48 protein-coding genes (1 of these 48 running past the window's edge) are annotated in these 57,671 nt (G+C 47.2%); 26 read left to right on the forward strand and 22 right to left on the reverse strand.

What is annotated here, in order from left to right; genetic code table 11:
* The first annotated feature begins 132 nt into the window (after positions 1-132).
* From NDI48_05560 to NDI48_05570, 3 genes are all read left to right on the forward strand, one after another.
* Positions 133-912 (forward strand): type 1 glutamine amidotransferase, encoded by a 780-nt coding sequence (locus NDI48_05560; protein ID MEP0830673.1) that lies wholly within the window; start codon positions 133-135, stop codon positions 910-912.
* 199 nt (positions 913-1,111) lie between these two features.
* Positions 1,112-2,416: a hypothetical protein gene (locus NDI48_05565; protein MEP0830674.1), complete on the forward strand. Its 1,305-nt coding sequence runs from the start codon at positions 1,112-1,114 to the stop codon at positions 2,414-2,416.
* Between the two features lie 564 nt (positions 2,417-2,980).
* The gene (locus tag NDI48_05570) at positions 2,981-5,887 is read left to right on the forward strand and encodes a family 78 glycoside hydrolase catalytic domain (GenBank protein ID MEP0830675.1); all 2,907 of its coding nucleotides are present in this window, start codon (positions 2,981-2,983) and stop codon (positions 5,885-5,887) included.
* A gap of 139 nt (positions 5,888-6,026) precedes the next feature.
* On the opposite strand, the gene NDI48_05575 is transcribed toward NDI48_05570, so the two are convergent.
* Positions 6,027-8,159, reverse strand: a complete 2,133-nt coding sequence (locus NDI48_05575; GenBank protein ID MEP0830676.1) for a flavin-dependent dehydrogenase — start codon at positions 8,157-8,159, stop codon at positions 6,027-6,029.
* A 159-nt stretch (positions 8,160-8,318) separates the two neighbouring features.
* Here NDI48_05575 and NDI48_05580 point away from each other — a divergent pair, with 159 nt between their 5' ends.
* Positions 8,319-8,570, forward strand: coding sequence for a hypothetical protein (locus tag NDI48_05580; protein ID MEP0830677.1), 252 nt, complete (start codon positions 8,319-8,321; stop codon positions 8,568-8,570).
* Between the two features lie 246 nt (positions 8,571-8,816).
* On the opposite strand, the gene NDI48_05585 is transcribed toward NDI48_05580, so the two are convergent.
* The 3 genes from NDI48_05585 to NDI48_05595 form a co-directional block, all read right to left on the reverse strand.
* The gene (locus tag NDI48_05585) at positions 8,817-9,602 is read right to left on the reverse strand and encodes an SAM-dependent chlorinase/fluorinase (protein ID MEP0830678.1); all 786 of its coding nucleotides are present in this window, start codon (positions 9,600-9,602) and stop codon (positions 8,817-8,819) included.
* Between the two features lie 12 nt (positions 9,603-9,614).
* Complete coding sequence (locus NDI48_05590) at positions 9,615-11,174, reverse strand: glycosyltransferase (GenBank protein ID MEP0830679.1); 1,560 nt, start codon at positions 11,172-11,174, stop codon at positions 9,615-9,617.
* 432 nt (positions 11,175-11,606) lie between these two features.
* The gene (locus NDI48_05595) at positions 11,607-14,012 is read right to left on the reverse strand and encodes an NACHT domain-containing NTPase (protein ID MEP0830680.1); all 2,406 of its coding nucleotides are present in this window, start codon (positions 14,010-14,012) and stop codon (positions 11,607-11,609) included.
* Between the two features lie 150 nt (positions 14,013-14,162).
* On the opposite strand from NDI48_05595, the gene NDI48_05600 reads away from it, so the two are divergent.
* Positions 14,163-14,393: a hypothetical protein gene (locus NDI48_05600; protein ID MEP0830681.1), complete on the forward strand. Its 231-nt coding sequence runs from the start codon at positions 14,163-14,165 to the stop codon at positions 14,391-14,393.
* A gap of 282 nt (positions 14,394-14,675) precedes the next feature.
* Entirely contained in the window at positions 14,676-15,155 is a 480-nt protein-coding gene (gene ispF / locus NDI48_05605; protein MEP0830682.1) for a 2-C-methyl-D-erythritol 2,4-cyclodiphosphate synthase, read from the forward strand.
* A gap of 56 nt (positions 15,156-15,211) precedes the next feature.
* Here the strand turns inward: ispF and NDI48_05610 are convergent, their stop codons facing one another.
* The gene (locus tag NDI48_05610; protein MEP0830683.1) at positions 15,212-15,607 is read right to left on the reverse strand and encodes a hypothetical protein; all 396 of its coding nucleotides are present in this window, start codon (positions 15,605-15,607) and stop codon (positions 15,212-15,214) included.
* 28 nt (positions 15,608-15,635) lie between these two features.
* Positions 15,636-18,764, reverse strand: coding sequence for a PAS domain S-box protein (locus NDI48_05615; GenBank protein MEP0830684.1), 3,129 nt, complete (start codon positions 18,762-18,764; stop codon positions 15,636-15,638).
* A gap of 772 nt (positions 18,765-19,536) precedes the next feature.
* On the opposite strand from NDI48_05615, the gene trpD reads away from it, so the two are divergent.
* The gene (gene trpD, locus NDI48_05620) at positions 19,537-20,634 is read left to right on the forward strand and encodes an anthranilate phosphoribosyltransferase (protein ID MEP0830685.1); all 1,098 of its coding nucleotides are present in this window, start codon (positions 19,537-19,539) and stop codon (positions 20,632-20,634) included.
* On the opposite strand, the gene NDI48_05625 is transcribed toward trpD, so the two are convergent.
* Positions 20,617-20,787, reverse strand: coding sequence for a hypothetical protein (locus NDI48_05625; GenBank protein MEP0830686.1), 171 nt, complete (start codon positions 20,785-20,787; stop codon positions 20,617-20,619). The two genes, trpD and NDI48_05625, sit on opposite strands and share 18 nt — an antisense overlap.
* Positions 20,788-20,895: 108 nt before the next feature.
* Here NDI48_05625 and NDI48_05630 point away from each other — a divergent pair, with 108 nt between their 5' ends.
* Positions 20,896-21,207: a hypothetical protein gene (locus NDI48_05630; GenBank protein ID MEP0830687.1), complete on the forward strand. Its 312-nt coding sequence runs from the start codon at positions 20,896-20,898 to the stop codon at positions 21,205-21,207.
* A gap of 141 nt (positions 21,208-21,348) precedes the next feature.
* Here NDI48_05630 and NDI48_05635 read toward each other — a convergent pair whose 3' ends face one another.
* Positions 21,349-22,329 (reverse strand): retroviral-like aspartic protease family protein, encoded by a 981-nt coding sequence (locus tag NDI48_05635; GenBank protein ID MEP0830688.1) that lies wholly within the window; start codon positions 22,327-22,329, stop codon positions 21,349-21,351.
* 245 nt (positions 22,330-22,574) lie between these two features.
* Here NDI48_05635 and carA point away from each other — a divergent pair, with 245 nt between their 5' ends.
* The 5 genes from carA (at position 22,575) to NDI48_05660 (ending at position 26,808) form a co-directional block, all read left to right on the forward strand.
* Positions 22,575-23,732 (forward strand): glutamine-hydrolyzing carbamoyl-phosphate synthase small subunit, encoded by a 1,158-nt coding sequence (carA, locus tag NDI48_05640; protein MEP0830689.1) that lies wholly within the window; start codon positions 22,575-22,577, stop codon positions 23,730-23,732.
* Positions 23,733-24,153: 421 nt separating this feature from the next.
* Positions 24,154-24,528 carry an STAS domain-containing protein gene (locus NDI48_05645; GenBank protein ID MEP0830690.1) on the forward strand — a complete coding sequence of 125 codons (375 nt, stop codon included), beginning with the start codon at positions 24,154-24,156 and terminating at the stop codon, positions 24,526-24,528.
* 141 nt (positions 24,529-24,669) lie between these two features.
* A complete protein-coding gene (locus NDI48_05650; protein ID MEP0830691.1) occupies positions 24,670-25,140 on the forward strand; it encodes a Mini-ribonuclease 3 in 471 nt (156 codons plus the stop codon).
* Positions 25,141-25,162: 22 nt separating this feature from the next.
* Complete coding sequence (rlmB, locus tag NDI48_05655; protein ID MEP0830692.1) at positions 25,163-26,443, forward strand: 23S rRNA (guanosine(2251)-2'-O)-methyltransferase RlmB; 1,281 nt, start codon at positions 25,163-25,165, stop codon at positions 26,441-26,443.
* 71 nt (positions 26,444-26,514) lie between these two features.
* The gene (locus tag NDI48_05660; GenBank protein ID MEP0830693.1) at positions 26,515-26,808 is read left to right on the forward strand and encodes a DUF1816 domain-containing protein; all 294 of its coding nucleotides are present in this window, start codon (positions 26,515-26,517) and stop codon (positions 26,806-26,808) included.
* Between the two features lie 73 nt (positions 26,809-26,881).
* Here NDI48_05660 and NDI48_05665 read toward each other — a convergent pair whose 3' ends face one another.
* The gene (locus NDI48_05665; GenBank protein ID MEP0830694.1) at positions 26,882-27,721 is read right to left on the reverse strand and encodes an alpha/beta hydrolase; all 840 of its coding nucleotides are present in this window, start codon (positions 27,719-27,721) and stop codon (positions 26,882-26,884) included.
* A 234-nt stretch (positions 27,722-27,955) separates the two neighbouring features.
* Between NDI48_05665 and gatA the strand changes: the two genes are divergently transcribed.
* From gatA to NDI48_05680, 3 genes are all read left to right on the forward strand, one after another.
* Complete coding sequence (gene gatA / locus NDI48_05670) at positions 27,956-29,431, forward strand: Asp-tRNA(Asn)/Glu-tRNA(Gln) amidotransferase subunit GatA (protein ID MEP0830695.1); 1,476 nt, start codon at positions 27,956-27,958, stop codon at positions 29,429-29,431.
* A 338-nt stretch (positions 29,432-29,769) separates the two neighbouring features.
* Positions 29,770-32,421, forward strand: a complete 2,652-nt coding sequence (locus tag NDI48_05675; protein ID MEP0830696.1) for a DNA polymerase III subunit alpha — start codon at positions 29,770-29,772, stop codon at positions 32,419-32,421.
* 393 nt (positions 32,422-32,814) lie between these two features.
* A complete protein-coding gene (locus NDI48_05680; GenBank protein ID MEP0830697.1) occupies positions 32,815-33,309 on the forward strand; it encodes an NINE protein in 495 nt (164 codons plus the stop codon).
* 71 nt (positions 33,310-33,380) lie between these two features.
* Here NDI48_05680 and NDI48_05685 read toward each other — a convergent pair whose 3' ends face one another.
* Positions 33,381-34,064, reverse strand: coding sequence for a DUF4388 domain-containing protein (locus NDI48_05685; protein ID MEP0830698.1), 684 nt, complete (start codon positions 34,062-34,064; stop codon positions 33,381-33,383).
* 316 nt (positions 34,065-34,380) lie between these two features.
* Positions 34,381-34,548, reverse strand: coding sequence for a hypothetical protein (locus NDI48_05690; protein MEP0830699.1), 168 nt, complete (start codon positions 34,546-34,548; stop codon positions 34,381-34,383).
* Positions 34,549-34,724: 176 nt separating this feature from the next.
* Here NDI48_05690 and NDI48_05695 point away from each other — a divergent pair, with 176 nt between their 5' ends.
* Positions 34,725-37,901: an MFS transporter gene (locus tag NDI48_05695; GenBank protein MEP0830700.1), complete on the forward strand. Its 3,177-nt coding sequence runs from the start codon at positions 34,725-34,727 to the stop codon at positions 37,899-37,901.
* Positions 37,902-38,660: 759 nt separating this feature from the next.
* On the opposite strand, the gene NDI48_05700 is transcribed toward NDI48_05695, so the two are convergent.
* Entirely contained in the window at positions 38,661-39,200 is a 540-nt protein-coding gene (locus tag NDI48_05700) for a hypothetical protein (GenBank protein ID MEP0830701.1), read from the reverse strand.
* Positions 39,201-39,482: 282 nt separating this feature from the next.
* Positions 39,483-39,734 (reverse strand): helix-turn-helix domain-containing protein, encoded by a 252-nt coding sequence (locus tag NDI48_05705; protein ID MEP0830702.1) that lies wholly within the window; start codon positions 39,732-39,734, stop codon positions 39,483-39,485.
* 219 nt (positions 39,735-39,953) lie between these two features.
* Between NDI48_05705 and NDI48_05710 the strand changes: the two genes are divergently transcribed.
* Complete coding sequence (locus NDI48_05710; GenBank protein ID MEP0830703.1) at positions 39,954-40,463, forward strand: hypothetical protein; 510 nt, start codon at positions 39,954-39,956, stop codon at positions 40,461-40,463.
* Between the two features lie 54 nt (positions 40,464-40,517).
* A complete protein-coding gene (locus NDI48_05715; GenBank protein MEP0830704.1) occupies positions 40,518-40,931 on the forward strand; it encodes a hypothetical protein in 414 nt (137 codons plus the stop codon).
* 15 nt (positions 40,932-40,946) lie between these two features.
* Here NDI48_05715 and NDI48_05720 read toward each other — a convergent pair whose 3' ends face one another.
* Positions 40,947-41,909 carry an alcohol dehydrogenase catalytic domain-containing protein gene (locus NDI48_05720; GenBank protein MEP0830705.1) on the reverse strand — a complete coding sequence of 321 codons (963 nt, stop codon included), beginning with the start codon at positions 41,907-41,909 and terminating at the stop codon, positions 40,947-40,949.
* 213 nt (positions 41,910-42,122) lie between these two features.
* A complete protein-coding gene (locus NDI48_05725) occupies positions 42,123-43,574 on the reverse strand; it encodes a bifunctional orotidine-5'-phosphate decarboxylase/orotate phosphoribosyltransferase (GenBank protein MEP0830706.1) in 1,452 nt (483 codons plus the stop codon).
* Between the two features lie 152 nt (positions 43,575-43,726).
* Between NDI48_05725 and NDI48_05730 the strand changes: the two genes are divergently transcribed.
* From NDI48_05730 to NDI48_05745, 4 genes are all read left to right on the forward strand, one after another.
* A complete protein-coding gene (locus tag NDI48_05730; GenBank protein ID MEP0830707.1) occupies positions 43,727-44,101 on the forward strand; it encodes a hypothetical protein in 375 nt (124 codons plus the stop codon).
* Positions 44,102-44,112: 11 nt separating this feature from the next.
* Positions 44,113-44,322, forward strand: coding sequence for a hypothetical protein (locus NDI48_05735; protein ID MEP0830708.1), 210 nt, complete (start codon positions 44,113-44,115; stop codon positions 44,320-44,322).
* A gap of 423 nt (positions 44,323-44,745) precedes the next feature.
* Positions 44,746-45,375: a radical SAM protein gene (locus NDI48_05740; protein ID MEP0830709.1), complete on the forward strand. Its 630-nt coding sequence runs from the start codon at positions 44,746-44,748 to the stop codon at positions 45,373-45,375.
* A 40-nt stretch (positions 45,376-45,415) separates the two neighbouring features.
* Positions 45,416-45,742 carry an antibiotic biosynthesis monooxygenase gene (locus NDI48_05745; protein MEP0830710.1) on the forward strand — a complete coding sequence of 109 codons (327 nt, stop codon included), beginning with the start codon at positions 45,416-45,418 and terminating at the stop codon, positions 45,740-45,742.
* Positions 45,743-45,855: 113 nt separating this feature from the next.
* Here the strand turns inward: NDI48_05745 and NDI48_05750 are convergent, their stop codons facing one another.
* From NDI48_05750 to NDI48_05765, 4 genes are all read right to left on the reverse strand, one after another.
* A complete protein-coding gene (locus NDI48_05750; protein ID MEP0830711.1) occupies positions 45,856-46,731 on the reverse strand; it encodes an alpha/beta hydrolase in 876 nt (291 codons plus the stop codon).
* Between the two features lie 75 nt (positions 46,732-46,806).
* A complete protein-coding gene (locus NDI48_05755; GenBank protein MEP0830712.1) occupies positions 46,807-47,184 on the reverse strand; it encodes a MerR family DNA-binding protein in 378 nt (125 codons plus the stop codon).
* Positions 47,185-47,485: 301 nt separating this feature from the next.
* Positions 47,486-47,779 (reverse strand): hypothetical protein, encoded by a 294-nt coding sequence (locus tag NDI48_05760; protein MEP0830713.1) that lies wholly within the window; start codon positions 47,777-47,779, stop codon positions 47,486-47,488.
* Positions 47,780-48,055: 276 nt separating this feature from the next.
* On the reverse strand, positions 48,056-48,226 hold the full coding sequence (locus tag NDI48_05765) for a hypothetical protein (GenBank protein ID MEP0830714.1): 171 nt from the start codon (positions 48,224-48,226) through the stop codon (positions 48,056-48,058).
* Positions 48,227-48,724: 498 nt separating this feature from the next.
* On the opposite strand from NDI48_05765, the gene ald reads away from it, so the two are divergent.
* Positions 48,725-49,813: an alanine dehydrogenase gene (gene ald, locus NDI48_05770; protein ID MEP0830715.1), complete on the forward strand. Its 1,089-nt coding sequence runs from the start codon at positions 48,725-48,727 to the stop codon at positions 49,811-49,813.
* 109 nt (positions 49,814-49,922) lie between these two features.
* On the opposite strand, the gene NDI48_05775 is transcribed toward ald, so the two are convergent.
* Complete coding sequence (locus tag NDI48_05775; protein MEP0830716.1) at positions 49,923-51,656, reverse strand: EAL domain-containing protein; 1,734 nt, start codon at positions 51,654-51,656, stop codon at positions 49,923-49,925.
* Positions 51,657-51,770: 114 nt separating this feature from the next.
* Positions 51,771-55,205, reverse strand: a complete 3,435-nt coding sequence (locus tag NDI48_05780) for a PAS domain S-box protein (protein ID MEP0830717.1) — start codon at positions 55,203-55,205, stop codon at positions 51,771-51,773.
* A gap of 1,229 nt (positions 55,206-56,434) precedes the next feature.
* On the opposite strand from NDI48_05780, the gene NDI48_05785 reads away from it, so the two are divergent.
* Positions 56,435-56,740: an RNA-binding protein gene (locus NDI48_05785; protein ID MEP0830718.1), complete on the forward strand. Its 306-nt coding sequence runs from the start codon at positions 56,435-56,437 to the stop codon at positions 56,738-56,740.
* 132 nt (positions 56,741-56,872) lie between these two features.
* Complete coding sequence (gene rpsU / locus NDI48_05790) at positions 56,873-57,079, forward strand: 30S ribosomal protein S21 (GenBank protein ID MEP0830719.1); 207 nt, start codon at positions 56,873-56,875, stop codon at positions 57,077-57,079.
* Positions 57,080-57,181: 102 nt separating this feature from the next.
* On the opposite strand, the gene NDI48_05795 is transcribed toward rpsU, so the two are convergent.
* On the reverse strand, positions 57,182-57,671 hold the 3' portion of the coding sequence (locus tag NDI48_05795) for an SOS response-associated peptidase (GenBank protein ID MEP0830720.1). Its footprint extends 191 nt past the window's final position; only the last 490 of its 681 coding nucleotides appear in the window; its start codon lies beyond the right edge, outside the window — the gene reads right to left on this strand; the stop codon is at positions 57,182-57,184.

The following is a 57,671-nucleotide window of genomic DNA, read 5'->3' on the forward strand; positions in this document are numbered from 1 at the left end:
AGAAGAATTGTTGAATAAATTGCTAAATGAAGGCGGTCTGATTATTAAATGGGAACGCAAGATTAAAAACAAAGGCAATGCTGTTTATTAAATTTAGCTGCGTAGCAGCTTAGTACCCTTGCGGAGGTCTAGATGGAATTGACAATTGGTTGGCTGTACCCGACCCTAATGAGCACCTACGGCGATCGCGGGAATGTCATCTGCCTCAAACAACGTGCCCAATGGCGAGGCATTAACGTCCAAGTGATGCCCCTTGACCAGCAAACCCCTGCTGAGACGATGCATCAGGTGGATATCTTTATGGGTGGGGGTGCTCAAGACCGACAACAGGAAATCGTCATGCGCGATTTGCGGGGGATTAAAGCGGAAACACTGCGTGAGAAACTAGAAGCCGGAACACCGGGAGTATTTACCTGCGGTGCACCCCAACTCCTGGGTCACTACTACGAACCCGCACTGGGGCAACGGATTGAGGGATTGGGTTTGTTAGATTTTGTCAGTAAACATCCTGGCCCCGATGCCCGTCGTTGCATTGGTAATGTGGTATTTGAGTTAACCGCTTCCCCCTTAGCTCAAGAGTTAGAACTGATGTTAGGGACAAAGCCTGTAGTGATTGGCTTTGAAAATCATGGGGGTCGTACCTATCTAGGCAACGTCGAACCCTTGGGTCGCGTCGTGAAAGGGTACGGGAATAATGGGGAAGACGGGATGGAAGGCGCATTCTATCGAAATGCGATCGCAACCTATTCTCATGGCCCCCTATTACCCAAGAATCCGTTTGTTGCCGATTGGCTGATTCAGACGGCACTCCGGCAGAAGTACCAAACTCCTGTGTCTTTAAAGCCACTGGATGATACTCTAGCCATGCAGGCACGGGACGCGATGTTTAAACGCCTTGCTCTTACTCCCTGAAGTTAAGAAGCCTTGCACTTTTCAAGGCAACAACAAAGCCGCTAAACTACGGAAACGGTGGTTGCTGACAAAACGCAACTTTTTTTGGGTGTCAGCAGCAGGGTCACCACCTCGAATCTCATGCCTCCACAAATGATCGAGCGCAATCTTTGCCATGATTAAGTATGGTTTGCCATAACGTAAATTCGCAACCAGGGCTATGACCGAAAAAGAAATCGATAGTAGTGCCACTGGCCTTCTTGTTCTCATCCTCCCCATCGCATTTTTAATCGTCCTGCTGTTCAAGGCTTGGCCTGTGCTGCTGGTACTGTTGCTTCTGAGTCTGACTCTAAGGATTTGGCAGCAATATCAATGGCAGCAGTTGAGCAAGCGAGTCAATCCCTACTTCAATCAATTAATTAAAGAAAACCAAGGTTGCCTGACAGCACTAGACTTGTCAATGAAGGCCAACCTATCGGGTTCAGCAGCACGGCTGTTTCTGGATAGAAAAGCTGAAGAATTTGCTGCTCAGCGCCGAGAGTATGAAGGTAAGGGTACGGTGTATTACTTTCTGACAGTGAGCGCTCTCGGCAGCCTCTTGGAGGAGAGCGAACCCCCACCTGAGCTAGAAGATGAAGATGATATTGCTACTCTAACCCCAGAATTACCAGCCCCACAACTGATTGAAACGCTGACGCAGAAAGCTCCGCACCCTTCTCATGTTCACAGCGAGTCTTCTATCGGTGAGCGACAAGAGCTTTCTGAACCCCCCATCGCCGAAGAATCCATTTCATCTGTTGAGGTATCCTCAACGGATCAGGTTGAAGTCGATAAAGAAGAATCCGTCTCACCTGTTGAACTAGCCACACCAGAAGAATCCGTCTCATCTGTTGAACTAGCTACGACAGAAGAATCCGTCTCACCTGTTGAACTAGCTACGACAGAAGAATCCGTCTCACCTGTTGAACTAGCTACGACAGAAGAATCCGTCTCATCTGTTGAACTAGCTACGACAGAAGAATCCGTCTCATCTGTTGAACTAGCTACGACAGAAGAATCCGTCTCATCTGTTGAACTAGCTACGACAGAAGAATCCGTCTCATCTGTTGAACTAGCTACGACAGAAGAATCCGTCTCATCTGTTGAACTAGCTACGACAGAAGAATCCGTCTCATCTGTTGAACTAGCTACGACAGAAGAATCCGTCTCATCTGTTGAACTAGCCACGCCAGATCAGGTTGAAACCGACCTCGAACCCTTGAAACAACCACAGTCCGAATCAACGGAATTACTCAAGGAAAAAGAACACTTATACCAAGATGCACCGCCTCAAAACCAGGAAGTTTATAAAGCTCTCATCCAAGCCGAACTAGCAAAGCGGTTGGACGTTCATTCCAGTACGGTCGGGAAACGCAAATCGGACGAAGACTTCCCCGAATGGAGTCAAAGCCGAGATCCAGAGGGAATTGCCTGGGAATACAACCCAGAGGCTAAAGAGTTTGTGCCCATAGAGAAGATTTCATAATCAGAGCCCTAAAGCACTACTGTCAAGCAAGGCTAAGAGAAACATTGTGCAGATAATTTAGGGTGTCATTCTCTTGCTTCCCTACTCGACGGGACATAAGAGGTCATGCCAATTCCGGGCTGACTACCCCTTTTTTCATTTAGTCCCCGTTAGCGAAGCGAACCGAAAGCTAGGCGGACTGTGTTGGTGTAGGTGCTACTTTCCGGATACTCTTGGTCAATTGACGAGGGGGCTGACCCCTCCCTGCTTCGGGGAGGGGCTTTTATCGAACTTTTAATGAATACATATTAAGGATTGACATCTATCCAAAGATAGAAATTTATAATAAACCCTAAAGTGATATAGAGCAATACGATTTATATAGTTTCTGTTCTGTGTCGGGCAATAATGAAAAGACTCGTAATTGGATATTTATCCCAGTTGGTTTAGGGTTTTTGCTCGTCATCGTGTTAGTACTGGGTATCTTTTTTCGATTTGTCAACCTTAACCAGAAAGTCTACTGGTTTGATGAGATTCCTCGAAGGGAGAGGGAAATTCACAAATTACACTCACTGATTTTCTATTGTGAACAGAAGAGAATTCTTGCAACTGACAGCAGGCAGCTTCATGGGGAATATAGCCTTGAGCAACCAGATTTCCCATACACTAGCTTCAATCAATCAGAAGACCCACCTAACAAGACCCGTTGAAGCGAAATTCATCTGGTATGATGCTATAGGCTCAGGACGTAACTTATACGGTCTTTTCCGTAAATCGCTTCAAATTCAAGGAAAAGTTAAAGCCGCTGTTTTCAGCGTGTTTGCTGATACAGCCTACCAGCTTTTTGTTAATGGCGAATTTGTTGAATTCGGGCCTGTCCGCTTCGATCCGAGATTTCCTCTGTACGATACCCACGATCTCAGTAAATATCTACAGTCTGGAAAAAACGTTATTGCTGTCCGAGTCAATTACTTCGGTCTCAAAACATATAAATCTATTCCGGCTCGAGCTGGATGGATTGGTTGGGGTACTGTCGAGTCAGACGCCAGTAAACCTATATCACTGCATACCAAGGAAGGGTTATGGCGTAGCAAGCCTGACAAAGCACGTTGGCGTTACGCTTCCAAAACAAGTTTCGCCTTAAACGCTGCCGACCTGTTCGATCAAAGCCACGAGGAACAGAACTGGAAAGAGATTGATTTCAGCGACGACCACTGGCCTGAAGCAGTGGAATTAGCAAAACAGGAGACTTGGGGAACTCTGGCACCAAGGTCTATTCCGTATATGTCCGGGAAAATTATTTCTATTCCTGCGATCGCCTTGACATTACCTTTGGAAAAACATGAAGATTGGTATTCCTTTTCCGTACCAATATCTCACTATTTTGAAGAATATCAAGCAGAATTTAGCAATTTTATTGCCTATACTACCTGGATTTACTCGCCCGTGGAGCAGGTCATAACTGCTGGTGTTTTTTGGGGCGAAAACTGGCTCAACGGTAAGGAAATTCCACGCGGAATTGAGTCTGTCGATAAGAGCCTACGTATTAATCAGCGTTGGGAATTAAAGGCAGGATGGAATCATTTATTTGGCAAGGTTGGTGCCTATTATGATATCCTGCACCAATATTTCGCCTTGCCCCAAGGGAAGGGTCTGATTCTTTGTGCCGACAAAAACCCCAATTCACTCTATACGTTTAAACATTCCCCTGTTCTGAGGGCTGCGGAATTTGAAAAACATCTCAAAGACAAGCCTCTGCCCTACTCCTCAGAGGAAACACTCGCTAAAATCGGCGGATGGGTTTTGGTAACAAAGGATGAGAACGCTCACAGTCCCTGTCGCGAAACCAGCTGGGATGATTATGGTGAGCCGCTTGAAACCCTTACACCGAAGACATTGCAGGGTCATGTTTTTCGGTTACGGGATTATCCATACGGCTTTTCCATTTTGATGGATATGGGTCACATGCATCTGGGTTTTCCTCGCCTCCAACTCGAAGGTGTGCGGGGCGCGATTATTGACCTAACGTACAGTGAACATCTCAATCCAAACAAGGCATATCTGGGTCACACTCATTTTTATTCCAGTGGCGATCGCATATTGTGCAGCCGAGAGTTTGTGGATTGGTTCCCCAGTCATCCACGCGGCATACGATACTTCAAAGTTACAGTCCGCAATATAACAGCAGATGTGACCCTCAAGTCCATCTCCCTGCGATTAGCGAACTATCCGGTGAAATCAAAGGGTTGGTTCCGCTGTTCTGATCCAGTTCTCAATGAAGTCTGGCTGATGGGACAGCGCACACAAGCCGCCAACATGGAGGATGCATATATTGACACTCCAGGAAGGGAACGCGGCATGTATGGGTGGGATACTATCATCCAGTACCATGTCAACCTGGCTACGTTCGGCGACCAAGCCCTAATGCAGCGCTGCCTGGAACTGTACGGTCAATCGCCCGATGCGACAGGTAAATTTCGTGCTGTGTACCCGAACACGGGAGACTATACCATTGCCGATTTTGCTTTAAACATGGTGGAAGGTTACCGGGCTTATTACGAACAAACCAGTGATACCCACCGCATCCAGATAGACTGGGAAGCAATCATGAAAAACCTACAATGGTTTCACGAGCTCGCTGATGAACACAACCATCTGCTGCTGGATGCCGAATGGCATACCCGTCAGAATGTTCCGGCTGAGTATAGCTTCGTCGGAGATCCGGGTACTGTAAAAAATTATATGGACAAGACGGGTATTCACTGCGTGTTCAGCTGCAACTACCTCATTGCCTTACAAAGTGCCGTGATACTCGCTCAAGCCATTGGCAAACAGGAAGACGCGCAAGTTCTGCAAAAACGGGTGGACATCCTCTCTCGGACAATTCCAGAGCGCTTTTGGAATCCTAAGAAGGAGTGTTTTAGCGACAATCTAAAGCATACTACCCATTCGGCTCATGCCAGTCTATTTGCAGTTCGGGCTGGTGTTGTCAATGCCAATCAACTCCCATCAGTCCGGAAACACGTCGCCCACGAACTCCGTTCCCTGTTCGTCAATGGCTTTGACCCTTCCGACGGAGCTCTCGTAGCACCCAGTTTTGCGTTTTTCATTCTCGACGGTCTTTATAAGGCCGGGTTGGAGGAAATAGCCGAAAACATGATGCGGCAGGGTTGGGGGTGGGTGCTAGCTCAGGGATTGAAAACTTGCCCGGAATATTTCTCTATCTCGCCCAAATTAAGTTTGTGTCACGCTTGGTCAGCAAGCCCGACCTACTATCTCTCGAAGTACATTCTAGGGGTACATTTCCCCAAAGCACCAGATTTAGATATCGTGGAAATTCGAGTGCAAACCCAGAGTATTACACAAGCTGAAGGTGCTTTCCCGCATCCAAAAGGCTTGATAGAGGTAAAATGGCACACTGAAAACGGCAAGCGGATTTTTGACAAGGTCAAAGCACCAGAAGGTGTTGAAATCCGCTTAGCCTCATCTTGACTTCTCCTCGCTTTACGATTTACTTTCTTCGGAGCCACAAGATTACCTATCTCTAGGTTTCCCTATGCGTACTCTGTGGTTCATCAAAAAATAGGTACTTTTTGAGCTGTGAGCGAGAAGGGAAAAAGCAGACATGCTATCAGTTAAGGCGGGATAGTTCCTTTAACTCCTCCCCCTTCACTCTAACTTCCTCACTCTTGGCTTTCTCGGAACGCCCCATACCAGCCGTCAGAGCGTAACTTTGAGCCAACAGTCGTAACCACAGTGCCGGATTTCGCTTTTCAATCCAAGGCTGTAGACGCCGAACAACGCTGGGAAACCAACCCTTGAGTAAGCCACTGACTAAGGCGTATCCTGTAAAACTGAGGTAACTGCCTAGCCAACGAAAGATATCCTTGGTACCCGCCATTTGCCAAATCCAGGGTAAGAGAGCGGGGTTTCGTCTTGCCGCCTTCAGAGCCAGCCGATTGAATGTTAGCCAGCCAAAACGGTCTTTAATGAAATCATCAGCGATTTGGGGGGGTTCGTCTGCCAACAGCCCAAAGAAGGTATTCAGCATAGCGTTGACTCGCTGGGGTGGGAAATGACGACCGGTCGGCACCATCATGCCTTTAGAAAACAGCCAAGTGACGGAAACGTTGCTTTGATAAGCGCGAATCTGGTTTAAATCCCTGGCACTCAGCAGATTATGCCGCAACGCTGTGTCCAAAAGGTCAGTTAAGCGATAAAGGTTGCGGACAAGGGAGCCAAAGCCGGTGAAGACGAGGGGAGACTGGAGTGAGGCGGCGTCGCCCAGAGCAATGAGTCGATCAAAAGCTACAGTGCGATCGCGACTGCCTACACTAAAATGACCTGGAATATAACCAAATGTTGGTTTCTTCCACACCAGCTTTTTCATATCACATCTGCGGTACTCTGGCAGAATTGTGAAAAAATCTTCATACATCTCCAGCAACGAACCGGGATTCTCAGGATTCACCTGATGGTAATGGAACAGATAGATGGTAAGTTCTTCATCAGCCCCAGGAAACAATTCCCAAATGAGCTGACGCCCGCGTGAGATATCTCCATGACTATTGAGTACGTCACCGTAATGGGAATCCCAGACTCCAGGCTCAAATCCCTTGGCAATCACCGCCCCTACGGTTGGGCAAACACTATCGAACGCACGACCTCCATTCAGTTGCCACGCGATCGGCGATGCAGTCCCCATCGCATCCACTAACAGCCGCCCCCTGGCTTGTCTATCGGATTGGGTAGGTAAGTGTTGCAGCTTAACCATAACTTGATCCGGTTCAATATCGGCGCGGATAAATTCCGTCTCATCCCAGATTTCTCCCCCCGCCCTCTTAAGCTTTTCGCCACACAGCCGCAGCAGTTTCTCAGAATCCATCGCCACATTGAGTACGGTTGGCGTGTGCAGGATGGCGGCTCTCAGGTGAGGTGGATTATTACCATCAAAGAATTTATTAAATCCATCGATGTATTCTCTGGCAATCAAGCCATCAAACTCCGCCGACGTAAATAAACCCAAATCAATCAAGCTTTGGAACTCATCACGGGAAATATTCCACTCCCGGTTCATTCGCCCAAAGGGTAACCGCTCAATCAGCAGCACCCGGTAGCCTCGCTGTGCCATGACTGCCGCATGAATCACACCCAAGGCACCACCAATATAGATAATGTCGTAATTAGGGGTTGAAGGTTGAAGGTTTTGTTCCGAACTTTCAACCTTCAACTGGGTAACTTGCAACTCTTTAAACACCACTTGCTTGGGTTGCTGGGGATTACGAACCCCTTCACGCCACCGCTTCTCCCACCAGTAGACACGGTTGAGGTCATATTCCCCATTGGGCATTCTTTGGAAAAACTCAACGGTCTTGGGATAGTAAGGAGCCAATGCCTCAAAGATTGAGGGTTTGGATACATCCAGGACAGGCGGTTCCGGGTAGTGATAAGGAAATTGATGACGTAGAGCGGTTTCTAGCTGTTGCAGAATTTTGCGTTCGCCAGGAATGGGCGAGGTTCCCCAGCGAAAAGCTTTAAGGTAGGTTGTTCGCTGTACAGACCAGATAAAGATGGAAATTTCCGGAATTGGGGTAGCACCCGTTGTAGGGGTTTGATCGCTGGGGAGTGCATTGTTAAATTTCAAACGGATACCATCCGGGGTGATAATCTTATCCCCAAGCTCGTGTTGCCAGTCCTGCTGTAACCAGGCGCAAACTGTGGCCGTATCCGGTGTAGGTAGTTCTACGTAGAAAAGTTCTTTCATCGTGGTAATCTCATTGACTCATGAATTAAGAGAGAAGACGGAGGTCACAAGCAGGCAAAATGCGCTAAGCTTCCGAATACTGATTTATTTAAGATTAGAAAAAAAACTTTACGTAGTTCTCATTTTTGTTAAATTAAAGGGTGCCATTGTTAACTAGCCATGAATTATCCCATCCCAGCTAACCCTCAAGAAGTTGTTGCCCTGCGTCAAAAGCCGGTTGATGAAGAATTAGTGGCGGCGGCGATCGCGGGTGTAATTCAGATTGCCCGCCAACAGGGGCAGTCTTTAGACGAATTAACCGCCGAAGTTCTAGCAGAAGATGGCTGGCTCGATCCGGCACAAAGACGCTGGCTGAGCGATATTGTTAAGCAAGCCTGGGAAAGTTTGTCCCCAGTTAAAATCTCGGCATAATGCCTCAGTTCCACCAAGAACTGATTTTAGCCTTACCCAAGTAGGCACGAAAACACCGATTGCCAGTAGAGTTGACGATTCAATCTACTGGCAACAGCATAGGCTACTTTAGCCCTATGGGTATTGGCGATAGTCGCTAGATGAAATCCTGGCGCAATAAAGTGTTACGTTTGCTAAGCAAATTTTACAGTTTCTCAGAGAACGGCATAGGCCGATCTAAGTTCAGGTTCTGGGTCTATAACTCCCTTAGCTGATCTGTATCGGTGTACCCACGGACGGGCAATCAAAGGACTTCCAGGCATTACCACCGCGCAGGAAAATCTCCATCCAACAGGTAGAGTCACCTTGAGCATTAGCCCAACCACTGCTCCCCGGTGCAAAGGCTAATTGTCCGGATTCGACGGCAAAGCTGCCATCACTCTTGGTCGCCTCTTGTTCTCTCTCACCCATTCGTAAACGCACGGTTTCGCCGTCTTGCCCATTGCTAATACCATATTTAATGGTAGTTTTCAAGTTTCCGTAGCCATCAATATAGGCAATACAGTTCGGCGGCACATCGGGTATATCGGAAGGGGATATTTCTTCACCTAGAGCATCGGGTTGACCCAACGCGATCGCCCCGGCGGCTTGGGGAAATAGGTCACGCGAACGAAACTGAGAGCCTTCAGCCGCTACAGCCGCCCAGCGCAGATCTTCAGCGAGATCACGCACAAATGAGAAGGCATAACCCGCATTCACACCAATTACGCGCACACCCGTCGGTAGACGTGCGAAAGCCAGGCGCTCACCGGCATTAGCAGTACGCGCCTGTTGATCATCCTCTCGCGGCGCAACGTTATGATAAATGATGGTTCCAGGAGGAGCTTGATTCAAGCCTAACTGGGCGATACAGAATCCCGCAGCTAGGGTAGCAAAAGCCGGGACAGGCGTTAGTACGGGTTCCGCATCCGGGAGATAGAGCTTGATCCGTTGTACGACTTCAGCAAAGGCCAGGTCGCCTAAACCGTAATCGGCAATGATGTGAACGAGCATGAGGTTTATCTTTTATGTATGAGTAAGAGTAGACGCTGCAAAATTGCTGGGTTCTTCCGGGGGAGATGTCGGATTAGAACCAAAGTAAAGGCGACTCAATTCTTCCACAGAAACATCGGTTTGCGGTTGGGGGTTACGGAAGTAGGGATGAATCGGGAGTAACTCAGAAGGCCGACGTGCCGCAGGTTGAGCCACAATCTGCTCAATCAGGGTCAGATAGTATTGGGCGGTACACTCCCAGGTATAGTGTTCCAAAACATGCTGCTGACCACCCGATTGCAACTGTTCCCACATTTGGGCATCACAAACCACCTGCTCAAGTCCCTGCGCTATATCAGCAGGATCTTCTGGGTCAACCAAGACACTATATTCATCATCCCCCTGTTTTAAGCTTTCACTTAAGCCCCCGTTCTGTGTCCCCACCACGGGTAGACCGGCTACTGCGGCCTCCAAAGGACCGAGTCCAAAGGGTTCATAGTAGGACGTGAGGGCGAATACGGAACGGCGTCTGCTCATCAATCGATAGGTCGCCGCTAATGCGGGTTGATCGGGTAATCCAAAGGCACTAATCTTGCCCCACAAGTTGTTTTCGTTCACCACCTCTCGGATGGGGGCTAATACCTCTTGTTCGGTTTGAGAGTCGCTGGCTTCCTCGTGCAGTGGATTATCGAGTCCTGGGGTAATTAGTAGCAGATTGGCTCGTTCCTGTAAAGTTGGGCTGATGGCAAAGGCTTGCACTAAACCTAAGATGTTCTTTTTGGGAGCTAATCGGCTGCTGGCTATGATTACAGGCCACTCGCGCCTTTCCTCAGGAATATCCCGTGCCAATCGTTCCATGACGAGTTGGTATGTCGCTTCCTCATTAGGAGAGCGAACTTCGGAACCGAAAATGGATGAGTCTACTCCTGGCGCAATTACGGCAAAGCGCGCCTTGTGGGAAACCTCGACGGCCCCCTGATAGGCTTGATGAGAGTACTGCTCAAAGCGTTCCTGCCGCGTACTGGTAATATTAACCGCTGAGCGATTCATGCTCAGGCGTTCGGCAATGATGCGGTGTCCGAAATGGAATTGCTCATCGATTTCCCCGATATTTTCTGGGGTAACCTGCCGTTGATCCATCTTCTGGGCACCTAAAGAATGACCCGTAAATGTGAAGGGTACGCCTGTCTTCTCTTCAATCAGAACGCCACAGATTCCTCCATCACCGTAGTGGGTAGTCATCACATCGGGTAAGCCGCCTTGATTTTGATAAAATTTCAGGATGTTGGGTACCCAGTCCGTGACCAAATGAGGCCAGAGCAACTCTTTACGCAAAAATTCTTTAGGGCCAGCCGGTAACCGGATAATGCGGACATTATCCACTCCTGGATAGGCGTCAAAGGGTTCTGCAAATTCGGGCCAGTCGGGGTCGATGATTTGGCGGGTGAGAATATCCACTTTATGACCCTTTTGAGCCATTTCTAGGGCGACTTGCTTGACATAGGTCAGTTGACCGCCAAAATCGGGATGTTCTGATAAGTGACTATCGCCTGGGTCGAAGTTGCCTTGAGGGTTGAGAAATCCAATGTGCATCGCCTAATTCCTAATCAGTCTTGGTTTGGCTGGAGACTTCTGCCTGAAGACGGCGCTAGAAGGGTTTGGCGATTACCTCTAAGACCTGCGAAAGCAGAAACTTTCGCTGCGTCCTCACCCTTTGGGTGGTGTGATGCAGCGCGATCTGCGCTTCGCAGCAGCGCTTCGCTATCGCTAGTCGTCAGACTGTCCGTAAGCGCCAGAAAAAAGTATGTCAGAGGGCGATTTCGCGTTTCCTTGCTTCAAGCCGCCCACTTCGATTCAGGCATTTCCTAATGCTTAAGTTAATCACTAGTGCCAATGGCTCACCTATACCAAATGACATAAAGCGAGCGTCTGGCTGAGGAAAAATCAGGTCTAGCTTCGGGGGTACAACTTTAGGGCATTACCGAGTCGTAGCCAATATGTCTCAGGCCATAGTTAAGACGCTGGCTACAACGGGTACATCGGCAACAACAACGTCTCTTCTATTTTCTGCTGCACTTTTGATGTCATCTGACTATTACTCTTCAGGCACTCCACTAGCAACTTGTTGCCATTGTTATATTGCTCTAACAACAATTGTGAGGCTTCGCTCAAGTGCCATTCGTGACCGATATTGCGCTGCTCAATCATCACGCCTCTGAATTGAGAAACCCAAGATTGACCGTTCAGTTTCCACCATTGCTGGACACTTTCTGAGCCTTCTTCTGGATGAGGTAACTGATTTTTCAGTTGCCGCAGTAAGCTCCCTATGGGTTTAACCCCTGTCAAGTAATCCAGCTCAAGGGCAAGATGCAGAGCCGTGAGCCGATTATGAATCAGGTCTGGGGTCAGAGTCAAAGCAACCGCTAAAGCATGAGTCAGAGCCAAATCCAGAGCGAGTTCACCCTCTACTTCACTGGCTAAAGAGCGATCAATCACCAACGCTAAAGCCTGATCACGAGCCAATCGGTGTTCCGTAGGAAGCGCTAGGGTTAAGTAGAAGGCGCGGACAGCCGCAGGTTTATAGGGTGTTTTTACGTCTAAAGATTTCTGCATCACCCAGTTGAGGTAAGGTTGCAATGCCTCTCCTGCCTTAGTGATACCTGGAGACCGATTAGCGGCTAATGCACCTGCCATCGGCGACTCACTGCCTTCTGCGGCTACCACCGTGATCATGGGGATTTGAGGTGCACACACCAAGGCATCAACTTGTTGCTTCATGAGTTGCAACAGTTCATCGGCATCGGGCAATAACTGTGCGGTGAGTAGAAATATTTCGCGCCAACGGTTCTCTGTCAGGTGCCTTACTAACTGTTGTAAAGACAAATGTGTACCCACAATCATCGCTCTCGCCGTCAAATATTCTTGAAAGGTTAAATGAGAGAAAGAGTAAATCCCTCGCGCTCGCTCCACTAAAAGGCCATGCTGTGCCTCAATCGCCTTCAAGACAGCCGCACTATCAATTTGTAGGGCAGACTCATCAACTGGAGCCTTGGATAAGGTGCGTAAATAATCGGCAATGAGATGCTCAAGCCTACTCTCTTCAAAGAAAGAGTCTCCTTGAGAAAAGGTAATTGCCGCTAACTGACTGAGTAATTGAAGCTTGTGCGGTAATGATAAATTCCGATAAACCTCATCTCGCTTGACACCTCTGGCTTCGTCCCAGCGAATCAGAAGTAAATCAAGTCCTAGTTTATAAAGATCAGATCGTCGAAGGGGGAAATCCGCCTTGGATTGGAACACCAAGCAGGCAAGATTGAGCAAGACTGGTGTTATCGCGAGTTCTCTAATTTGCTGATTTTGTGGAACCGCTAGTTGTTCGAGAAATAAAGCTGCTTTTTGTAACCCCAATTGGGGTGAATTTCGAGCCATGGCGACAAACCACTTTTTGGCAAAGGCTTCAATTTGCAAGGGCTTGAAATCAGCAATTTCGACTTCAGTAAATCCTCGAAATCGGTACTCTTGAGCCGCAATGCGGCAAGTGATCACGAGTTGATTTTTGTAAGACTTCTCAGACAGCTTGCGAATTTGCTTAATCACTTGATCACTGGTGGCCTCTGGCACTTCATCCAAGCCGTCCAACAAAATCAAAAGTCTGCCCTGAGAGAGGAGAATTTCAACATCTTGCTCAGCAACTCCCGCTTGATAAAAGTCTAGATGGATAGAGTCTAATAAACTGAAATTTCCTGCGTCTAGACCATCCTCAGCGAAGTTTTTTAGGGGAATAAACACGGGGACAACATGGGATTGAAAATGACCTTGATTGCACTGAATAGCTAGATGTTGTAAAAAAGTAGTCTTACCAGCTCCGGGTTTACCGAGTACCATCAACTTGGTATACCGCTCAACGGCTTTAATCCCAGGGACTGCTTCGACGCGAACTTTACCCAAGCCTAAGCGGTCAAATTCTTGGGGTTGGAAGTCTTGTAAATCAGAAAAATCTAGCCATCGTTGGCTAGTAATTTCTTCGAGAATATTGACATCTACATACAGATCTTCTATATCAATAGGCCGTGAAATATCAAGTAGGTGAAGGGTGCCGCATTGGTCTTGAATTTTGTCGTAGCGCTCTTGTCGAACTTTGGTGACTAGAAGGTCAAGTTCGCTTTTAGGGTCTGGAATGTTTGGCTCGGATGGTGCCTCAAAATCGGTGGGTAAAGCTGCAATTTCTTCAAAATTAAGATTTAACCGAAAGCAGATTTCGGTAAAAACATTTCGGTCGATGGGTTTACCGGAAAAAAATTTCCAAATGGGTTGGCGAGTTTCTAAGCCGACTTCAGCCGCCAAATATTCCTGCGTCCATCCTGTTCGCAGAAAAGCCTGTTTGGCTTTCTTGATGCCTTCTGGTGATGCCTGAAGCGATCGCCTTGCCATAAACCCATCCTAAATTTTTTCTGATTATGCGTTGGCTGACAACATATACATCAAGTCAAACACTGGCGCAAACGCTAGCGCAAACATCTGAGCTTTAGACTGACCTTAAGAAACAGAGCCAAGCTACCTCTTTATTACACCTGCCTAGCTATGAACCGTCAGACTCTGCGAATCTTACTCGAAGCAGTTGCCGTCACGCTTTGCCTCTCTATTATCGTCGGGCAACAGTCTGAGGCTAAAATCACCTCTACAGCCACCGCACCTACGTTCCACAACGCTTTCAATCGGGGTACCACGCTATGGCTTGGACAAGCGGCTACTACCTCTGAGGGAAAAGGCTCTGCAACACATTTTGACAGCGATGGTGTGGTTGAACAGTAACCTCAAGGAACACATTGACGGCCCATCAATGGACAGAGGTGATAGTAGCACCCGTTGTGTCAATTTATTATTGCTATACACAGGTGCAGTCAAACGCAGTACTTGCTCTTTCCCATCATCTCCTCATCTAACTGATCTACTATCTTTGAACACAACTCGGTATCAGGGGCATCGACCGAATCCACAACTCTAAAAAAAGTTGGTTCAGTCTATGCTTCAAATCTGTCTACAAGTTGTGAAACACTAGTACTGTGGAAAAATCGCTCAACTGATAGCCAAAAAATGAATATACGCATTGGTAATGGTTACGATATCCATCAACTCGTTACAGGACGCCCATTGATTTTGGGTGGCATAGAAATTGCCCATGAGATGGGGTTACTCGGTCATAGTGATGCCGACGTTTTGACTCACTCGATTATGGACGCGATGCTGGGCGCTTTGAGTTTAGGGGATATTGGTCATTACTTCCCTCCCACTGACCCAAAGTGGGCAGGGGCAGATAGTGTAGTTTTACTGAGTCAGGTCAATCAACTCATCCACACCCACGGCTTTTCCATTGGGAATATTGACTCTGTGATTGTGGCCGAACGTCCGAAGCTAAAGCCCCATCTTAAGGCTATGCGCGATTGCCTCAGTTCCACACTAGAATTACAACCTGATCAAATCAGCATCAAGGCAACCACAAACGAGAAGTTAGGCCCCGTAGGACGAGAAGAGGGAATTGCTGCCTATGCAGTAGCGTTATTGGTGGCTCGTTAAGCTGAGTTTCTTGCTCAGAAAGATCGTCATCCCGATTTAGAGCTAAGTTTAATTTTTCATTGATGGCTTAACTTACATGCGGGATGTTTCATTTCAAATTCACTCTTGAATTGCAGGGCTTCACTTAAACTGGAGAAGCTAGCAATTAAAATCCAGATACCACCCCTGTTGACCAAATCGTTAATCATGATCTTCCCTTTATATTGGGCAACCATTGCTAAAAAGTCGGCCTCAATTCGATTGTACTCCTGACCTGAACCCTGAAAGGAAACAGTGGTTTTCGTTGATTTTTTGCTTTGAGGTTCAGTTATTTTATCGGTAGCTGACCACTCATTTTGATAGTCTTTCAAACGTTTGTTTAATGTTTCATAGTTATCTTGTGAAGGATAACTGAGAAAACTAGCATAAGCACTTGTCAAAGCCGCTAACTTGTGGCAGGTTGGAATGTTCATGTTTCAATAAAAATTTCTATTTGGGAACCTAAATTTTTTCACTTTGTATCTGCTGATGTTTGATGGGAATTTCTATGACAAACTCAGCGCCTTGTCCGGGTGCTGAATTACACCGCAGATGGCCTCCGTGTTTCTCAACAATGATCTGGTAGCTGATGGCTAAACCCAAACCCGTTCCTTTACCCACCGCCTTGGTGGTAAAAAATGGGTCAAATAACTGCTGCTGTGTCTTTTGCGTCATTCCAATCCCATTATCGGCGATGCGAATAAAGAGGTGAGTGGGCGAAATAGTAGGGGAGTGAACGGATGAACGGATATTTCGGGAGGAGGTGAGGGGGGATGCGAAGTAATTGGCTGGAGAATACCCCGTGTCTCCTTCAGGTTCTCTTCTCTCCTGTTCGCATAAATTCTGATCTCTCTGTTGATTGTCCTCAACGATACCCGTGGTAATTGTGATAGTGGGTGGCGAATGAGTGACAGTTTCCTCTTGAGTACTATGAGCCTCTAAAGACTGACGTCTGCTTTTTTCCTCTACAGCATCGATGGCATTGCTCAGCAAATTCATGAATACCTGATTGAGCTGTCCTGGATAGCACTCCACTAGGGGTAAGTAGCCATACTCTTTAATCACGGAGATAGCCGGAGAACCAGGCTTCCCTTTGAGCCGATTTTGCAGAATCATCAGGGTGCTTTCAATGCCTGAGTGAATGTCTACCTCTTTGCTTTCCGACTCATCTAAGCGGGAAAATGTGCGTAGCGATCGCACGATCTCCCGAATGCGCTCAGCACCGATCTTCATCGAGTCCTGAAGTTGGGTCAGGTCAGTAATCAAGAAATCGAAGTCAATGGCTTCCATATACTCTTGAATCATCCCCGGAGGATGGGGGTAGGCGGCACGATACAGTGCCACTAAACCCAAGAGTTCTTGAAAATACCCTTGAGCATGGATGAGATTGCCGTAAATGAAGTTAACCGGATTGTTAATTTCGTGAGCCACACCCGCCACTAGCTGACCCAGACTCGACATTTTTTCACTCTGAATCAACTGAGCTTGAGTTCGTTGTAACTGGTGCAGGGTTTGTTGCAATTGGGTGGCTTTCTCTTGGGCTTCCTGAGTGGCTCTGCGGCTAGCGGCATAAAGCTCAGCCTGTTTAATCGCAATCAGAAGTTGAGCTTTCACCGCTTGTAAGAGCTCCAATTCCCAATCCGTCCAAGGTCGAGCCTCTTGATTATGAATACAGTTGATCACACCAATTGTTCCTGAAGGTGTCTGCATCGGCAACGACAAGGCGGAAGTACAGCTAAGAGAACGAATAAACGACTGAAAAATCGGGTCACTAATCGTCTCGACATTATCGATGCGGAGAATTTCCAGATTCAGCAGCTTTTGGTTAAGTGGACCAATTAAATTAGCGGGATAGCGACCGGTACGATCCGCACAATCAGGATTGCGCGCTTCTTTAACGACTTCCCAATAGGATCGGTGCTCATAAGCGTAATACCAAGCAAACTGGCAGCGATCAATTTGCAACAACTGACGGATTTCTCGGACGGCGGTTTCGAGAATCGTGTTCAAGTCCAACGATCTGCGGATTTGATTAGACAACCGATTAAGCAGTTCTTCCCGCTGCGCTCGTTGTCGTAATTTGGCTTCTGAGTCCCGCAAGGCTGCTTCAGCCGCTTTCCGATCACTGATGTCTTGGACAACACATAGGAAGTATTGAGGCAGGAGTGTCACACGTCCCGCAGCGCTATCGCCTTGAGGAGTATGCACCAAGGATGCCGTAATTTCTACCCAAATCGGCTCACCATCTTTGCGGAGGTAGCGCTTTTCCAAGGAATAGGTTTCAATTTCACCCATTAACAGCGATCGCAAATACTTCCGATCCACCGCTCGATCATCCGGGTGGGTTATATCCTGAAGCGTTCGTTGCAATATTTCCTCACGGGTATAGCCAACAATATCGCAAAACTTCTGATTGACCCGGACAAACGAGCCGTCCAGTTCGGCGTGGGTAATGCCAACAGCCGCTTGCTCAAAGGTGGCACGAAAACGTTCTTCACTCTCACGCAATGCCGCTCCGATTTGTTTGCGCTTGGTGATATCAATAAAAGAAACGACCGCTGCATAAGGGGTCGTTTCCTTGGGGCCAAATAGAGGTTGTGAATTGAGGCTGAGCCAAGTCAGGCTGCTGTCAGGCTTGTAAAGACCGATGATTACATCCGTAAAAGATTGCCCATGACGTAGCGTCAAATGGAGTGGATGTTCCTCCCTAGAAATAGCCTCCCCCTCTTCCGTAATGATCAACCAGTGTGACTCAATCAACGTCCGTCCTAGCAGTTGATCAGCGGGCACCCCCAAAATACGTTCGGCAGCCGCATTGCAGGTGCGAATTACCCCATTAGCATCTTGTAAGATAATGCCCTCTGCCATGGCGGCAATCAAGGAGCGATACCGTTGTTCAGATTCCTGCTGCAACGCTTGTGCCTGCTGGCGCTCCGCAATCTCCTGCTGTAGCTGTTCAATTGTGTTACTAAGAAAACCCGTCCCCCAAATTCCTTGTGTTACTGTTTCTCTAAACCAACAATAACTATTGTCACTTTGGGAATCGGGTACTTCAGCGATGGATGGACTTTCTGGGAATTCGGTAAACATCATAATTCCACCCATCTCACCGTTACGGGTGCGCCAAGGCTGGATTTCCCACTTCACTCTTTGGCGAGAACCGTCAGGTTTAATGAAATAAGCTGAGTCGCCGAGCTGAGTTTCCCCCGCTAAAGCCAAAGCGAAAATTTTTCGCCATCGATCCAGCGAGTGAGGAGAGCTAGAAGTGACTACTGGAGCTTTAGTCCAAGGATGTAGGGGTGTTAGACCCTTGGGATCTTCCCTGGAGGTGTTCTCCAAGGATAGTCCGCAGGGGGAGGAGTGAGGAGATGACACTTTCCCTGGCTCATGCAGCAGCAGGGGAAATATTTTGTAATATTCGCGACCCACAAGGTCTTCATTTTCCAGAGCGTAATCTATCAGCCACCGACGAGACGTGAGCAAGTAACGCAGCTCACAATCGAGCATGGCTACAGCAGCAGGCATGTGTTCTACAAAGGCAGAAAACAGCTCTAAGTTAGCTAACACCGAGGGTTGATCTTCAAGTTGCATTCATCAAACGCTCAATTGTAGAAAATTTCGCCCTGAGTCTCTATTTTATGGAAGGGATTGGGTTAGAGTAGCGCATCTATAAGGGTCTTCCTACTCAGATTAACCCTTCACAAGGCATCTAAAACGCTATACTCATGCATAACTTCATTAATAAATTTTCATTTGAAAAGCGGCGAAATAGCTATTGCCAAAAGTATATTAATTTTACAATTCTAGTTCTAAGAGAAAATGGGCTTGCCAAAGATTAGTACATTCAAACACAAAATCATAAAATTAATCAGCAAGTTTAATATCTCTGAGCAGGGAATTAATTGAGGACGCTGAGCAGGGAAGGTTCGGCCAACGCCTGAATCCTATGTATGATCATTCACCGAAAAGGCCAACCGGAACTCATACGAGGACAGAAGGCTCTTATGCTTTGATGAATGCCTTCGACATGGAGTCCGCAACTAGCCAGGAACTCTCGGTATGAAGGCTATAAACAAATCTTCGATTGGGTGGCTCCCCATTGAGAGGGGTTACAATCCCGCAACAATTGCGGCATAAGAGCCTTCCTTCTTTGACCTTCTGCCTTCTTGAACTCTGCCATAGGGTCGAAGTTCAGGGAAGGCCAGACTTTGGTCAGGAGAATTGTATGAAATCCTACCTAGCAGCGAGTCAGAGTGGGACTCAAATCGTCAACGATGGGAAAATGAGTGAGTTGATGATACTTATTACAAGAGCTTGCCTTCTGGCAAAATCCGGTTAAGCACAAATCCATACTAATTTGTCTATGAATGACTCGGCTTTGGCGATAGGAAATCAGGACACAGTAGCGTCCGGCACCCAAACCCCTACGGACTGGTCAACCCTACTGCAACAGCTCCTCGACCGACAATCTTTATCTCAGCCTCAGGCATCACAGCTCATGCAGGGATGGCTTCATGAAGAAATTCCAGAGGTTTTATCCGGCGCGATTCTCGCCGCTATCGAAACTAAAGGTGTGTCCCCCTCAGAACTAGCCGGGATGGCTCAGGTTTTACAAGATCAATCGTTACAGAAGATGGCGATTGAACACAAGGTTCCAGTCATTGATACGTGTGGTACAGGTGGGGATGGAGCCTCAACGTTTAATATCTCTACAGCCGTGGCTTTTGTTGCGGCTGCCGCAGATGTTCGGGTTGCCAAGCACGGTAATCGTTCTGCTTCTAGCAAAGTGGGTTCGGCAGATGTTTTGGAAGCATTGGGCGTTAACCTCACTGCCGAGACGGAAAAGGTAGTGGCTGCGTTATATGAAGTCGGTGTGACGTTCTTGTTTGCGCGGGGTTGGCACCCAGCGCTGAAGGTGGTAGCTCCCCTGCGGCAAACACTGAAGGTGCGGACAATATTTAATCTTTTGGGTCCGCTCGTCAATCCGTTACGTCCTACCGGTCAAATCGTTGGGGTCTGTGACCCACAACTGGTGACAACTATTGCCCAAGCTTTGTGTCAAATGGGAACCCCAAAGGCTATTGTCCTGCATGGACGGGAAAAATTGGATGAGGCGGGATTAGCCGACGAAACTGACTTAGCATTGTTGTCACAAGGCGAAGTGCAATTGTCAACCCTAAATCCTGAACAGCTTGGTTTAACACCAGCACCAACGGGGGCACTACGAGGCGGAAATGTAGAGGAAAATGCGCTGATATTGCGGCATGTCTTGCAAGGGAAGGGAACAACAGCCCAGCAGGATGCTGTAGCCTTGAATGCCTCCTTAGCTCTGCAAGTCGGCGGTATGATTCCACTAGAAGACCATCAAGCTGGGATTGAGATAGCTAAGGATATTATCGATAGCGGTGCCGCTTGGTCGAAGCTAGAGCAGTTAATTAAGTTTTTAGGGAGTGGCGATTAGGGATTGGGAATGAAAACCCATGTGATTATTCAGGTAAAGGTTGCTTGAAACCTCAATAGGATTGCTTATAGCACCGCCCAAAGGGCGATCGCATTCTTGCTCGACTCGTTGAAGCCGTGAGAGGCGATCGCTCTTTTCTGGAATACGACCCATGCCGCTTTACCGCAGATGAGTATCATAAGATACATAAATTTTAAATTGATGGTATTTATGGTGGGCAGATAATTGTAAGTCATCAAGGAACATCAGGGGAGCTAACTCATGTATGACCTTATTGGCGCTGCAATGGTTATTGCACTTGAAACTGGCTCAGTGCAAACCCACAACCACAACCTTGACAAAACGACTTCTATCCCCTCAGAAGTGCAAGAGCCTCACCTTCAAACGATTATCCTCGCTTCACCTCAACCTAATGAAGACTTGCAAGACATTCTCAAATCCTACCTGGGGGAAGATAGAACGCTTTCTGACTTAACGGCAGCGCGGGATGCTTTAATTGAAGCCTATCGCAATCAGCCGCACAACTCTAGACCGTCAAACCCTAGACATTGGCTTGGACTATCGCCTGTTTGAGAATACTGTAAACTTTTTTGGAGAGAATCTGGGGGTGGATGTAGCCTCGTTCCCGGTAAGCGTGAGATACCAGTACGCGGCACCCAGGGGGAATGGTAGGGGCACGACAATGTCGTGCCCATCGCCTGAGAGCTTGGTGTTCTAGCGACGATGAAATTCAACGACATCTTGTTTGAGCGAAACGTCATATTGGCTAAAGAAGTCTTGACCCAGTAGCCCCATTTCTAGCTCAGCTCCACCAATAGCCACTCGCACCTTCCTTTCTACAGCGCCGTCAACGGCAATTGACTCAACGGTGCCTGTGCGAAACGTAATTCCTTTAGCACTCGCCGTATTCGCTGTTACTGTGCCATTGGGAACAATATTGAGGCTTTTGGCCATGGCTTGGGTGATGACAGTGCCACTCGCCCCCGTATCGACCACCATCTCGAAGGTTTGTGTGCCATTAAAAGTAACATCAATGACTGGGGTTCCGCGTTGGCGGCGTTTGATGGGGGCTGTAAACACCCCTTGCTGGTCTGTATTGGTTTTAGATGTTGCACCCGGTGTTGATGTTGCAGCGGTTTTGGAGCTAGATGTTGGGCTTGGGGAGGGCGATGATGGTCCAAAGACAGCTCCGGGTGAAACAGCAATTTCAGTTTTTGACGGGGCACCGGCACCAGGACGAGTGGCTTTTTGTTGAGCCACGCCTAGCTGTCGCTGGTATTGTGCAATTTTCGGTTGAGCGATCACATGATAAGAACTAGAAGACGGCACCCTCTTCAATAACCCGATCGCCTCTTGCCAGCGAGCGATCGCTAACTGCCAATCACCGGCAGACTGAGCCGATTCAGCAATCATTTCAGCACTGGTGGCGGCATCCATAGCCCGTTCATAAGCCTCCTGTGGGGCAAGGGTGGGTTGGTTGATCGGTGTCGCGATGGGTGAAGACTTAACAGGTGGACGTGTAGCAGTACTGGGAGTCGGATCGGTCGCAACTGGCATCGGTGGTTCCTTCGGACTCCACAAAGAATTGAGCTGGCTACAAGCCACCTGGGTCACGGATAGGGTGCCTGAAAGCAGAAGGATAGCGGCACACTTCTGAGAAGGCATGGGCGTTGATGGCTCTGATGAACTGTCCATATCCCAGTTTAAACGTGCCGTTGAGAGGCAAGACTGTTCGGCTCAAACTGTCATGGATAGATTTTCATCCGTCATACTGGGAGAATGAGCCTTGTTATCGCCTCATCACAATTAAGCGTCACAAAACCTCTCCTGCCTCACTCAAGCGTGAGATAATAGCACGTCAGTTATTAGTTGTCTGTCGTTATTTCATCCACTGACCACTGACTACTAACAACCAACCACTCACCACAACATAACTGCTTATGCCTGTTTCAGCAGCTACACCTGCTCTGCTCGTACTGGCAGATGGGACATCTTACAAGGGTTGGTCTTTCGGAGCCACGGGCACCGCCATTGGAGAGGTTGTATTTAACACCGCCATGACGGGTTATCAGGAAGTGGCAACCGACCCCAGCTACTGTGGTCAGATTGTCACCTTCACGTATCCAGAATTAGGCAATACGGGGGTCAACCCCGATGATGAAGAATCTGCACATCCTCATATTCGGGGTGCGATTGCTCGTAACATCTGTTGGCGTCCGAGTAACTGGCGTTCCACTCAGTCTTTTCCCGATTACCTGAAACAACACAATATCCTTGGCATCTACGGCATCGATACCCGCTCCCTGACCCGAAAACTTCGTTCATCGGGTGCTATGAATGGCGGCATTTCCACCGAAGTCCTTGACTCTGGGGAATTGCTGAAGCAAGTGAAGACGGCTCCCAGTATGGCCGGCTTAAATCTGGTTCGAGAAGTTACAACCACAGAAGTCTATGAGTGGTCTGATCCTACCGATAGCCATTGGGAGTTTGGCCCCGTTTTTGATGGAGAAAATCGCGAACCTCTGACGGTTGTAGCCATAGACTTTGGCATCAAACGCAACATCCTGCGGCGTCTAGCCAGCTACGGTTGCCGTGTCATTGTCGTTCCTGCGGATACACCCCCAGAGGAAATTCTCAAGCATAATCCAGACGGGATTTTCCTCTCCAATGGGCCAGGAGATCCCTCGGCTGTCAGTGAAGGGATTGAAACGACCAAGGCTTTGTTAAAGCAAGAAAAACCCGTGTTTGGCATCTGCATGGGGCACCAGATTCTCGGTCTTTCTATGGGGGCAGAAACCTTTAAGCTGAAATTTGGTCATCGCGGCTTAAATCACCCAGCTGGCTTACAGCGGCAGGTGGAAATAACCAGTCAAAATCATGGTTTTGCGATTGACGCTGATACTTTAGACGCTGAGGTGGAAATTACTCACCTCAACCTCAATGACCGTACTGTAGCTGGATTGCGTCATAAATCTTTACCTTTCTTCTCGGTGCAGTACCACCCAGAAGCTAGCCCAGGACCACACGATGCGGACTATCTATTTGAGCAGTTTGTGCAATCTATGCGCTCAAGCCAAGCCCTGGAAGCCGCTAGTTAAACACATCGCAAAATTGTCCAATTCCTTGACAAGAGTGGATCATTTCCTGGGGAAGGCTGTCAATCATCCCCAGAGCAACCTTGCCAAAAATCTCAAGGTTCTTTAAATTAAACGGGAACTTCTCGCTATACTATTGCATACGGCGTAGGAGTCCGTCCGAAACCAGCCTTAGGCCGCTTCGGCAATTTATAATAAGGCCGATGAGTCTAGGCAAAGCATCGACCATACGGTGGAACACACCGCAACCTAAGCCTGAGGATGGCTCGGCGAGGTTCGGGAATGAGCTGTAAAGTCCAAACCAGAAGAATCAAGATCTGTTTTGGGAAGCAAGCTCAGCCCAAGACTCCCGGACTAAAGCCACAGGCTGGGTCGTAGAAATGCCAAAATTATCATGTTGTTACGCTACAGCTAGGAGGGTGTTATTCCTGAGCCACTAACCCTGACAGTCAGCTTAAGGGGCACTCGCGAAGTTAGGGAAATTTGCCAACTTTTCCGCCTCACTGGATTGTTAGATGCCTTTTCGGAAGCGACCTTCCGTAAGGTAGTCAGTAAACATATTGATGAGGGGCCGACAAACATTGTCTTGGACCTTTCCAAGATTGACTTTGTCGATAGCTCCGGCTTGGGCGCTTTGGTGCAGTTAGTGAAGAAAGCTCAAAGCGCTGGGGGAACCTTACAAATTGTGACGAATCCCCGTGTAACTCAAACCGTCAAGTTGGTACGCTTGGAAAAATTTCTCTCGCTGCAACCCTCTGTTGAGGAAGCCTTAGAGAATATCAACGGAAGCAAAAGCTGACGAAACCTGGCAGAGAAATTAGAGGGCGGGTGAGAAGCCCGCCTTTGCTCTGTTCTGGGAACCGTTGACTTTTTGGCGTCCTCTAATGTAAGAGATTATTCCAGGCAACGCTAAAATTTAGAGAGAGGTCGGACAAAAGTCGTGACATCAGAGGAGGAAGAGAGTTCAAAAGTTTTGGCAACTCAGTCGGCGCTCTCGTGGGCGGAAGTGCGATTCAAGCAATTGAACGCTATCACGGCCTCTCCATCCCGCATTCAACAATTGTCACCAGCATCCCTGGCCTATCTGGGAGACGCTGTTTACGAACTTTATATCCGAACCTGTTATTTACTTCCGCCCAGACGTCCTTGTGACTATCATCAGCAGGTCGTAGCTCAAGTGCGAGCGGAAAGTCAAGCTAAAACTCTGCGATCGCTCGAACCTCACCTTACCGATCCCGAACTAGAAATTTTGAGGCGTGGGCGCAATGCCGCCACAGGACATCCCCGGCGTCTTGACCCCAAAATCTATCAACAAGCGACGAGCTTGGAGACGTTACTCGGATACCTATATCTTACTGATCCCCAGCGCCTGAGTCAGTTGCTGGCTCATTTAGACCTCGATCCCCGTTAAAAAGTCATCACATTCTAACCATATGTCTAAACAAGACCGCCGCCCTCACGCTACCGGCAAGCCAAAGCGAGGGAAACCCTTTCGCGAGCCGCGTGAGAATGGAAAATTTTCCTCGGCCCAAGACAAACCCTCTGACCGACAGGGGCGCAGCTACATAGACAAGCCCAAGCCAGGAAAGCCATCTCGCCCTCAAAACTCTAGTCCAAAACTGCGCCACTCCCAAACCGCTCCCACAGACCGCGTAGAGCGGCGTCATGCGGGTAAAGGTAAGCCACATCCCCAAAAGCCAGGGTCTCGCCCAGAGCCAAGGGGGGCTAAATTAGAGCCATCTTATGAGGCTAGAAATAGAGACAGAGATAGAAACAGAGATAGAGACAGAGACAGAGGTGGGAATACTCACCCGACGCAGGCCAAGCGACACATTCCATCCAGGTCGGTACACAAGGAGCGCCAGGAGTCGCCCAATTTTGAGCCAACCCCTACCGATGTAACTTCTGCGACGGATACATCGGAAGAAACTGACTTAATTTATGGGCGTCATCCCGTCCTTGCCGCCTTGGAAAGCCAGCGCCAGCTAAACCGGGTTTGGATTCTGCCGCAACTGCGCTACGATCCCCGTTTTCATTCCTTACTACTCCAAGCCAAAGCTAACGGTACGATCATTGATGAAGTAGAGCCACGCCGCCTCAGCCAAATTACTGAGGGAGCCAATCATCAAGGTGTTGCGGCTCAAATCGCCCCTTACCCGTACCAGGATTTAGCTGACTTAATTAAGAACGCTAAATCAACAGCCGAGCAACCCGTGCTACTCGTATGTGATGGGATCAACGATCCTCATAATTTAGGAGCCATCATTCGCACGGCAGAAGCCTTAGGCGCTCAGGGCTTAATTATTCCCCAACGTCGAGCTGTCGGTGTGACCTCCACTGTCGTGAAAGTCGCCGCAGGAGCTTTAGAAACATTCCCTATTGCCAGGGTGGTCAATCTCAGTCGCGCCTTAGAGGACTTAAAAGCCGCTGGCTTTTGGATTTATGGCATGGCAGCAGGAAACGGTAAACTACTACACACCGTTAAATTTACAGGCCCGATAGTATTGGTCGTAGGCTCAGAAGGGAGTGGTTTGAGCTTGCTTACCCAACGCTGCTGTGACGTTCTGGTTTCAATTCCTCTACAGGGCAAGACCCCCAGCCTCAATGCCTCAGTAGCGACAGCAATGACTTTGTACGAGACTTATCGCCAGCGTTGGTCAAATATACTTTACCTGGACACTCTGCCCAAAGATACCTTGAAAAATGAAGTGTGAGGTAGTATAAAAAAATGTAAAAATCGCGATATAAAAAGACAACATAGAATCCCGTGTATCAGGCAAACAGCATGAAAGAAGTTTTGATCAAGATTCTCCAATTCTTGGGATTGGCTTTTTGGGTTGAAATTGTTACCGACAATCCCGGCTGCACCTACTACTTCGGACCTTTCTTTAACGAGAAAGAAGCTGTGGCAGCCCAGGGCGGATACATTGAAGACTTAGAAAACGAAGGAACTCAAGGCATAAGCGTAAAAATACGGCGCTGCAAACCGAACAACCTAACAATTTTTGAGGAAGAACAGGGGGAGCATCCTGCTAGTTTTCTGAAAACCGTGACTACCTTTAGCAGACAAGCGTCTTAGTCTACTTCGGCAGGTACAAGCTTCCGCTCAATCAGGATCTTAAAAACAAAACGTCAGCCACCTAGAGGCTCCATCAGGTTAGGACTTGAGGGTTGATTTGAATCCATCCATCAATGTCCCTAATTACCTGCTGAGAAATCTCCCAGGGAAAGAGGTGAGCTGTATTGGGGTAGCACTGCCACTGGCAATCCTTAAGATGTTGAGCCGTCTCGCGGCTCGATTCCATGGTGATGTGCCTATCTGCTGCCCCAGCCATCACGAAGCAAGGACATTGAATTTGCTCTAAGTCGGGAAGCCTATTATATCCGGATTGCAAGGCAATGTTAAGCGCTCGTGTGGCAGCGGCTGAGGTTTGTAAATAGGCTGACATCGCTTCAAAGGCAAGGTACTCGTAAGCCTGAGGAGTATGCTGTTGGATCAGGTAGCGATAAAGCGATCGCTTGCCAAAAGTGTCAATATTCCACTGCCACCCAGGCACCACCCGATTGATCAGCGAAGCAATCCCCGTGTAAAGATTATCCTCCCAGCTAATGGGTGGATGACTCCCTCTCGGTCGGGCGGCTGTGGCGATCAAAATCATGCCGCTGACTCGTTCGGGGAGTTTCAGGGCGAGTTCCATGGCGAGAATTCCTCCCAGTGACCAGCCCAGTACCAGGCAACGGTCAATCTGAAAGCGGTCTAGAAGAGCTTCCAAGTCAATTAAGTGATCGGTCATCATAAAGTCGAACTGAGCTCGACTATTGCCGTATCCCCGCAAATCGGGAGCAAGAGTTTGGAAGCGTTGGGAGAGGTGATTGGTAAAGACAGACATACTCCTACCCAATCCCGGATGACCATGCAGACAAAGTATAGGAAATCCTTCGCCTTTGACGTGAACGTTAAGGTTTAAAGCTTGAGAAGATACTTGAGACACAGATACTCGCTCTAACGTTCTAGCTGGACTATCGAACTAATTCCAGCTTAATCCCATCGACGGCGGATCATCCCTGACACAGTGTCTCAAGATAAGTTCATATTGGCGCTAGGGCATTCGCAGGTTTACCAGAGCCGACGCTTTAAGCCGCAACTTCTATGCCCCCCTGCTGGTTACTGCTCCAGCCCAGCCTTATACTGAAGTAGCAATTTGGAGTCACAAAGGAGGCAGTGCATGGCATCCATCCGTGAGTTGCACAAACAACTCATCCGTAAAGAACGCTCGGCTGTTGAAATTACCCAAGAAGCCCTAGACCGAATTCAGCTACTAGAGCCGCAATTACACAGCTTTTTGTGCGTGACAGCAGAACAAGCCTTGGATCAGGCGCGTCAAGTGGATGCCAAAATCGCCGCCGGGGAAGAAATTGGCCTGTTGGCGGGCATTCCCATTGGCATCAAAGACAATATGTGTACCAAGGGGATTCGCACCACCTGCGCCTCGAAAATTCTGGAAAATTTTGTACCGCCCTATGAGTCAACGGTGACGCAAAAGCTGAAAGAGGCGGGCGCAGTCATGGTGGGGAAAACGAACCTAGATGAATTTGCCATGGGCAGTTCCACCGAGAACTCGGCCTATCAAGTTACTGCTAATCCCTGGGATGTATCGCGAGTACCGGGGGGTTCCTCAGGGGGATCGGCATCAGCGGTAGCCGCGGAAGAGTGCGTGGTGGCACTGGGTTCTGACACTGGCGGCTCAATTCGTCAACCTGCTTCGTTCTGCGGCGTGGTGGGCATGAAACCCACCTATGGGCTGGTTTCTCGTTATGGTTTGGTCGCCTTTGCCTCTTCTTTAGATCAGATTGGCCCCTTTGGGCGAACCGTAGAAGATACGGCGATTTTATTAAATGCGATCGCCGGCTATGACCCTAACGATGCTACCAGTCTCGAGGTTGAAATCCCGGACTACCTCAAAGTCCTTCAGCCGGATCTTCAGCCGAGGGGACGAATCAAGATTGGCGTCATTAAAGAAACCTTTGGTGAAGGCTTAGACCCCGTCGTCGAACAAACTATTACCAAAGCGCTCGACCAATTACAAACCTTGGGGGCTGAAATCCATGTCGTTTCCTGCCCCCGTTTCCGTTACGGGTTGCCGACCTACTACATCATTGCCCCTAGCGAAGCCTCCGCTAACCTCGCTCGCTACGATGGTGTCAAGTATGGCATCCGTGTCCCTGATGCGGAAAATTTGCTTGACATGTACAAGAAAACTCGTGCGGCGGGGTTTGGTGCAGAGGTCAAACGCCGGATTATGCTGGGAACTTATGCCCTGTCGGCGGGATATTACGACGCCTATTACCTCAAAGCCCAAAAAGTTCGGACTTTGATCAAACAAGACTTTGAGAATGCCTTTAAACAAGTCGATATCTTGGTGTGTCCCACTGCACCGACAACGGCTTTTAAAGCCGGGGAAAAGACAGAAGACCCCTTAAGTATGTATCTAGGAGACTTGATGACGATCCCGGTGAGCCTTGCTGGGTTACCAGGGATGAGCATACCTTGTGGTTTTGATGAGAGTGGACTTCCGATTGGTCTACAGCTCATTGGGAAAGTCTTGCGCGAAGACCAGTTGTTTCAGGTGGCTTATGCTTATGAGCAATCGACACCCTGGCATCTGCGATCGCCTCAGATGAAGTCGGCTGCTAACCCTTGAGCGATCTGGGCAGAGCGTTCTGCCCCTAGTCCCGTTCCCTACTGGAAGGTCTATAATCTTCCCGATTTACCCTGACTCAAGAGGGTAAGGGAGTCTTGAGTCCTTCGTTTTCAGCCCAATAGCCCTGACATCACTTAAGTTTGTAGTAGTACCTTAGTACTTATCAGCAAACGCATCGCGGCTACAAACCGTTGAAGTCAGTGCCATTTTGCAGTCCTTAGTCAGACTAGGGGCTGGTACTCCTATATGTAGAGTTAGCTGAGTAAAAACCCCCTAAATATAGTGCCTAAAATCCGTTAGTCTAGTTTTATCTTGTGTATTCTCATCGGCTGAAACCCATGTCCTTCGTTGGCCTGCATATTCATAGCGATTACAGCTTGCTGGATGGTGCTTCTCAGCTGCCTGAACTGATTGATCGAGCCTTGAAATTGGGAATGCCTGCGATCGCGCTCACCGATCACGGGGTGATGTACGGCGCGATCGAACTGCTCAAAGTCTGCCGGGGTCGGAATATTAAGCCGATTATCGGGAATGAGATGTATGTGATCAACGGTGACATTGAGGATAAAAGTAAGCGTTGCCGTAAATATCACCAAGTCGTCTTGGCAAAAAATACCCAAGGCTACAAAAATTTAGTTAAGCTGACAACCATTTCCCACCTCCAGGGCGTCCAAGGAAAAGGGATTTTTTCCCGTCCTTGCGTTAACAAAGACCTACTTAAGCAGTACCGCGAAGGTTTAATCGTCACCAGTGCTTGTTTGGGAGGCGAAGTTCCTCAAGCGATTCTCAAAAACGACCCAAAGCTGGCCCGTGAGGTGGCTCAATGGTACAAAGAGGTGTTCGGTGATGATTATTATCTGGAAATTCAAGACCACGGTTCCATCGAAGACCGGATCGTTAACGTTGAAATCGTCAAAATTGCCAGTGAATTAGGGATTAAAATCGTTGCGACCAATGATTCTCACTTTATCTCCTGCTACGACGTAGAAGCTCACGATGCCTTGCTGTGTATTCAAACCGGTAAGCTGATCAGTGAAGACAAACGGATGCGCTACAGCGGCACGGAGTATCTGAAATCCACTGATGAGATGGCGAAACTGTTTCGAGATCATCTACCCGATGAGGTGATTCAAGAAGCGATCGCCAATACCCTGGAAGTTGCAGACAAAATCAAACCCTATGACATTATGGGGGAACCCCGCATCCCCGATTACCCTGTCCCCAAAGGTCACACGGCTGATACTTACATCGAAGAATTGGCATGGGACGGACTCTTACAACGCTTAAAATGTCGTCGTAGCGACATTAATCCTGTCTATAAACAGCGTCTGGAGTATGAGCTAAAAATGCTCCAACAGATGGGGTTTTCTACTTACTTTTTAGTCGTTTGGGATTACATAAAATTTGCTAGAGATAACAATATTCCTGTAGGGCCAGGAAGAGGCAGCGCCGCTGGTTCTCTGGTTGCTTACGCCTTAAAAATTACTAACATTGACCCTGTCCATCATGGACTTCTGTTTGAGCGTTTTTTGAATCCAGAGCGAAAATCGATGCCAGATGTTGACACAGATTTCTGCATTGAAAAACGCGATCAAGTGATTGAATACGTTACCAAAAAGTATGGCAAAGAACGAGTTGCACAGATTATTACATTTAACCGCCTCACCTCTAAAGCCGTACTTAAGGACGTTGCCAGAGTATTAGATATCCCCTACAAAGAAGCTGACCAAATGGCCAAGCTTATTCCTGTCGTGCGGGGTAAACCAACGAAACTCTCGGTGATGATTTCGGATGAAACACCCGCCCCAGAGTTTAGAGAAGCTTACAAAAGTGACCCTAGAGTCCAACACTGGGTAGACATGGCGATGCGAATTGAGGGAACCAATAAAACATTTGGCGTCCACGCGGCTGGTGTCGTCATTTCCGCAGATCCTCTGGATGAAATTGTGCCGTTGCAAGTGAATAATGATGGTTCTGTCATCACCCAGTATTTCATGGAAGATCTAGAATCACTGGGACTGTTGAAAATGGATTTCTTGGGTCTCAAAAATCTAACTACTATCCAAAAAACTGTAGAATTAATTAAGAAAAGCCGCCATAGAGAAGTTGATTTAGATCAGCTACCGCTTGAGGAAATAAAAGCTTTCAAAATAGTCTCCAAGGGAGAAATCAACAAAAAACCTGAAGATATTAAAAACACTTACAAAGTTTTAGAGCAAGGTGACTTAGAAGGCATCTTTCAATTAGAATCTTCCGGGATGCGTCAAGTGGTGCGAGGTCTTAAACCATCAAGTATTGAAGATATTTCTTCTATTTTGGCACTCTATCGACCGGGACCTTTAGATGCTGGTTTAATTGATAAATTTATTGAACGCAAACATGATCAAAAAAAGATCAAGTACGAGCATCCATTGCTACAGCCCATTCTCCAAGAAACCTACGGCATCCTAGTTTACCAAGAGCAAATCATGAAAATGGCTCAAGAGTTAGCTGGATATTCTTTGGGTCAAGCTGATTTGCTGCGGAGAGCTATGGGCAAGAAAAAGGTTTCTGAGATGCAAAAACATCGGGAAACCTTCATTGATGGAGCGGCTAAAAATGGTGTTTCCAAGAGAATCGCTGAAGACTTATTTGAGCAAATGGTGCTATTTGCTGAATATTGTTTGAGCTATGACACTGAAATTCTAACGGTTGAATATGGCTTGATGCCCATTGGTAAAATTGTTGAAGAAAGGATTGAATGCACCGTGTACAGTGTGGATAGCCATGGTTACGTGTACACGCAACCCATCGCACAGTGGCATCATCGGGGAGAACAAGAAGTCTTTGAGTATGCCTTGGAAGATGGTTCAGTGATTCGAGCGACGAAAGACCATAAATTTATGACGAGTGAGGGTCAGATGCTCGCGATCAATGAGATATTTGAGCGAGGGTTAGAACTCAAACAAGTTAAGCGATCGCAACCTGTACTTGTTGATATTGCTCGTTAAGGCTATCCCAAAAGCTACAATCTCGAAACTTACAGCAGCTTTCAGCCAGCTTCAACGAAGTGCATCTCCCAGAAGGCAATCTTTCTGTTGGAGGAAATTAAACGTACTACCGGAGATTGATTTACTCTGCCACGCCGTTTGATATGCTTTAACAGTTTCACTGCCGCAGATGAAGTTTCTGTGAAAATTTAACATTAGACAAGACGTTAGCGAAAGCCGTCTGATATCCTGCGTGAAGATACTCAGCCGATTGACCCCTAAATCTGACTCAAGAATCTGGGACACTGGAATCTCAGTCGGTAAATTAAGCAATAGCTGGAAAAGCAAGATTTACTGGCTTACTAGTTCGCTAAATTATCCACTCCATTCAATTATTCACAGGGAATTATTAACGTGAGGAAAACGAAAGTTGCGTACATCCTTTGGTGTACCTGTTTTGTTGGCTTGGCTGGCGTCCATCGTTTATATAGTGGTAAGTATTTAAGTGGGCTAGTCTGGTTGTTTACCTTGGGTTTTTTGGGAATTGGTCAACTGATAGATTTGGTTCTAATTCCAGGAATGATAGAAGAAAAAAACCTTACAGATAAGTGGCTTGACAGCCGTCATACTAATCGCGTTGGTATTACCCCAGAAGTAGTGATTGAAACAGCTAATGAAATTCGTCCAACGTTTAGAGAACCCACGACGAAAGTAGAAATATCAGATATCCAGACAATTTTTCAATTAGCTAAAGACAATCATGGCAAAGTATCACTTGTGGATTGTGTTATTGCTACAGGAAAACCCGCTTCAGAACTGAGAAAGGCTCTTGAGTACTTATGTCTGGAAGGTTTTCTGACAGTAGACAATCACCCAGAGCAAGGCTCATTGATCTATAAACTTGTATAAAAGTATATCCAATTCCACGCCAACGAATAAAGACGGGTTGAGGTTCGAGTTTTCAGCTTCCAATAACTTCTTTATACGTACGTTAGGCTGAGCCTTCTTAAAAAGGTTTTTAGACTATGACTTTCTGGAGTTTTACCTGAATAAGATGAATGCCGAGGGAGGACTTTTGCTGCGACACCCGATTCGTATCCATCAGAACGTAAGGTTAGAAGATCTTGAGAAGTTGCCAAAAGTATAGGAATTCCTGTCGATACGCTCAAACCTGTTACTTCTAGTCTCGGCACAGATACATTTTGTTCAAATTGAAACTCGCCATCTTGGAGGTTGAACAGCGCACAAACTTGCTGTCGGACTTGAGCTAGAAAAAGCTGTTTTAATTGTGCGGCTCGTAACACACCTTGATCAAAGAGATACTTTCCTAGTGACTTATCTGTTGGACACAACTGGGCTAGTTTATAAATTACACGTTCGCTAACCCACTGGCGTTGTTCAATCAGCGTTACTAAGCCTTTTTCGTCTAAGCGGTTAGCTGCTGCAACAATACAACCCTGCTCCACCCAGATATAATGAACACTGCTCTTGCTGGCTGGTGACTCTGATAAAGTACGAACGGTTAACAAACCCGTTTTACGTCCTTGCTCAATAAACTGAAGAATTTCGGGTAATGAGAAGTCTGATAAGGAACCTGTAGTAGACATAACCCTATAATTTAAATCAAAGAATGAAATAGAAAAATTAAGGGGGTTTACCATCATTTAGAAGATGGCTTGTGCTATCTTAGACAGCTTGAAGGCTTAACTGAATGGTCTTTATTTCACGTTGACCAACCGTTCGTAGTGATTGCTGCAATACTTGCTACGAATTTAGATTTAGTTATTCAGTTGTCTTAGCCCTAGCGTCTTATATCTCAGCGAGAGCTGCAATTGTTCACTACCTCAAACTAGTCAAACTTTCCAGATTTTTAAGTAAGTTGATTCACCTCACACTGAGACCTATATCATTGACAAAAAAGTTAAAATATGAATTAGAAATTCGGATTCAGCACGACAGTTCATCCTTTCTATCTTCACTCTAATCTCCAGTCTCTTCTCTCGCTCCCCCACTCCCCCCGCTTTTGGGGATAGCCACAAACTTTTGCCACAAAATGAAGGCGACTGAAGTCGCCACTCGATTTCCTCCCTGCGCTCTCATAGACAGGCTTCCCGTCTGGAGGATTTCGTAGTGAGTTACTTCCGCCATCCTGCACTAGAGCCACTTTCTCGGCTTTCACACCTGAGAGGGAGTTCGTTTCAACCTCTGGCAACAACCATGAAGTTAGGCGTAATGGTGTAAGGCGTTACATAAAGTTACGAACTTATGTAATTGTCATGCCACCCTTGGTATACGCCGTCTTCAGTTTTGAAGAGGGAAAAACTATGTTTCACAATCTAGTCATCTTGCTGGGATTGCACAGCACACGATTCTGGCTGGCACAAGTTCAAGTCTCTCCAACCGTGACTCCGCCAGTTAACCCCCCAACAGAGGCAGCACTAGTCTTTTCCGGGCCTCAGTTTCTGATGGCTTTGGTTGCAGGGGTACTTATGGCCTTTGCCTTCCAATTTTTGTTAACGAACTTCACCCTGGCGGCAGGAATTTCCTCCGGGGAAAATCCTGTGGATGCTGATTCCGATGATAGCTGGGGTCATGCCGTTCGCGAAGTTGAATCGAAGGTCGGTTTATGGGCCTTAGTAACGGTTAACATTGCCTTATTCATCGCTTGTTTTCTGGCGGTGAAACTGGCTCTGATTAATAGTGTGACCTTGGGAGCCATTACTGGCGTTGTCATCTGGTCAGCCTACTTTTTACTGCTACTTTGGGTGAGTTCTACGGCGATTAGTTCCTTAGTGGGTTCTGTTGCTAACACAGCGTCTTCCAGCTTGCAAGGAGTTATGGGTATAGCTGCCACAGCTCTTGGTGGAAGGGCTGTGAACGCTCAAGTTGTGAATACGGTAGAGGCATCAGTCGCTGCTGTTCGGCGCGAATTGAGTTCGGCGGTTGACCCGACGCGTGTTCGGGATACGGTGCAAGACTACATTGCCGATCTGCAACTACCAAAATTAGACCTGAAACAGATTCGTAATGATTTTGAGAAGTTGCTGACCAGTTCAGAATTGCGATCTGCGCTTCGCAGCAGCGCTTCGCTATCGCTCGCCGATAGTGACGTTCTGCAAAATGTGAACCGTCAGACATTTGTAGATTTAATCAGCAGTCGCACAGACTTATCCAAACAAGACGTTAATCGGATTGCAGACCAACTCGAAGGGGCTTGGCAGCAAGTCTTGGGTGTGCAACAACAAGCCGATCCCCAGTCACAACTGCTCAACTTCCTCCAGTCGGCTAGTCCACAAGAACTCACCTCCGGTCAGCTTGGCGATAAGCTGGGACAACTGGTGGGAGTGGGATCGAGCAAAGCCGAGGATGGTAATGGTTCCAACGGCGGAAATGGCAATAGCTTGATGGAGCAAGGCTTGCAACTGGGTATCAGTGCGCTACTGGGTAGAGTCCTGTCGCGGACGGATTTGTCTGATGTCGATGTGGAAAAAATTTCCAGCCAGTTGCAACAGTTCACACATCAAGCGACTGAGCAAGCTAAAAATCTTTCCTCTAAGGTAGCTGATCAGTTACCTGGACAATCCTTTAATACGATTAAGGCCGATGTCGAAAACTACCTGCTCAATTCCAAACCTTGGCACCTAAACCGAGAGACAATTAAGCAGGAATTTAAAGACGTTATCTACGATCCGGAGGCGGCTCCAAAGGCAGTTCGGCAGCAATTAGAGCAACTGAATCTAGACGCTTTCGTCAAGTTTCTGGAATCACGGGATAATTTCACATCTGATCAAATCGCGGATATTGCCGAGCAGCTTGAACAGATTCGTCAAGAAGTTCTGGAAACTGTTCAAGGCGCTGAGTCTGACGAACAATCGCAAGACCTGCGTAGTCGAGTTGAAAATTATCTGCGCTCAATGGGTAAAGAAGAACTCAATCCTGAGGGAATTGAGCGCGATTTCAAAGCACTTTTGGAAGACCCGGATGCTGGTGCTGATACGCTTTCGCATCGCTTCTCCCAATTCGATCGCGACACCTTAGTCAGCCTGCTTTCTCAACGCGAAGACTTTAGTCAAGAGGAAGCCGACCAACTGGTTGGTCAGTTAGAAAGCCTACGCGATCGCGTTTTGTCAGAAGCTCAAAATCTACAATACCAAACGAAATTTAAAGCACAAGAGTTAGGGCAAAAGATAGAATCCTATCTACGCAATACCAACAAAGAAGAACTCAATCCCGACGGGATTAAGCAAGAGTTACAAACATTCCTCGATGATCCTCAAGCAGGCGTCAAAGCGCTCCGGGAACGGCTCTCGCAATTTGACCGGGATACACTGGTGCAATTGCTGAATCAGCGTGAGGACTTGAGCGAGGAGCAGATTAATCAGTTTATCGACCAGTTTGAAGAGGTGCGGCATAATATCCTCCAGGCACCGCAAGAATTAGCGGGGAATGCTAAGGAGCAGTATGAGCGCATTACCAGTCAGATTGCTGAGTATCTGCGGAATACGAACCTTGATGAACTTGACCCTGAAGGGATTAAGCAGGATTTAACAAAACTCCTAGACGACCCGAAACATGGAGCCTTGGCTCTCAGAGAACGGCTTTCTCATGTCGATCGGGAAACGTTGGTCAAACTTCTCAGTCAACGGGAAGACTTGAGCGAGGAGCAAATAAATCGGACTATCGATCGCGTGCAAGATGGCATCCGCAGCATTACCAAAGCACCGCGACGCTTAGCCAGCCGTGCCAAGGATACGGTACGGGATTTCCAAGCCAATTTTGAAGAATACCTGCGGAACACGAATAAAGAAGAACTTGCGCCGGAAGGCATCAAGCGAGATCTGCAACAGTTATTCAACGATCCGCGAGAAGGTTTGAAGAGTGTGGGCGATCGCCTCTCCCACTTTGATCGAGGTACGCTGGTTTCTCTGCTGTCGCAACGAGAAGATATTTCGGAAGAGGAAGCCAACCGAATTGCAGATAATATTGAGTCTGTCCGTCATCAGTTTGTCGAACAAGCTCAAGCGATTCAGCACCAAATGCAATCGGTGATTGATGGTGTTTTTGGTAAAATTCGCCATTACCTCAACTCGCTTGACCGTCCTGAACTCAATTATGAGGGGATTAAGCGAGACTTCCGCAAAGTGTTTGACGACCCAGAAGCGGGATTTGATGCACTACGCGATCGCTTGAGTCAGTTTGATCGGGATACTTTGGTGGCTGTTATCAGTTCCCGTGAGGACATTTCCGAGGCCGAGGCTAATCGGATTATTGACCAAATTGAAGGGGTGCGGGATAGTGTGTTGCACCGCGCTGAACGCCTCCAAGAGGAAGCTGAAAAACGGGTTAAACAGCTCAAGCACAAGGCTAAGGAGCAAATGGTAGAAACTCGCAAAGCGGCTGCAACGGCGGCTTGGTGGCTCTTTGGTACAGCGCTTACTTCAGTGGGTGTAGCGGCATTTGCTGGAGTAATGGCGGTACGAGGTCTAGCCTTTTTGGGTTAATGATTTAACAATTCTCTTGTGAATTTTAGAACTTAAGCCTCCTGAATGGGGGGCTTTTTCTTTTACTATGGAGTGATTGTCCCAATGGCAAAGAGTTGCGTTTCCCTCAAATTGCGAGTGTCAGGTCAGAAATGCAAGTGCTGACTGTTCTGGTTTTCTGATCAAAGACAAATTCGCTATAGTCGGCTAAGTTGTCGAGTCCTAAGAGATTCAGGATAATTTCAATAATTAGCCAGAAGCTTATTTGAAGTAGTGTCTTTTGCCACTGAGTTTGCATATTAGCTGACCTTCTTAATCTATGCCCTTGAGGTGTGAGCTTGCGCCTTAAAATTGTGTTAGGGATAGTAGATGAGATCGCCTGGAAATATTGGTATAAGCTACAAGCTTGAATCCCATTACACGTTATCTCGCCTTGGGTCCAGCTCGAATCAAGAAATTTACTGAACTTTTTTGGGAACAACTTAGAGATCTCAGGGAAATTACGGAGAAACTTCAGGGGTGTCCTAGGTAGGGAGCGATCGCACCATTGCGTTTCTCAGAGGTGTGAAGTACATCACAATAACCTAACCCCCAACTCCTCATCCTCACATAAGATCTGCGGTCGCTCCGGTTCCCTACTAGGGTTGCGGGAGTAAGAATCAAAGCCTCTTCTGTGCTATCGCTACGTACTTCTTTAAGCGCTATCGGAAGAACATATATTGACAACAATTGGTGAGTCCTTGATCGAAGAATTCTGTACTTCGATAAGCAACGATGCGGTTACTGTCCACAAACGTTGTAGAAAAACAAATCTGGATCAAGTCCGCCTTCTAGACGGCGGTTCTTTGTCAGAAACGCCACCACTTGGTCGTTTTCAATAATGGCAGGTGGGTTTTGTGCATTAGGGTTATAGGCCCTCAAGTCAGATATCCGGCTGCCGTAGTCGCCAACCCGATTGCGGATGCTCATAGATGAGACTCGACTGCCGTAATCACCAATCTGATTACAGACAGAGTTCTCTGCGAGCCGCTCATTAGAAATCACTCCTAAAAAAGCGCCATCTTGCCCAACTACGTAAGGAGCTGCATTGTCAGCTTGAGCTATGAATTGAGGTGGTGTTGATACCGATGGCTCCTCTACTGTAAACCCATAGGGTTTAGGAAGATTAGATTGAGGCAGCCGGGTTTGAAGTTCAGAGGTGTTTACTCTCTGCGTTGAGATAGGAGCTATCTTGTTTTGCGATGGTTCCGAAGCTTGAGAGGTACATCCAGCCAACAAAGTGAGTAAGCCTAAACCGATTAGCAGCCTTTTCATGTTCATATCAGCATCCTTTGATAATCAAACTTGTTTCTGTGTTTAGTATCAAAGGCTAATGCTAGTGAGCGCGATAGTATAAACACGGAAATTTTTTTTCCAGGTAATGATAATCCCCAGTATTAAGACGTAGAAGCTTAATGATGGTTCTTTGTGCAAACTCTGCCTAGCGCTGGCATAGATAGCTAGGATGCCATAAGGTGTGATCACTGTTACTCTTCAAGCCTACTGTGTACTCGCAAAGCTCAAAAACCAGCAGTGTGATCGCTACTAGCTCACCTACCTCTGCTAAGGCTGCTCCTCATCCTCATCCTCTAAAAGCTCACCTAAATAAATCTCCACAAATTTTGCGGCGGCTACTCGATTAATTCCCTTAAGCGCTTTGACAATATCTACAACCGTCTCAGCAGTAGGGTCTGCTCTTTCGTGAAACCAGCGATTAACGACAGTTCGCTCAATGCCTAACGCCACAGCCAATTTGTTCTGACTGATACTGTAGGTTTCCAATGCCTGCTTGAGGGCTTGCCCTGCTCTTCCCATGCCTCTGATCGTGTCAGAGGAACTTGACTGAGTAAATGTGAATTTATTTGTTTACATGCTGTATGATTAAAACGTAAACTTATTTGTTTACATTCTAGTCTTCCATAAGGCGATCACAGATACACACGAACACGAGTGAGCGCCTTTCCTAAAAAACGCGATCGCCTACATACAAGCGATCGCAAATATCCGTCTACCAATTAACAAGTAGGAAAACCGATGAACCACACTGAATGGCTACGCCTTCAAACAGAAGGCGAGAAAATCTGTTCGTCTCTCAGACAGCAAAATTACCGATGCCTGAAACAAACCCGCCGCTTGAGCTGGAAAATCATCACCCCCTTTAGTCTCCCCTTACCCACGGGGGAAGCAGAGCACAGCTACCTGCTGACTTGGCTACCATCACCCGTCAGTGACTGGAGTCTCATCCCCAACGACACCACACAAACACGGGAAAAGCTATGGAAACACCTTCAAAATATCCTCAACACAATTCGAGGCACACAAGCCAATACCCACCAACACATCGAGCAACCCGAAGACTATTCCCGTCCTTGGGCGATCGTCCGTCTCTTACCCGACGCCCGACGCTACACAGTGGCAAGATTCTACAACAGAGCGGATGCCCAAGACCATCTGAGATTCCTCAAGCGCTTCATTCCAGCCGCAGAATTTGAAGTTATCTTCGACATTCCTACAGATTTAGAAAATACAGCTTCAATTGACTAATCCTCAGTTCAAAGATTTTAAATCTAAAATTCAAAATCCAAAATCTAAAATCGAATGACTATCCTATTTCGCCGCATCAACCCCGCTCAAAAATTCCGCATCACCAAACGCCAAATTGCCAAATTCCTCCGAATCCCCGAATCACTCATCGTAAAAATCGAATCTTGGCTCTACGTTCTATTTGTCCATCGCCTCGACAAAGGAGGACAATTTATCAGCTATCGTCAACTAGAACAGTGGAAAAATGCCGTTGCTTGTCAGCTACAAAAATGCTCAACCAGGGAACAGCTACAACACTTGTGGAATGCCATTACATTTGACCACACCCAGCACAAAAACCAATATCTTGATTCTGTCCTCCCATTCCTAGAAAACATCCGGTTGAAACGTGTTGAAGCTATCCCCGAAGCGCCGCAAACTCAAGATGTAGCTATGACACCGAAATTTATTTCAGAGTGCGATCGCTAAACTTGGTTGAATCTATTATTCCTTGCCACTCATATCCAACAACACCTTCAAAACACCCTTTGTTGAAGCCCGTTCAAACGCAGCAAGCCCTTCACTTAGAGGATAACGAGCATGAATCAGTGGTTCTACATCCACCTGTCCCGAAGCCAGCAGATCCAGTGCGGCGGGAAAAGGGCCACAGCGCGACCCAATCAGCGTAATTTCGTCTACCACGAGAGAGGAGGCATCGAACGTTAACTGACCCGCGTAGGTACTTTTGAGGACTAAAGTGCCGCGTGGACGCAATGCTCTCCGTGCGATCGCAAATCCAGCCGGATTACCCGTACACTCCACCGATACGTCGAAAGCTCTGTCAGCCACACCATCTTCCTGTCCAGTTTGTATCCCCCGTGCTGCCAGATTAGCCAGCTTCTCCTGATGACGCCCCACAACCAAGAGATCGCAACCGGTTACCGCTAGCGTTTGCGCCACCAGTTGCCCCAGCTTGCCATCCCCAACCACTAAAACCCGCTCACCAGGACTCACTTTTACTTGCTGCTGAATTTCTAAAGCAGCGGCTACGGGTTCAGTAAATGTAGCAACATCCGTAGGCACATTGTCTGGTACTCGATGCAAGTTTTCGATGGGTAAGGAAAGATACTCAGCAAACGCTCCATTCCGGTTCACGATACCCAGTACAGTCCGGTTTTCACAGTGAGTTGGCTGTCCACTGCGGCAGAATCGGCACTGCCCACAAACGGCATTAATCTCGCCGACCACTCGCTGTCCTTTGAGATGCTCTGGCCCTTGTTCTACGACACCCACAAATTCGTGACCTAAAATGCCGATGTAGGGGTAATAGCCTCGGAGCAATTCGAGGTCGGTGTTGCAGATGCCTGCCCGTACTACCCGCACCAGTGCTTCGCCCGGTGCTGGGTTGGGAATGGGGGCATCGTAGCGCAGTTGAAGTTGGTTATTTTCTAGCCAAAGAGCTTGCATTAGGATTGATTTTGTAGGGGCGTGGTTTAGGGATAAGGCTTGACAATAAACAGTTTCTCATGTTCAAAACCTGTCTTGCTTATATTTTTAACTAACCACAGAGGCACAGAGAACACGGAGAAGAGAAAGAAAGAGGAAAGAGGAGAGATAAGTGAAGTTTTTTACCTCTACATAAGCTTTGCCGACAGATGAGAGGAATTGGTTAGATAGCGCTCAATGGGACTGTGCAAAAGCTTGGAACTGTTGCTCACTAATCCGCCCTGCTTGATACAGGGTTTCGGTAATTTCAGAAATCGTTAATACTGAGTGCGCTCGATAACCATTGGCTTTCAGTCTGTCTTTCACCCCTTGTTCATGGTCGAGAAAAACGACGATATCTTCGACTTTTAATCCTGCTGATTTTATCTTTTCTGCTCCTTCCATCACACTCTTCCCACTGATGAGAATGTCATCCACCACCACCACCATTTCTCCTGGCTCAAAGTGACCTTCAATGACTCTCCTTGTACCGTGTGCTTTGACCTCCTTGCGGGGAAAAATCATCGGGTGATGGAGGCGCAATGATAATCCGGTCGCTGTTGGTAAGGAACCATAGGGAATACCTGCGATGCGGTCAAAGCTGAGGTCTTTGAGGATATGTTCATAGGCAGTGAGAACTTGATGGAAAATTTGGGGGTTAGAGATGATTTTGCGGAGGTCGATGTAGTAAGGAAATACTGCGCCTGATGCTTGAACAAACTCGCCGAATAAAATGCAACCAATGTCATAAAGTTGCAAAATCAGATCTTGATAAGGATGCTGTTCCAAAAAACATACATCAGGCATCCACAAATCACAAGTCGTACCGTCTTGAACAATCTGCTGTCTCGTTTGATTAATGGATTCGCGCAGGGATGCGATCGCAACAGCAGGTTTCTCACTGGATAACATATCCTGGGGAACTGGAATGAGCAGTCCATCACCGTTGGCATTCAATCCTGCGGTTAGGATTTCGGTAAGGTTGCCACCGCCTTCTGCCCAAATGCTCCGCGCTAGGATAATTCGTTCGGGAGCAACCGCACGGATGCGTGCCAGAATTTCGGCGTTGGTGGTTCCCACTTCGAGACCTAATTGTTCAGGAGTACCCCAATTTTTCGCCTCTTTGACCACTTGCAAGTAAAGTGGAGACTCAGGCGTGGGATATTGCTGCAAAGAGACTGCACCCGGATTTGAGGTGGAACACAGGACCAATACCGCCTTACCGGGATAAATCAAAAACGGTGCAATATGGTCTTGCCCGGAGTAGGGAGTCAGGGTAATCGCATCCACTTGCCACTGTGCAAAAACGGTTTGGGCAAAGATGGTGCTGGTATTGAGGTCGCCGTGTTTGGCGTCTAAAATAATGGGAATGTGAGCTGGGATAGCCGTTAAGGTTTTGTGTAGCAGTTCCATGCCTGGAACACCTAACGCCTTGTAAAAGCCAAACGTCGGCTTATAGGCACAGACTAAATCGGCGGTTTCCCGAATCAGAAATTGCAGCCAGTCCCACAACTCTGCAATGATGCTGTCTTTGTCTTCTCCTCGACAGTAATGCGTTGGCATCATTTCTGGATTGGGATCGAGTCCCACTACTAGCAAGCTTTGGTTTTGTGCGATCGCTGCATTCAGTTTCTCGAAAAAGTCCATTAGGATTGTCCTGATTAAGAACCCATCGCCTAACCCTAAGGGTAAAAGTTGTAAAGATATTTTTCAATGATGAGAGCGAGCCATTTATTTTAGGCGATCGCGCAGGTGCTGAGGTTGCCACATCCTCATTTTTGTATCACTATGCTCAACTGATGGTAATTTTAGCTGCGATCGAGTGGATTAATCGCTTAGTTGACGATGCCGATATTCTTTGCGAAAGCACCCGCGCCACAGCCGGGATTAAACCGCACACAAACCGATTTGGGCTTTTTCCGGGGGCACTGCCTCGACGAAAAATTGACGTTTTGAAGATTGGTAATATAACACTTCGTTACTCAATCATTTACGGAGTCCACTTCAGCAGTAAAGATAGAGCTAGGGACAAGGAGCGAGATAAGATTCATGCTCAACCCTATGTCCCTCGCGCTGATATTACGCACCCAATCGCCCGAATCTGCACTTATCTTTGGCAGTTCCGATGGGTGAGTAATTACCACTCCCAGCGCAGCTTGAAGAACAGTTCGTAGAGTGTAGAACTATGACTATTTCCCCTCGTCGGGTATATTCCCAGCTCAGAAAGATTGACCAAGTTGATTTTATGACTAGTGCGCTTTACCGTGAGCTTGCCCAAGATGTGCTAGCTGCGCCGGGAGTCAGCTTAGCCATGAAACAAGCGATCGCCGAACGTCTCAACCAGGCCAATCGCCGACTGGGACGGCAAACCGTTGGTGGTGAGGACAGCTACTAAGCTGATGTACCTTTAAATGGCATCGTTCGGAGCGCCAGAATGACACAAAGACCTCCACATGCCATTTGAGTAACGATTAGCTTAAATACTGCAACAGATTAACTTTCTAACAGGGCGCGGCTGTGCGCCCTATTGGTTTATTTAGGGCATTTCTACAAATCAAACCGACACATAGCAACGATAAAAGCAACATAAAATTTGCTTTTTTCAGTAAAAATGCTGTAATTTCTTAGAAAAAATTACCAAAATTTTAATGATTTAAGTTCAAGTAGATTTTTATAAAAAAGATAAATAAATATGTATTTTTAAGTATAAAATAGCTAATTTATTAATAGAAAAAACTATACATTAAAACATTAAGGGATACCTAATAAAATCCCAAAAACTATGCGTATCTCTGCGATAAAAAAACCTAACAGAGCCATGAAAAACCAAACAAACGTTCGACCGCCACAACTAAAAGAAATTCTCCCTGGATATCTGAATATCATGGGCTACGTTGACCAATCAGAAGTCAATGGCCCAGGCTGTCGCGCCGTAGTTTGGGTGCAGGGGTGTAAGCGAGAGTGTCCCGGATGTTTCAACCCAGAATCGTGGTCGTTTGAAACTAACCAATTAATCGCCGTTGATGAACTAGCGAATCAAATTTTGAGCAATCCTCACAACCAGGGCGTAACCTTTTCGGGAGGGGAACCGTTTTGGCAAGCACCAGCACTTGTTCAACTCGCCAAGCGCTTAAAAACGGCTGGGTTTAACGTCATGTGTTTTACGGGATTTACCTTAGAAGAACTGCGTTCTGAACGATCGCCCCTTGGCGCTTCCGAGTTGCTTGAACAGTTAGACATCCTAGTCGATGGCCCCTATGTGGAATCCTTAGCCATCCATTCCCCAGATTCTCTCGTGTCGTCGCGCAATCAAAGGGTTCATTTGTTCAATTCCGCCTTGAAAGACAAACTGAACTGGGCGAGTGAGCAGATGGAAGTTCACATCCTGAAAGATGGTAGCCGCATTATCACGGGTTTTCGAGGTCAGAATGGTTTGAGTGAAAGCTGAACTACTATGCTTAACTGTGGTGTGGTTCAACGAGGACAAGATGTCAGAGTTTCTAGATTTTCTTAGGCATAAGTTTGCTTACGTGGCGATCGCAGAATTCAAACCTGGGAAGTTTGAAGAGGCCAAGCATCTCTATGAAAAAGCGGTTTCCACCTACGCCGAAGGCTTTAAAGGAGCCTACCTGCTGCAAAAGCCAGGAACTGACGAAGGAATTGCCGTCATTTTTTGGGACAATGTAGGAGATATGGAAGCCAATCAAAACGAAGCTTACCAGGCCATCTTAAAAGAGATGACGCCGCTGTTTGCCAAAGCACCGAACACTGATATCTATGAACTGGTGAGTGAAATTCATCCCGTAGAAGAATAAGTTTTTGCGAGAGAAAATTTCTTAATCTGTTCTATGTACTGGGTAAGGAGATTCTTCACTCACTCTTAAGATTCTCCTAACCCTTGTGCTGGCAATGTTTTTCCCAGTAAAAATTAAACATCACAAAAGGTATCAGAGGTAGAGTCAAGCTGTCTCTGCTCTTGTAAAAAAGCTTGGACAGTTTGATTAAACGCTTTACGCTGTACCAAAAATGGCCAATGATTACCGGGAAATGGGCAAATCTTTAAGTTTTTTAAGTAAGTTTTGTAGGGTTTGAGTTGCCAATTTTTGCGGTTCACCCCTGTTTCGGGCTGGATGAACAGGGTGGGGATATCAATTGAGTCAGTCAGCCCTGCAACCCGCATTACGTCCTCAAAAATTTGATCGCGGGCAGGGATGGTAAACTTGCTGCCCCAACAACCATCTGGTTTTTGTTCAATACCTGCTTGAAAAACTTGCTGCTGCAAGGAACTCCATCCCTGATATAAATTTAACTGACGTGCTTGATTTAAGGCTTGCTCATAACTCGCAAATGGCCCCATGCCTTGAAGAAACGGCAATACACGGTACAGTAGGGGAAAAGTAACCTTCATTACGCTGGGCATCTTCCAGACGAAAATCGGATCGACTAGAATCATACTCCGCAAACGCTGTGGATGTTGTCGTGCCCAGATAAGTGCGACTTTGCCAGTCCAAGAATGACCCAGAACATGAGCAGAAGACCACCCCAGGTGTTCCATTAAGGCTTCTAAATCCGCGATCGCATCGGTAAAGGTATAACCCCTATCCGGCTTGCTACTTTCGCCATGACCGCGCATATCGGGTGCAACAATATGGTATTGCTCAGATAGGTAATCTCCCAAGCTTGACCAAACGAGGGCGTGGTCTGCTAAACCATGCAACAACAGCAAGGGAACATTTCCCTGGTTCCACTCTAGGTAAGAAATTTGGATATCCGGCAAGGATAATGTTTGACGTAGAGGTAGCATAGCCATATTGCAACCGTTGAGAGACGCATCGCTAGATATGTTACTCGCAAGTCAGCAGCACAGCGATATCCACTTTCATTCACTTCTGGCTTCTTGAATGTTTGGGCAAATTGTGTGAGCAATCCGATCGCTGGGTGGTTGTTCTTGCCAGCCCGAAAGTAAACCCAAAAGTTCAGATTTGAGAATTTCTAAGGCTTCGATTTGCTCTGTAATCGCCTCTACTTTGAGCAGTAAATGTTGCTTCACTGACCCACAGGGCAATTCACCGGAGTCGTGGACTTCTAGGATGTCGCGAATCTCACTGAGGCTGAGTCCTAGAGATTGCGATCGCTTAATAAATGCGAGTCGATTGAGGACTTGGCTGTTGAACAGGCGGTAGCCAGATTCCGCACGAGTCGTTGTCGGTTCGAGGAGACCAATCTCTTCATAGTAGCGAATCGTTTTGACCGACATACCTGTCAGATTGGCAACTTCGCCAATCTTAAGTTGATGAGGGACACTCTGTGCAGCATCGTTGCGCCCTATCTCATTCTTCGACTTCGGCTGTGCATTAGAGGAATTCTTCCCCTTCATCTGGTGCTTTGCAGTAGGGGGAAAGGGTTGAGCGCGTTTCGCTTCACTATCGAGAGCAGAGTTGCCCATCGTTTTTTGAGTTAGGGTGAACGAGAAGCGTTAGTGAAGCGCTTGCCAAGGCTGAGCCCTCAAAGCCCGTGCCAACAACGGCCTGTTTCTGAAACGATCATTAGGCCATTGCTTAGCGAGGCGGCTGACGCTTAGCAGCGCTCAGTATCGGTAAGGCAGGTCGTGACGAGGATGGGGGAAGATAGTGTGTCACGGGCTGATCGGCTAGTTCAGTCTCTCGACGTTGACTTTGCCACCAACGAAGTGCTACTGCTAGCACCATCATCATCAACCCAAAACTGAGCAGCGACCAGCGCTCACCTACGCCGCCAATCACAGCATCGACAGCTCCGACAATAACAATAAAGCTAGAAATTGGCTCTTTGCGGTAAGCCGCCTTTAAAATTCGAGGCAATAAAGCATTCATCACGGCTTGTTACTTACTCTATTTCACTAAGTATTTAATCTACTTCCAGGTTATCTCATTCGCGTCCGCACAACGAGCAGCAGCTAGAGGTCTGATTTTCTAGATTTTTTATTGTCTTATCACGTCTGACAATCCTAGTCACTGGGTTAGGCAGCGTCATAAATTTTCTGAGTTCACCTAGAAATAGATTGTTGACCTATGGTTAGTCTGTTCAAGTTTCACAAGACGGATGAAAGACGTTAGGAGTTTCTCGTGAGTCAGAGTCGAATTGTGATTCTATTTCAAACCCAGCCAGGTTAGCAGTCCTTGGCCTGTTGAGTACTCAATAATCACAGTCAAGATAAAACCAATCATTGCGGCTCGACCATTTAATCGCTCTGCGTAATCGTTGAAGCCAAACTTAGGCTCTTCTAGTTGGGGAGTTGTGGTTGGTTTGGGCTGCGTCATTATTTTATTACCTCACGTTCCTTAGTTACAATACTTTAACAATTTTAATCGTTCTTTAATAATGAATCCTTGTCAAGTCTAGATTTTGGGATTGGGGATCAGGAAAATTTTCCTCAGTTCCTTGCCGCTAGCCGCTTTCTAGCTAGGAGGTTATTCAGTCCAGAAATTTTCATGGTCATACTGGTATTTAAGACCTCTTGAAGATAGCAGCCGTCTGCTCAAGGCTCGATCCCACAAGGAGTGTTTGAAGGCGGCTGAATTTGTTCATGTCTTGTACTAGATATGCTAGTCGTCTAGACGTTTTAAGCCGAGCGATTGCCTATAGCATCGCCCACAGGGCATCGTATAGGTGAACTGGATTTGTGTCGCCGCCGACTAGACGCTGTCGCCAACTGGTGCAAGATCAGAGTCAGTAAGTCTTACAAGGTGTCCGAATTAATTATTCACCGTTGCGGAATGCCGTCAGGAAAAGCAGCGGTAGTTAATAGAGGTAAAAAGATGGAAATAGGTGTCCCTAGAGAAACGAAAGACCAAGAATTTCGTGTCGGTTTAAGTCCCAGTAGCGTCCGGGTGCTACGTGAAGGTGACCATAGGGTCTTTGTTGAGCAGGGTGCAGGGGTTGGCGCAGGTTTCACGGATGAAGACTACCAGCAGGCAGGAGCCAGCATTGTCTCGCAGGCCGCCGATGCTTGGAATCGAGAACTGGTCGTCAAGGTCAAGGAACCACTAAAGCCAGAGTACCAGTTTCTGCAAAAAGGACAGTTGCTGTTTACATATCTACACTTAGCAGCGGATCGCTCTCTAACAGAACACTTGATTGATTGTGGCGTGAGTGCGATCGCCTATGAAACTGTCGAACTTCCTGATGGTAAACTTCCCTTACTTACCCCGATGAGCATCATTGCAGGTCGCCTTGCGGTGCAATTTGGAGCCAGGTATCTAGAGCGCCAACAGGGAGGGCGGGGTGTTCTTTTGGGTGGGATTCCCGGCGTTAGAGCCGGTAAAGTGGTGATTATCGGTGGTGGTGTTGTCGGCACGGAAGCTGCTCGAATTGCCGTGGGGATGGGTGCCCAAGTGCAAATTTTCGATGTGAATGTAGATCGCTTGGCTTATCTAGAAACCCTGTTCGGCTCCAGAGTCGAACTGCTCTACAGTAATTCTGCTTCTATTGAAGAAATGGTTTCAAAGGCCGATTTGCTCATCGGTGCGGTTTTAGTCCCAGGGCGTCGGGCACCCATCCTGGTGCATCGGAGTTTAGTGCAAAAGATGCATCCGGGTTCGGTGATTGTTGACGTTGCCGTAGACCAAGGCGGCTGCATTGAGACATTACGACCAACATCTCACAGCAATCCCACTTATGTGGAGGAGGGCGTTGTCCACTTTGGTGTTCCTAATATGCCGGGAGCCGTACCTTGGACAGCAACACAGGCACTGAATAACAGCACGCTTCCCTACGTCCTCAAACTGGCGAATCACGGATTAGGCGCTCTAAAACTCGACTCTGCGTTGGGTAAAGGCCTGAATATCCAGAACTATCAGCTCGTTCACCCAGCCGTACAGCAGGTGTTTCCAGATTTAGTGGGGTGATGTAGTGACAGCAGGTTGCAAGTAAATAGAGTACATTGTGCCAACGGCTGTGACTGTACTTGATAAACCAGCAATCTGCTGCAAGCGTCTTGCTGCCCGTGAACCGCCCTCAACTCGACGAGAGTGGCAGGCGTTTGCTACCACTGAGTACCTCTTCAAAGGCGGAGGCAGATAAAGGAGGACTGAACCAATATCCTTGAATCTGATCGCACTGATGCCCATAGAAAAACGCGAGTTCAGCTTCAGTTTCCACCCCTTCCGCAACGACTTTTAGATTCAGACTTTGAGCCATTTGCAGAATCGCGGTTGTAATCGCCGCGTTTTTAGCATCCTGTGTCAGCGAAGACACAAATGAACGATCAATCTTCAAAATATCGAAGGGCAATTGTCCTAGAAAGCTTAAAGATGAATAACCTGTGCCAAAATCATCAATGGAGATTTGAATACCAAGGGATTTTAATTCACTCAAAGTTGCGATCGCCACTTCAGGATTTTCCATTACCGTACTTTCAGTGAGTTCTAACTCTAAATACCTGGGATCAAGTCCAGTTTCTGTGAGGATCTCGACGATTAACTCACCTAGATGGGGTTGACTAAACTGATGTCCCGATAAATTGACCGCGATCCGGATCGGGGGTAAGCCCGCGGTTTGCCAGCCTTGAGCTTGAACACAAGCGGTCTTGAGAATCCACTCTCCCAGTGGGATAATGAAACCCGTCTTCTCCGCCAAAGGAATAAATTCAGACGGCGAAATAAAGCCTCGCTCTGGATGAAGCCAACGCACCAAGGCTTCTGCCCCTTCAACCTCTCCTGTTCGCAGATTCACCTTAGGTTGATAGTAAACTTGAAATTCTTGGCGTTCCAAAGCTTGACGCAGCTCAAGTTCCAGTAATAGTTCTTCTTGAGATTGAGTACCAATTGAGGCGAGGTAAAACTGATAAGGCGTCTTGCCCAACTTCTGGGCTTCTTCTCTCGCTGCACTGGCATGTTTAATTAAGGTGTCAATATCCCGCCCATCGCGTCCAAAGAAAGCAATCCCAATTCTAGCTCTGAGAAAAAGTTCATGAACATCCACAGGCAATGGTGAGGAAAATGCCTCAATCAGGGTTTCTGCTATCTTAGCCACCTGCCCACGATGAGTATTCGGGGTCAGCAGAATCACAAATTGAGCTGCACCTAAATGAGCAATGGTGTCTAGTGGACTGACACAATTCTGAAGACGTTCTGCAATGGCTTTGAGTAACAAGTCGCCACTGGTGGGTCCGAGGGTATTGTGCAGCCGTTTGAGTTGCTCAAAGCCGACGGAGAGTAAGGGAATCCGGCGCTGGCGGGCATTACCTTGAGTGAGTAACTGATTAAACCGTTCTTCCAATAACACTTGATTGGGCAAGTTGGTCAAATGGTTATAACGCAGTAGGTAGTCTAGTTGAGCTTGTGTCTGCTCTAGTTCCAGGCTATGCCGCTGAGCCAAAGAAGCTTTTTTTTGCAATCGAGTGGCAATCGCCTCTAGGAGTTCAGCCCTGGTAAACGGCTTGGTGAGGTAATCATCCGCCCCTAAAGTCATGGCCTGACGCCAATCGGCCCGATCCGCTTTGGCGGTGAGAAAAATGAAGGGAATGGTTGCGGTGGTTGGGTCTTGTTGCAACGCCTTCAAGACACCGTAGCCATCCAGAATGGGCATGAGAATGTCGCAAATAATCACATCAGGCTGTTCACGGCGCGCTAGCTGCACCCCACAGCTACCATTCTCTGCACCGATGGCCTGGAACCCTTCGGCACTCAGGAGTTTAAGTAGATTAATCCGAATCGATCGCTCGTCTTCAATTACGAGAATTTTATACATCGGTTCTGGTCCTTGGAATAGGTTAAATTGACACGATAACGTGACAGAAGCTCTTTGTGGCTATGAAGTAAGCTGTTGATTTAACCCTGGATTGACAAGAGCGGACTTCATCGGTTAAACGATTTGACTTGTGTCTCCAAATCGTTTGGGTTGGTTGATGCGAGGTGACACACGATTCAGCATGGGAAGAGAGAAATGGTTTTTTAAAGGCAGTGACACGGTAAATCGAGTTCCTAGCCCGACTTCACTGTTGACGCTAATCTCACCCCTATGTAAGTCAACACAGGTTTTAACAATCGCTAGCCCTAATCCTGTTCCTGCGATCGCGCCGACATTTTTCGCCCGGTAGAAAAACTCAAACAGTCGGGATTGATCTTCTCTCGGTATCCCTATACCCTGATCTTGAATTTGAAAAATCGCTTTGTCATCCTCACAAGTCAGTTCAAAGTGAACTTGACCACCTGCGGGAGAATACTTAATCGCATTGCAGAGTAAGTTACTCAGCAGTTGTCGCAGCAGCTTCTTATCCATACAAGCTAAGAACCTGTGACCTCGACATACCAACGTTAGGCCGTGTGGGATGCCTGAGGGCGTTGGGTTTAAACTCATCCCTCGCTGAATTTCGGTGACTAACTCTTGGCAGAACTCATTGAGTACTAGCGGTTCTGGATTAAATCGGACTTGTCCAGCCTCAGATGTGCCAATAAACAGCAAATCTTCCAATAACTGGAGCATGTGTTTGACCGCATCTTGAATCAGATGCAACTGCTCAATCTTGTCTTCTTTTGTCCATTCGTAGTATTCCAGTAACTCCGCCGTGGACATGATCGTCGCTAGTGGTGTCCGGAACTCGTGAGACGTAATAGAGATAAAGCGAGACTTGAGATCGCCCAGTTCTTTTTCTTTTGCCAGGGCATTGAGAATCTCGACTTCCGCTAACTTGCGTTCTGTCACGTCCTCCGCAATCCCTGCAATTCGTGCAGGTGAAGCAACTTTGTTCAAGATGTGGAAGGCACGTACCCATACCCAACGAACTGAGCCATCGGGTCGCACAATCCGATATTCTTCATCAAAATCTTGCACCTGTTGGATATGGGGAGTCAAGGCAGCGACTACGCGATCGCGGTCTTCTGGGTGTATACTATCTAACCAAGATTGAGGCTGCTCGTATAAACTCTGGGTTGTGCGTCCCCAAAGCTCCTCATAGGCAGGACTGATGTAAAGGATCTGGCTCAGATCAGGAAGCGTCAAAAAGAAAACCTCATGGATGTTTTCCGTTAACTGGCGGAATTGCTCTTCCCTTAAGCGCAGATCTTCCTGTGTTTTTCGGTAATCCGTAAGGTCCACGAGTACGCCATCCAAACACAGCAAACTACGATCTGCGGCAAATACGCCTTGACCTTTCTCGTAGACCCATCGTGTATTTCCGTCTTTTCCGATAATTCGATACTCTATCACGTAAGGCTTTTGGAGTGCGACACACTCGGCTATAACCAGCTCAACCCTGGCTCGATCTTCAGGAGCAATCACACTAGCAAATGTCCGGACTTGATTGTGGAGAAAGTCAGCCGCCGAATAACCTATCATCTCTTCAATGACATCGCTGATAAAGTCGATTGTCCAGTCTGCATCGTAGGCACGGCGGTAAACGACACCAGGGATATGATCCACTAAGGAACGGAATCGCTCCTCGCTCTCGCGCAATGCAGCCTCAGCCTGCTTCTGCTCAGTCACATCACGCCCCATCATCAGGACTTCATCTTCACTATAGAAAACACTGCGAATTTCATAATGACGCCGTTCGCCCTTGAGCTGTATTGGCACTTCTGAAACTTGAACCTTACCCGTCGAGAGCGTCGCTGCCACATCGGCACTCAGTTTAAGCGCTAATTCTGGTGGCAACAACTCAGCGATTTTTTTACCCAGAAACGCCCGAACCGAAATCGGCGTCTGGCTATTTTTTGCTGGGATAAAGTCTAGATAAGTACCATCTCGATGGATTCGCACTAAGGCATCGGGAATCGCCTCCAGTAAAGCACGATTGACCGCTTCGGTTTGGCGCAGTGCTTGTTGTGCCAAAAAACTTTCGTTCCACAAAGACACTGCTGCCGCTGCGCTGGTGAGCAAATCTATTTCTGATGCCTGCCAAGAAGAGTTTTCCCTACAATTGTCAAAACCAATAAACCCGAAAAACAGGCCATTCACTGTCAGGGGCAAAACTAGAATTGAGAGGATTCCCTGAAGTTCTAAAACGATACGTTCCGATTCGGGAAATTCGGTAACAATACCTGCAATAATTTCGTTTTGCGACAAAACTTGGCTCCAACGAGGGAAAACGTCCTCATAAGCTAGGTTTTGCACCCACTGGCTATCCATTTTTGCCTGAATTCCTGGAGCGCACCACTCAGCTTTCTGACTCATGAGCAGACGTCCTCGCTCATCCCGGTGATTTTCAAACACGTAAACGCGACTAGCATGGGCAACTTGCCCCAACACTTCGAGAATCTCGTTGTAGGACTTTTGTTTGATGAACCCCTGTTGAGTGTCCCTCTCAAACGCTAATAACCCACGTTGCACTTCGACTAAGGCGGCTAAGTAACGTTCCCGCTCGGCCAATGCTGCTTCGCCCAGATGGCGCTCCGTGATGTCGTGAAGGGTGCCACAAGTGCCCGTAATTGTCCCATTTGCATCCAACGTCAATTGCACGAATACTTCGAGCCATCGGTAGGCACCGCTTTGAGTTCGGTAGCGAATTTCTTGACGGCTGGATTCTTTTTTGCCTGCAATTAAGGGTTGAAATTGTGCTAAGTTGCGTTGCCGATCGTCGGGATGAACGTAATCTAAGAAGAATGTACCGAGACTCTGTGCGATCGCAAAATCGGTAATTTCACTCCAAGCCGGATTCAAGAAAGTCCAATATCCATGAACATCGGTCTGGAAAATGACTTCTTTGACGTTGTCCACTACGGATCTATACTGTTCCTCTCGCTCTCGTAAAGAGGCTTCCACTTTCTGGCGTTGACCGATTTCCCATTGAAGCTGGAGGATAACATCCTTCAGCTCTGATAAGGCTTGTTTTAATTCTTGGGTTCGCTCTTCAACCCGTATCTCTAGCTGGTTTTTGGTGTGTTGCATAGCCTCTTCCGCTTGGGATGGATTTGCGTTTTCCAGGTTGAGGCGGTTTGGCAAGGCTAAAGCTTTGGGTATCGAAACCAACTCTCTAGCCATGGAGCAGGCTACTCCAGCAGCAATTACCTTGAAGAAGCTAGATAACCCGTAATCGAGGTGCCATAAAGTCCATATGTCCAGCAGGTGAGTGGTACCGCAGGCCATGATTAAAGAACAGAACAACCAGAAGAGCTTCGGGAAGGGAATCTCAGGGCGCTGGCGTAGGCAATGAACCAACATCAGGAAAATTGACAAACAGGAAACGATCATGATGAAATCACTGGCTACCTGAAGCCTAAAGATGCTCGATGCCCAGAGACGTTTATATTCATTGGAAATAAAATTTCCATCAAAAAATATCTGTAATACTTTGAGCATCATCTATTCGTGATTCCAGTCAATTCAACAATAAGTTTTAGCTCTAACGTAGCTCAAAGTAAGTTGAAAAAAATATTTTACAGAAAGAATTATGGAAGCTTTATTGTTACGATAAAAGAAAAAATGAACTAATTAAATAGTTAAGAGATAATTTTAGGGTTAGCGCAGTTATCCTCACCTATCCAACATTCAGACGAAAGGTTTTTCCGTGAGTACTGAAAACAGCCAATGTAAGCTATTCCACTTTGAAGGGGCATGATGAGGACGAGCAGGATGCCCATTTCACAACAGATTCAACACTAATAATAGTGCTTGCCTAGATGGGGAGCGATTGATGGTCAAAGTGCTAACAGCTTTTTACCATCGAAATTCTTCATGGATGGAACTAATGGCTCAAGAGATTCCTTGTACTCCAAAAGAATAATTATGCGTGATTTTCTTACCTGACGAGATGTAAAAAATTAAAGTTTTAGTAAAGTTAAGAACGCTTAATAAACTATGTCTCTATTAAAAATAAGCAACAATTAAGCTAATTATTATAATTTTTCAATAAACTTAAATATAATTCTGTTTAATAAATTAAATTTCTTTGAAAAAAGCACAAACAAAGATTAACAACATGAATCTTAATCAGTTAGGGGGAAAAATTGAAACGTAAGGTGGGCATGGCCTGATAGCGGCGCTCAAATTCATGACGGGTGAGGCGAGCGCCACTTCCTAACGGAGACATCTGAGAAAAGTCATTCGCTCACCCGCCAATGGATATAAGGGCGAGAAGCAGACACTCTTTTATACAGAATTTGGGTGTAAGCATCTGCCCAGCTCATACCCAGACGGAATATAGACTTTGCCATTGCAAAACTGGAAATCGTAGGCGCGATGGTTGTCAGAGCTAAGAGGTAATTTTTTCATGAAAGGCGATCGCTACTAGCACTTTTTCTGTTAAATGAACAGAGCAAAGTTCTTGAGCGATCGCACTGTTGTGATTGGGATGTGAATGGCTTCTATCACTAGGATGACTGACAACAACACCCAATTCCCTCGTACAAGTGGATCACCCAATCGGGTGAATGGTTTGGGATTTTGTCCTCAATTCTTCTTAGGGTTGCAAGAGCGCCTAAATACTGTTAGAATTTAACATAAGGATTATATTCGGTTGAAAAGTTTGTTTTTTAGATGCAAACCCGTCTCCGAATCTAACTCTCCACACCTTCTGATTTCGGAGCTGCTCTATGTCAATCTATGTCGGCAACCTCTCCTATGATGTCACGGAAGAGGACATAAGAGAAGTTTTTGCCGAGTACGGAACTGTAAACAATGTTACATTGCCTAAAGACCGAGAAACCGGTCGTAAGCGGGGCTTCGCATTTGTAGAAATGGGAACATCAGAAGAAGAAACCGCTGCGATTGAGGCTCTTGATGGTGCTGAATGGATGGGCCGAAACCTGAAGGTTAATAAAGCGAAGCCTCGCGAAGAAAACAAGCCCTTCGGTGGTGGCAGTCGCTCCAACAACTTTAAATCTTCTCGACGCTACTAATGAGTTGAGAGAGAAGATCAAACTCTAAAGTCTGAAGGGCAGGCAAAGAGTCTGCCCTTTTTTGCTGATGACCGGCTGGACGCTTAAGCGCTAAGCTGGCTAATAATTCACTCAATCAGAGGAGGAAACGGGATGGCTCAAGTGATCAGAGGCGAACATGAAGGGATTGAGGCAACCTTACGTCGCTTTAAGCGAGAAGTTTCCAAAGCGGAAATTTTTCCAGACATGAAAAAGCATCGTCACTTTGAAACGCCTATTCAAAAACGCAAGCGCAAAGCCGTTGCCCGACAAAAGCAGCTTAAGAGGATGTCTCGCTACAGAAACAAAAGACGTGATTAATTAATTGTAAGTTGCATTCATACAACTTATGCTCTCTCCCCATCCATTTTTCTCTGAAGCATGGATTTAGGGAGTTTATTTGTTTATTGCCCTTTATGGTTCTCATGGGGCTTCAATACGCTCAGTACACTCGGCACTATCATTGACGGGTTTATTCACTGCCTTACTAACTGCGTAAGCCGTCATTTCTTCCGTTGGATAAGGACGCAGTAAAGTCTCCAATGACTCCCGTTGTTTCATCTGTGGGTTCAACCACAAATCGTAGCTTGTTGGGTCAAGAATGACTGGCATTCGGTTATGAATAGGACGCATCAACTCATTCGCCTCCGTGGTTAAGAGAGTACAAGACTCAATCGCCTCACCATTGGCTTCTTGCCAGCGTTCCCACAAGCCAGCAAACGCAAAGGGATATCCATCCTTCAAGCGAAAATAATACGGCTGCTTTTGTTTTTGATTCTCCTGTTGCTGCCATTCATAAAAACCATCAGCTAGTACCAAACATCGCCGTTGCCGGAAGGCACTGCGAAATGATGGTTTCTCAGCTACAGTTTCTGCTCTGGCATTGATTAGCCGTGCCCCCATTTTTGGGTCT

This window comes from Microcoleus sp. AS-A8 (assembly GCA_039962225.1).
In the GTDB taxonomy this organism is placed as follows: Bacteria; Cyanobacteriota; Cyanobacteriia; order Cyanobacteriales; family Coleofasciculaceae; genus Allocoleopsis.

Excerpts from the sequence above, each read along its gene's own strand:
- NDI48_05560 (MEP0830673.1), top strand. The coding sequence starts at position 133 with ATGGAATTGACAATTGGTTGGCTGTACCCGACCCTAATGAGCACCTAC.
- NDI48_05565 (MEP0830674.1), top strand. The coding sequence starts at position 1,112 with ATGACCGAAAAAGAAATCGATAGTAGTGCCACTGGCCTTCTTGTTCTC.
- NDI48_05575 (MEP0830676.1), bottom strand. The coding sequence starts at position 8,159 with ATGAAAGAACTTTTCTACGTAGAACTACCTACACCGGATACGGCCACA.
- NDI48_05580 (MEP0830677.1), top strand. The coding sequence starts at position 8,319 with ATGAATTATCCCATCCCAGCTAACCCTCAAGAAGTTGTTGCCCTGCGT.
- NDI48_05585 (MEP0830678.1), bottom strand. The coding sequence starts at position 9,602 with ATGCTCGTTCACATCATTGCCGATTACGGTTTAGGCGACCTGGCCTTT.
- NDI48_05590 (MEP0830679.1), bottom strand. The coding sequence starts at position 11,174 with ATGCACATTGGATTTCTCAACCCTCAAGGCAACTTCGACCCAGGCGAT.
- NDI48_05595 (MEP0830680.1), bottom strand. The coding sequence starts at position 14,012 with ATGGCAAGGCGATCGCTTCAGGCATCACCAGAAGGCATCAAGAAAGCC.
- NDI48_05600 (MEP0830681.1), top strand. The coding sequence starts at position 14,163 with ATGAACCGTCAGACTCTGCGAATCTTACTCGAAGCAGTTGCCGTCACG.
- ispF (MEP0830682.1), top strand. The coding sequence starts at position 14,676 with ATGAATATACGCATTGGTAATGGTTACGATATCCATCAACTCGTTACA.
- NDI48_05610 (MEP0830683.1), bottom strand. The coding sequence starts at position 15,607 with ATGAACATTCCAACCTGCCACAAGTTAGCGGCTTTGACAAGTGCTTAT.
- NDI48_05615 (MEP0830684.1), bottom strand. The coding sequence starts at position 18,764 with ATGCAACTTGAAGATCAACCCTCGGTGTTAGCTAACTTAGAGCTGTTT.
- trpD (MEP0830685.1), top strand. The coding sequence starts at position 19,537 with ATGAATGACTCGGCTTTGGCGATAGGAAATCAGGACACAGTAGCGTCC.
- NDI48_05625 (MEP0830686.1), bottom strand. The coding sequence starts at position 20,787 with ATGGGTCGTATTCCAGAAAAGAGCGATCGCCTCTCACGGCTTCAACGA.
- NDI48_05630 (MEP0830687.1), top strand. The coding sequence starts at position 20,896 with ATGTATGACCTTATTGGCGCTGCAATGGTTATTGCACTTGAAACTGGC.
- NDI48_05635 (MEP0830688.1), bottom strand. The coding sequence starts at position 22,329 with ATGGACAGTTCATCAGAGCCATCAACGCCCATGCCTTCTCAGAAGTGT.
- carA (MEP0830689.1), top strand. The coding sequence starts at position 22,575 with ATGCCTGTTTCAGCAGCTACACCTGCTCTGCTCGTACTGGCAGATGGG.
- rlmB (MEP0830692.1), top strand. The coding sequence starts at position 25,163 with ATGTCTAAACAAGACCGCCGCCCTCACGCTACCGGCAAGCCAAAGCGA.
- NDI48_05660 (MEP0830693.1), top strand. The coding sequence starts at position 26,515 with ATGAAAGAAGTTTTGATCAAGATTCTCCAATTCTTGGGATTGGCTTTT.
- gatA (MEP0830695.1), top strand. The coding sequence starts at position 27,956 with ATGGCATCCATCCGTGAGTTGCACAAACAACTCATCCGTAAAGAACGC.
- NDI48_05675 (MEP0830696.1), top strand. The coding sequence starts at position 29,770 with ATGTCCTTCGTTGGCCTGCATATTCATAGCGATTACAGCTTGCTGGAT.
- NDI48_05685 (MEP0830698.1), bottom strand. The coding sequence starts at position 34,064 with ATGATGGTAAACCCCCTTAATTTTTCTATTTCATTCTTTGATTTAAAT.
- NDI48_05690 (MEP0830699.1), bottom strand. The coding sequence starts at position 34,548 with ATGGCGGAAGTAACTCACTACGAAATCCTCCAGACGGGAAGCCTGTCT.
- NDI48_05695 (MEP0830700.1), top strand. The coding sequence starts at position 34,725 with ATGTTTCACAATCTAGTCATCTTGCTGGGATTGCACAGCACACGATTC.
- NDI48_05700 (MEP0830701.1), bottom strand. The coding sequence starts at position 39,200 with ATGAACATGAAAAGGCTGCTAATCGGTTTAGGCTTACTCACTTTGTTG.
- NDI48_05705 (MEP0830702.1), bottom strand. The coding sequence starts at position 39,734 with ATGGGAAGAGCAGGGCAAGCCCTCAAGCAGGCATTGGAAACCTACAGT.
- NDI48_05710 (MEP0830703.1), top strand. The coding sequence starts at position 39,954 with ATGAACCACACTGAATGGCTACGCCTTCAAACAGAAGGCGAGAAAATC.
- NDI48_05715 (MEP0830704.1), top strand. The coding sequence starts at position 40,518 with ATGACTATCCTATTTCGCCGCATCAACCCCGCTCAAAAATTCCGCATC.
- NDI48_05720 (MEP0830705.1), bottom strand. The coding sequence starts at position 41,909 with ATGCAAGCTCTTTGGCTAGAAAATAACCAACTTCAACTGCGCTACGAT.
- NDI48_05725 (MEP0830706.1), bottom strand. The coding sequence starts at position 43,574 with ATGGACTTTTTCGAGAAACTGAATGCAGCGATCGCACAAAACCAAAGC.
- NDI48_05730 (MEP0830707.1), top strand. The coding sequence starts at position 43,727 with ATGGTAATTTTAGCTGCGATCGAGTGGATTAATCGCTTAGTTGACGAT.
- NDI48_05735 (MEP0830708.1), top strand. The coding sequence starts at position 44,113 with ATGACTATTTCCCCTCGTCGGGTATATTCCCAGCTCAGAAAGATTGAC.
- NDI48_05740 (MEP0830709.1), top strand. The coding sequence starts at position 44,746 with ATGAAAAACCAAACAAACGTTCGACCGCCACAACTAAAAGAAATTCTC.
- NDI48_05745 (MEP0830710.1), top strand. The coding sequence starts at position 45,416 with ATGTCAGAGTTTCTAGATTTTCTTAGGCATAAGTTTGCTTACGTGGCG.
- NDI48_05750 (MEP0830711.1), bottom strand. The coding sequence starts at position 46,731 with ATGCTACCTCTACGTCAAACATTATCCTTGCCGGATATCCAAATTTCT.
- NDI48_05755 (MEP0830712.1), bottom strand. The coding sequence starts at position 47,184 with ATGTCGGTCAAAACGATTCGCTACTATGAAGAGATTGGTCTCCTCGAA.
- NDI48_05760 (MEP0830713.1), bottom strand. The coding sequence starts at position 47,779 with ATGAATGCTTTATTGCCTCGAATTTTAAAGGCGGCTTACCGCAAAGAG.
- NDI48_05765 (MEP0830714.1), bottom strand. The coding sequence starts at position 48,226 with ATGACGCAGCCCAAACCAACCACAACTCCCCAACTAGAAGAGCCTAAG.
- ald (MEP0830715.1), top strand. The coding sequence starts at position 48,725 with ATGGAAATAGGTGTCCCTAGAGAAACGAAAGACCAAGAATTTCGTGTC.
- NDI48_05775 (MEP0830716.1), bottom strand. The coding sequence starts at position 51,656 with ATGTATAAAATTCTCGTAATTGAAGACGAGCGATCGATTCGGATTAAT.
- NDI48_05780 (MEP0830717.1), bottom strand. The coding sequence starts at position 55,205 with ATGATGCTCAAAGTATTACAGATATTTTTTGATGGAAATTTTATTTCC.
- NDI48_05785 (MEP0830718.1), top strand. The coding sequence starts at position 56,435 with ATGTCAATCTATGTCGGCAACCTCTCCTATGATGTCACGGAAGAGGAC.
- rpsU (MEP0830719.1), top strand. The coding sequence starts at position 56,873 with ATGGCTCAAGTGATCAGAGGCGAACATGAAGGGATTGAGGCAACCTTA.